The following is a 53,524-nucleotide window of genomic DNA, read 5'->3' on the forward strand; positions in this document are numbered from 1 at the left end:
CTTCGTAGAAGTTCGCTGACGTCCGTACTCACCTTAGGAAAGTTTTTAATATGTTTATATCTTCACTCTAAGCATTTTCAGGTTTGAAAATGCTTTTTTAGTCTAAAAAAAACATCTAGCAATTTTGCTAGATGCTTCAAAAACCACTCGTTAGTTTATCTTTTTAAACGTTTAGAACCTTATCCAAGAATTCTTTCAAACGTGGGTGTTGTGGGTTGTCGAAAATTTGGTCTGGTTTGCCGTCTTCGAGGAATTCACCATCTGCGGTGAAGATGACACGGTTGGCTACTTGGCGGGCAAATCCCATCTCGTGGGTGACGATAATCATGGTCATCCCTTGCTTGGCCAAGTCTTTCATAACGTTCAGTACATCTCCGACCATCTCAGGGTCAAGGGCAGAAGTAGGTTCGTCAAAGAGCATAATATCTGGATTCATGGCAAGTCCACGGGCAATGGCCACACGTTGTTTTTGACCACCGGAAAGGCTGTTTGGATTGGCATCGGCTTTATCTGCGAGACCAACTTTTTCCAACAATTCCATCCCGACATTTTGAGCTTCTTCACGGGTCATCAGTTTGTGCTCTACTGGCGCAAACATAATGTTTTCAAGGACGCTCATGTGAGGGAAGAGGTTGAAGTGTTGGAAAACCATTCCGATATTTTCACGGACCAAATCAACATTGGTTTTTGGATCGGTTAGATCATATCCATTAACTGTAATTTGACCTTTTGTCACTTCTTCGAGGAGATTGAGACTACGAAGGAAGGTCGATTTACCAGAACCGGACGGTCCGATAATGCAGACCACATCCCCTTCGTAGAATTTTGCTGAGATTCCTTTTAAGACCTCATTTTCACCATAGTATTTGTGGAGGTCATGGACATCAATTTTTAATTTAGCCATTAGTTAACCTTCTTTTCTAATTTTTTTGCAAATCGTGTTAGCAAGGTGATAATCACGAGGTAGAAGACGGCAAGGATCGCATACATCTTGAAACTTTGGTAGTTTCGAGCGATGATGATCTTACCAGTTTGGAAGAGTTCTACCAATCCGATCGCAGAAACGATCGTCGTATCTTTCAGGGCAATGACGAATTGGTTAACAAAGTTTGGAAGCATGAGTTTGGTTGCTTGTGGCAAGATGATCTTGCGCATGGTCTTGCCATAAGAGATCCCAAGGCTTCGGCTGGCTTCCATCTGTCCAATCGGTACAGCTTGGATCCCCCCACGGACAATTTCTGCGATATAGGCAGCAGCATTGAGAGAGAGGGCAATAGTACCTGCGACAAAGTCGTTAATTGGGGATTGATGACCTGTGACTGATTCAATCAAGTTTGGAATTCCCCAGAAGATGAAGGCGGCGAGGATCATGAGTGGGATCCCACGAATGACATCGACAAAGATTTCAGCTGTCCAGCGGAGCCACTTATAAGGGCTAACACTAAACATCCCGAAGATAACACCGATCACCATAGCAATGGCAAAAGAGAGAAGTGCAAGGGCAAGAGTGACACCCAAACCACTTAACAATTGTTTGTAGTTATTTTGAAGCAAGCCCAAGATCGTTGTTTCATCTACGGCTGTACTTGAAGTACTTGATTTGCTATCTGCTTTAAGATATTTATCGAGAATCTTTTGGTATTGACCACTTTTCTTCAAGTTTGCAAGACCGTTATTGAACATTTCGATCAATTCAGGATTTTCACCTTTTTTAACGGCAAATGCTAGTTGACCACTTGGAGTTCCTTCGATAGGTGTTTTGAATTTGCGTCCTTGTTTAATAGCGTATTTGATAACAGGTTCGTCATCCATGATCGCTGCAACAGAACCAGAATTCAAACTGTCATACATAGATGCCCCATCAGAGAATGTTTTGATCTTGTAACCATATTTCTTTTGGTTCTCTTCAAGGAAGTTTTGTGAGGAAGTACCGTTTTTAACGCCGACTGTCTTTCCTTTTAGGTCATCATATGAATCAATCTTGCTGTTTTCTTGAACAGCTAGAATTGAATTGGCCGTGTAGTATGGTTCAGAAAAATCAAATGTTTCTTTCCGAGCATCTGTCACAGTCATCCCTGCGATCATTCCTTGCGCATGACCAGATTGGACATCACTTACCGCTGCGTCAAATCCAGGGTTATCAATCTCAATGGTAAATCCCTGGTCTTTAGCAATAGCCTTGATCAAGTCCATATCGATCCCTGTGTATTTGTTTTTTCCATTTTGGAAGACAAATGGTGCAAAGGAAGAATCACTTGAAATGCTATATTTTGATTTTTTAGGGGTTGCTTTTTGACCAGCAGGAGTAGTTGTTTCTGGAACAGCACTGTTAGCAGTTGATTGGCTTTCACCGGTCCATTTCTTGATAATCTCATCAAGTGTTCCATCAGCTTTCATTTGAGTGAGGGCCTTGTTAAATTCAGTGATCAACTTTTCATGATTTCCACCTTTTTTTACACCAAAGGCAAAGCTACCGACTGCTTCCCCGTCCATATTGATAGCAAGGTCCTGACCCTTTTGGATGGCGTATTGAATAACAGGTTGGTCATCCATCACTGCATCGACCGCACCAGCTGATAAACTGTTGTACATGAGATCACCAGTATCAAAGGTCTTGATCTTGTAGCCGTACTTGTCCTTGTTTTTATCGAGGAAGCGTTGGGCTGCAGTTCCGTTTTTAACACCGACTGTCTTCCCTTTTAATTGGCTGTACTTCGTGATTTTATCGGCTTTCGTAGTTGCTATGACAACTTTTGTATCGTAGTAAGTATCAGACATGGTGAAGACTTTTTCACGTTCTGTTGTTTTGGTCATTCCGGCCATGATGGCATCCGCTTGACCAGCTTGAACTGCGTTGACCGCTGCATCAAATCCTGGGAAGGATTTGTCCAAATCCCAGCCATTGATTTCAGCGACCTTGTCCAAGATCTCTACGTCAATTCCTTTATAGGTTTGATCTGAATCCTTAAATTCAAATGGTGCATATGCTGTGTCGAAAACGACCTTGATCGTTTCAGCATGAGCATGACCAGCGAATGCAACGAATGGAAATAAGAAAAGCAAACATGCTAGTAATTTTTTCTTCATTTCGTTCTCCTTTATATCTAATCCACTGTCTCGAGAAGAGCAATGGAAGGGATACCCTAAGAGGGCTTTAAAAAAACAAATCATTCATACCAAAACGAGTATGAATGGTCTTATGTTTTTCTACAAAAGCTATTATATCAGAAATGAGTCGTTTTTGCAAGAAAATTGAGTTTTGATGTTAGATTATCTAACATAAGTTGATCTTGCAGCTCCGGATTTTCTTTGCTACAATGGACCTATCAGATAAATGGAGGTTACTAGATGAAGAAAGGGTTAATCATTCAAGGTATCAAAACGAAAACTTCTGTGTCAGTTTTCGTTTCTACACTATTCTACGTGTTTTTAGCTTCCTTCTTTATAGAAGGGGGACTATGGCTCAGTAGTGAATTGGTGGGCCCATTTTCCATTGCAATAGGTTACTTAACCGAGTTCTTCTCACCAGGAAATGGGGTTGCAAGTATTCAAGAGTTTTTCTTCCATTATATTCTCTATTATGAGCTCTTCAGTTTTGTATTTATTCTTTTACTCTTTATTTTTTGGGTGAAAGTCATAGAGAAGAATTCCTTATCAAGCTTAGGTTTTGTAAAAAGAAATTGGCTCAAGTATCTAGGTTGGGGAATCTTGATTTCACTGCTTCAAATGGGTGTGATTGCCCTTGTCTACCAAGTGGGCGGAATCGGAACTTTTAAGCTGAATGAATTAAGTTTAGAACCCATCCTCTTTATTCTAGGATTATTCCCATTTTGGCTCCTTCAAGGAGGGACTGAAGAAGTAGCGACGCGGGGGTGGCTCCTGACTCGGATTGCTGCCAGAACCAATCTTCCCTTAGCAATCGGGATTTCTAGTAGTCTCTTTGGCATTCTTCATCTGGGAAATGCAGGAGTGACCTTCTTATCCGTTCTGAATATCATCCTTGATGGGGTGCTAGCTGGTCTGCTTTTTATCTATACCGATAGTATCTGGCTAGTGGTCGCCCAACACGGGACTTGGAACTATGTACAAGGAAATCTCCTTGGTTTTCAAGTCAGTGGCACAGGCGCAGATGCGTCTATCTTTAGTTTTACCATGGGAGATGGACCTGACTGGTTGACCGGAGGGGCATTTGGAGCAGAAGGATCAATCATCACCACCCTAGTTCTTTTTGTATCCCTAGTGATTGTATATTGCTTAGGGGAGAGGAAAGAAAAGTTTGATGACTAACCTCTGTGTAATGTCTGAAAGTCATATATGAAAAAGACAAACACCAAAAATGACGTTTGTCTGCGTTTTGAGCCGAACACATAATGATGAGTTCGGCTTTTTCTATATAATAATGGGAATGATTAGTTTCACTTGTGCACCATTATGAATATTTTCTAAATGCATAGTTCCATTATGAAGTTTCATGACGCGTTTCACGAAAGATAAACCAAGTCCAAAGTGACTTTCTTGAGAGGGTGTTCTTGCTTGGTCCTCTTTATAGAAAAGATTTCCAGCATGTTGTAAAACATTTTTTGAAAAAGTAGATTGATTATTCCATATAGTTAGAACTAATCGATTATTTTCTTGTGACATTGTTAGTTGGATCTTTGCATCATTTTCTTTTTGATGTTGTATTGCATTATTAATAATATTTGTGATTGCTCGGAAAAATAGATTGGAATGAATGGCAATTTGTGTCGATGAAGTTACTGTGTTAGTAAAAACAAAATGTGTATTTCTAGGGAGTAAAGGAGTAATATGTTCCTTCAATTGATGAGTTACTTGTTGAATTGATATGTTCTCAAGTTGAATATCCTGGTCGTAAAAGGTTTTGGAGTATTGGATAAAGTGGTTAAAATAATCGTTTAACTGAATACTTGCTTGCTCAAGATCTTTTAGACATTCCATTACTTGAGGTGTTTGCTCGGTGGATTGTAAGAATTCGGCATTTCCTCTGATGACAGTTAGAGGGCTACGAAGATCATGTGCAGCGCTAGATACTTGAAACATGAGTTCTTTTTTTTGATCTTTTTCATTTTGAATTCTATTTTTTATTTCAGATTGCATTTTTTCGATCAGATCGTTTGTTTCAATGAATTCTTTAATCTGCAAATGGTGATGTTCATTTTTGGTGAAATATAGACCACTATGATAAACCATGTTCATTTCTGTTTGAATCTTGGTTAATAATTGTCTAATATTTATTACAATGATAAAAATTAAAATGATGCAAAGATAAATCCAAGAACTGACGCTAAAAAATAAAGCAAAGTGATTGGCATTTTTCTCATTAATTCCAGATACAGAAGATAGAAGAGCTGGAACTATGTAAAAAAGTATCAGACATAGAAGAAATTGCCAAATGATTTTAAGGTAGGTACGTTTAATGAGTTGTTTGATTGTCAATTCTTTTTCCATTTGTATCCTCCTCCCCATACTGTTTTGATGGGATCAATTTGATGAATCTTAAATTTTTGTCTGATTTGATAGATGTATTCAGTAATGGATCGTAGTTGTGCATCAGAGTCTACAGGATAAAGATAATTGTAAAGTTCTTCTATGCTAAATATTCGGTTTTCATTTTTTGCTAAAAGATAAAGTAAATCAAACTCTCTCTTGGTTAATGAAATTCTCTTTGATTGATAATAAACTTCTTGACTATCTCGATAAAAAGTTATATTTGAATCCATCTCTTCTTTAGAGGCGTTGTGAGATCTTTCTTCCCTCCGAAGATGCATTTGAATTCTTGCAATCAATTCCTTTATGCTGAATGGTTTTGTGATGTAATCATCGGCTCCGGCTTGTATTCCTTTTAGTAAATCTTCTTCAAAATCTTTAGCGGTTAGAAATAGAATTGGAGTAGTAATTTGTGAACGAATGGAACGACAGATTTCTAAACCAGAAATAGGCATCATGACGTCAAGTAAAATTAGATCGAATCCAGTAAAGTCACAGATATTAATCTCCTCTATATTTTTACGAGTTTCCACGTGAAAGTTGTTCGCTTTTAATGTATTCGCTATTAATCGTAAGATTTTTTCATCATCGTCAATGGCTAAAATTTTATACTTCATAGTTCCTCCAATTATATGAGCATATTATAGCAAATCTAGAATGCAATTTGTTGAAAATGAAAAAAATAATTATTCTGAGAATTTCCTGATTTTCTCCTGTTATACTTGCTCCAAGTGAAGGTGGAATTTCACTAAAAGTCAGAAAGGAAAAAGAATGAATGATAACAATTCAAAAGCTACATAAGGAATATAATAATAAAATTGTCCTTCAAAACGTGTCTTTCAAAGCCAAAAAAGGTGAGATTACCGGATTGATTGGACCGAATGGATCTGGAAAATCAACTTTAATTAGAATTTTACTTGGTTTAGAAAATAGTCAAATGGGAATGGCTTTGATCGATGGGAAAAAATACTATCAATTGGGAGATAATCCTTTTTGTATTGTTGGATCATTCCTAGATAGTTGTCAACCTTATCCAACTAGAACAGGATTTCAGCATCTTCGGTGGATTGGCTTGGCTTGTGGCGTTGACAAAAATAGGTGCAACGAATGTTTAGAGTTGGTGGGGTTAAGTGAAGCTAAAAATAAAAAAGTAAAAGACTATTCATTAGGAATGAAGCAACGTCTTGGTTTAGCAACAGCCTTATTAGCAAATCCTGACATCTTAATTTTAGATGAACCAATCAATGGACTAGATCCAGAAGGAATACGCTGGGTACGCAATTTTTTGCAGTCTTTTGTCAATGAAGGTAAAACTGTATTAATGACAAGTCATTATATGAGTGAGTTAGAATTAACTGTAGATCATCTGGTTGGTATTTCTAATGGGAAGATTGTTATTGATGCTCCTACCAAAGACATTTTGAAACAGTTTGGATCTTTTGAGGAAGCATATTTTAAGGCGCTCGAAGGGAAAGAAGGTGAATAATATGTTGAAGCGTTCCTTTTTTAGTGACCTCTATAAATATTGTAGTTTACCTACTTTTAAAATTACTTTTTTTCTTATTTTAGGAGTCAGCATATTTTTTTCAATTCAAAATATCCAGGTGATAAATGCTTTAGTAGAAGGAAATGGACAGGCTGTTAACCTTGATCCATCTATGCTATCATCGAATCCAGTCTATACAGTCAGGGATGCTCTCTTATCCTCACCCTACCAAGCAAGTGTTATTTTCTTACCAATCTTAGTTTCACTTGTTTATTCAACCCATTACCAATTTGGTGATGATAATTTTACTCAGTTATTGATTCCTAACTGGAAAGTTCGTCTTACTGGTTTTATTACAAGTTCAGTTGTCTTATCGATATTTTCTACTTTAGTATTTTCTATAGTAAATTTTGTTGTTTTACTCGTTTTTCTAGATTCAACTTTAAGGAATTATTTAGAATTTACTTTGTTTTTAGATGTTACGGTAAGAGTTATGATATTTGCGATCGTTCTTACTTTATTAGCTATACTTTTCGTAATAGTAACGAAAAAATCAGTGACTTCATTAATTGCAGTTGTTTTGTTATTGGTGATCACTTTATCAGGTATTCTAAGAGGAATTTCCTCTAAAATAGAAAATCTCTTGCCTTTGATTGGAGCAAAGTCATTTGCTTTTGGCCGAATTGAAGGGATTCAAACGAGCCAATTATATGGATTTACACTTTTAGTAGTAGAAGGAATCTTGTTCTTGGTATTCATAATGCTTGTAGAAATGATTCGAATGAGGAGGAAGAATGGCAAGAATATTTTTTAGTCTTATTGTCAAAAAATATAGTTTAAAACCCGTGAAGTACCAGATAGCTATACAGTCCCTTTTTATAGGTTTTGTGTGTCTCTTAGGTGTTTTACCAGTTGCAATCAATGATACTGTTGTACAATTATCTATAAAGCAAGCTCTTGTTTTTGCATCAATACTCTCAGTTAGTATTGGGTGTGTTAATGCATTTGTTGAGTTACAATCACACGAAACAAAACTAGTTTATTTGGTAAGTGGAAAAAGGATCTTAAGTTCAATTCGGATCCTGTTCGTAGAATTATGTGATGTAGTACTACAATCAACCTTGTATTTCATTGTACTGCTTGTATGGTTTCATTTTTTTAGTAGCGAAAATGGTGTCAGTTTAGAACTTTTCAGTTTCTATTTGATTGGCTCCATCCAATATTTTTTAATTTCTTACTTTTTAAGTTATTTTTTCAAAAGTCCAATGGGGAGTTTAGCTATTTTGCTGCTATTTCCTATTTTGGTACAACCATTCATAGAAAGAGTAGTGGAACCATTGACTAGTTATCTATTTTATAATATTGTTGCGGATACCATTTTAGGTAGTGCTTCCAATTTTCAACTCTGTATTTACGTTGTTGGATTTGTATGTTCACTTGGGGTAACTCTCTACCTCTTGGTAAGGAATCAAGAAGTTAAGTAGTAAATAAAAATGATACTGATGAGCAAACCTTGCTAATTTTGTATATCATGGACACTGATGTTTATTACGTATTGCATTGTTTTAGAATAAAAGACAAGACTTTCGAAGTAATTGCGAGAGTCTTGTTTAGTTTTCACTCTAATGCGTGTCCAATTAATTATTTTGTAATATGTTGTTTTCCCTTTCATTCCTCATCTCAGAGAATTCTAGTGATTTATGGTAAAATAAGGTCTATATATGTGAGGTCAAAGAGATGATTAATCGAGTAACAGATAACAAATTTAAACTAGTATCCAAATACCAACCGTCTGGGGATCAACCGCAGGCCATTGAACAGTTGGTGGATAACATCGAGGGTGGTGAGAAGGCGCAAATCTTGATGGGAGCAACTGGTACGGGGAAGACCTACACCATGAGCCAGGTTATTGCCCAGGTCAATAAGCCTACCTTGGTCATCGCCCACAATAAAACCCTAGCAGGCCAACTTTATGGAGAGTTCAAGGAATTTTTCCCTGAAAATGCGGTTGAGTACTTCGTATCTTACTATGATTACTACCAGCCAGAAGCCTATGTGCCATCGAGCGATACTTATATCGAAAAAGATAGCTCTGTCAATGATGAGATTGACAAGCTTCGTCACTCCGCAACATCAGCTTTGTTGGAGCGTAACGATGTGATTGTTGTGGCCTCTGTCTCTTGTATCTATGGTTTGGGTTCGCCTAAGGAATATGCCGATAGCGTGGTCAGCTTACGTCCCGGTCTGGAGATTTCTCGTGATAAACTTCTCAATGACTTGGTAGATATCCAGTTTGAGCGCAATGACATCGACTTTCAACGGGGAAAATTCCGTGTTCGGGGAGATGTGGTCGAGATTTTCCCAGCTTCGCGCGATGAACATGCCTTTCGGGTGGAGTTTTTTGGAGACGAGATTGAGCGGATTCGTGAGATTGAAGCTCTGACAGGCCAGGTTCTGGGAGATGTGGAACACTTGGCTATTTTCCCAGCCACTCACTTCGTGACCAATGACGACCATATGGAAGTGGCTATTGCCAAGATTCAAGCGGAACTAGAAGAGCAGTTGAAGGTCTTTGAAAAAGAAGGCAAGCTCTTGGAAGCTCAGCGTCTAAAACAACGGACCGAGTATGATATTGAAATGCTACGGGAGATGGGCTACACCAATGGGGTCGAAAACTACTCTCGTCATATGGATGGCCGGAGTGAAGGAGAGCCGCCTTACACTCTTCTTGACTTCTTCCCAGAAGATTTTCTCATTATGATTGATGAAAGTCACATGACCATGGGACAGATCAAGGGCATGTACAATGGAGACCGCTCGCGCAAGGAAATGCTGGTCAACTATGGTTTCCGTTTGCCATCTGCCTTAGATAACCGGCCACTTCGTCGTGGGGAGTTTGAAAGCCATGTCCACCAGATTGTTTATGTGTCTGCGACACCAGGTGACTATGAGATGGAACAAACCGATACTGTCATCGAGCAGATCATTCGTCCGACAGGTCTACTCGATCCTGAGGTGGAAGTGCGTCCGACCATGGGACAAATGGACGACCTCTTAGGTGAGATCAATGCGCGTGTAGAACGTGGAGAGCGGACTTTTGTCACCACCTTGACCAAGAAGATGGCAGAAGACTTGACCGACTACTTCAAGGAAATGGGGGTCAAGGTCAAATACATGCACTCGGACATTAAGACCTTGGAGCGGACAGAAATTATCCGTGACTTGCGATTGGGTGTCTTTGACGTCTTGGTCGGGATCAACCTTCTTCGTGAAGGGATAGACGTACCGGAAGTCAGTCTAGTTGCCATTCTCGATGCGGATAAGGAAGGCTTCCTCCGTAATGAACGTGGTCTGATCCAGACCATTGGTCGTGCTGCCCGTAATAGTGAGGGTCACGTCATCATGTATGCGGACACCATGACTCAGTCTATGCAAAAAGCCATCGATGAAACAGCCCGTCGTCGGAAAATCCAGATGGCATATAATGAAGAGCATGGCATTGTCCCACAAACTATCAAGAAGGAAATCCGTGACCTCATTTCTGTTACCAAGGCTGTGGCCAAGGAAGAGGACAAGGAAGTGGATATCACCAGTCTCAACCGCCAAGAGCGCAAGGAACTGGTCAAGAAGCTGCAAGGACAAATGCAAGAAGCCGTCGAAGTGCTTGATTTCGAGCTGGCAGCGCAAATTCGCGATATGATGTTGGAAGTCAAGGCCTTGGATTAGATAGGAGGGAAGAATGAAGATTATCATTAAAACAATGGAAACTCCTGAAGAGATAGAAGGAAAATCTCTCGTTCATTGGCAAACGTGGAGAGAGGCTTATGACGATCTTTTACCCGCGGAATATCAGGAGACGATGACATTAGATAGATGTCGTTTCTTTAGTCAAAAGTATCCAGAAAATACCTTGATTGCGATGGATGGAAAGAAGGTCGTTGGATTTATCAGCTATGGAAATTTTTGTGATGAAGCCATTCAAGCTGGTGAAATCATCGCCTTATATGTTTTAAAAGATTACTATGGAAAAGGTGTGAGTAAACATTTAATGCATGCTGCATTTGCTGCTCTCGATCATTTCTCTGAAATTTATTTATGGGTATTGAAAGATAATAAGCGAGCCATTGCTTTCTATCAAAAAATGGGTTTTACTTTTGATGGTCAAGAAAAAATACTTGAACTTGGAAAACCTGTTAAGGAGTTGCGGATGTTGTGTTCTTCAAATAAAAATTCTTAAAGAACGTATCTATCAATCTTTGAACCATTATCAAATAATCAAGTAAAAAATAAAAGAGATAGAATGAACTAAAGAAATGAAGGAGAAGACGAATGAAAATTCTGGTCATCAATGGTCATCCGGATAAGGAAAGTTATTGTCAGGCTATTTTTCAAACCATTGTCGAAACTATTGACTCAAGTCGCCATGAGCTTAAAGTGATCAGTCTCAATGAAGAGGACTTTGATCCGGTCCTTCGCTACGGCTATCGAAAGCGGATGAAGGAAGATTCCTTTATCCTTCGTTCTCAAGAATGGATCCAGTGGGCGGACCACCTAATCTTTGTCTATCCCATCTGGTGGAGCAGTATGCCGAGCCTCATGAAGGGCTGGATCGATCGGGTCTTCACGCCTGGGATTGCTTACTCGGCTAATGATCAGGGCAGCTTTATCTGGAATTACCTCAGAGGCAAGCAATTCAAGAAGTTGCTCAAAGGGAAAACAGCTAGTATATATGCGACCTCTATGGCGCCTACTTGGTGGTACAAGATCTTTTCAGGCCCTCTCAACATTCCAGATAGTTATGGTATTTCTGTCTTAAAGAATGCAGTTTTGAACCACTGTGGGATTAAAACCAAGCGCGTCTGCATCTTGGGTGAAGTCGGTCGGGATGTAAACACCGCTAGCATGCGGCAACACCATCTCCAGAAGGTAGCAGCAGAAGTGAAGAAACTCTGATCCTGTCCTTGTCTTTGTTGGGTGAGTCTAGGTAAGAAGTTGTATTCTAAACGGATGTTGTATAAAATAGGAATAAAATCTATAGGAAATAGGGGAAATAAATATGTTTCTATTTATGTATATGATTTATGTTATCTATTCCATTTCACAACTGAAAAAAGAAGATAAAAGGGTCTCTCTTTTTACGAAGATTGTCGTTTATAGTTTATTGGTTTTATCATTGGTTAAGATCTATTTCGGCTTAGTAGCACTTATATTTTCCCCTTTACCACTCATTGGTTCTTTAGTTTCTTTGGCTCTTGGCGGTATGAGACTCGTTCTTAGAATAGTTATAGCCCTTAGCTTACTTTTGTTGTCGCTAAGTCTATTTTTAGATAGTAAAAAAAATGATCCGGATTCGCCCCTTATAGAACATTGGCTCCGGTTAGGTTATCATTTTCTGTTGATGTTTCTTTAGGAGATCCAGTTTAATCCAATTATTACGAAGGGGAGACCAAACATGAGAAAGTATTTGAACATGTTTCGGATCCTGTATCTGATTCTGTTGCTTTTTGTTCTTGTGAACTTTATATTGAGCTTCTATGGTTATGCCTTTACACCGCTCCTGTGGAATCCCTGGCTGTATCTTGGAGCTGTGACGGCTTTTAGTCACATCTGGTATCGCTTCTATCGAAAACATGCTCCAAATTGGAAGAATCTCGTTAGTGTTCTTTTGAGTCTCTTTGCTAGCCTGATCTTGGTATTTGCTATTGAGCTAGTCTATTCCTTTGATGGCCATGGTCCGGTAACGATTCAATCGGAATATTATTTAAAAGAGAAGTCAATTGTCTTTCATAGAGGCACCTTTTTAGATGCCTTCGATGAATACCATGAGCTTGTAAATCCCTTTGTGATGAAGAAAGAGGTAAAGGAAAAAGTTTATTTTGATTAATTGTTAACAACATAGAAAGGAAATTTATGTCACGCGCAACATCTACTGTACTTACCAATCTTTGTTTGGTAGAAGATCCTAATAATGGAAAAGTAGTCCTCCAATACCGCTCACCAGAGCGCTACAAGAAATGGTCTGGTTATGCCTTTCCTGGAGGCCATATCGAGGAAGGAGAAAGTCTTGCAGAATCCGTCATTCGTGAAATCTACGAAGAGACAGGGCTTACGATCGTAGATCCAAAACTCGTCGCAGTCAAAGACTGGCCGCTAGACGAGGGAGGTCGCTATATTGTCTTTTGCTACAAAGCGACAGAATTCACAGGCCAACTCAGATCATCTGAAGAAGGAGAAGTTTCTTGGGTTGAGAAAGACCAATTAGATCAGTTGGACTTGTCCTACGACATGCTTCCTCTGCTGGAAGTGATGGAAGACCCAGATTTGTCCGAGTACTATTATCGTAAACGGACAGACGATGATTGGGAAAAATTAAGATTTTAAGCAAAGGGCTAGAGGTATCTAGCTTTTTTTGCTTGTAAGGTAAAAGAAGAAAGAATATTCCATTCGTGCTTGAATCTGCTCAGAAAAAGTACTATAGTATAAGCATAAAATACAATTGTAATCTTTCATACTGTGAATAGAAAGAAGGCAAGATATGAAATTACAATTTAGAATCCTTATAGGAATTTGCTTCTTGATCGGTGCCTTAGTCTTTGCCTTTCAAAAGGAATGGCTATACGCTTTGCTGTTGCTTTTGGTTGGGGCTTCTTACCTATATAAAGGAGTGCGTCGATGAAGTGTGAGTGTTTAAACATCAAGGGGCTAAACGTTTGGTATAAAAAAGACAAGCCCGTTATAAAAGACACGAATTTACTTGTGCCCAATCATTCTGTAGTAGGGTTGATTGGTCGAAATGGAGCTGGGAAGACAACCTTGCTAAAAGCTTTAAGTAGTGTTTTTGATCATCGGCAGTATGCAGTTGAGACTGTTACCATAGAAGACAAGGCGACCTCTTTTCATACGAATTTCTATAAGAGCCGTACCTATACAGTTTTTACTGAAAACAATAGTTTTTTAAACTGGGATTTTGTTCACTATTTTAATTTTGTCTGTCATTTGTATCATCGAAAGAGAGATGAAAAGGTATTGCAGGACTTGATTTCAGGCTTTCATTTTGAAGAGTTTCTCAATACCGATATCGGTAGTTTGTCAACGGGAAATAAGAAGAAAGTCTTCTTGATCACAGCTTTTTATCTCAAACCTCCCCTCCTTATTTTGGACGAACCATTTGATGGCCTAGATTTTGATGCGACAGAATTTCTATATAGTTTGCTATTGCAGTATAAAGAAGAAGGCTCTATTCTGATGAGTTCGCATATCGCAGAGAGTATCGTTCGGGTGTGTGATACAGCTTATTCTATTGAAGATGGTCACCTAGACGCGATCGAATCGAATTTAGAAGATTGGTTTCATGATGTCAATCGTCAGAGGGGGTAGAGCATGCTACTAGCAATTTTTAGAGATGTGGTATCCAAAAATCGGCTCTTCTTGTTCTTGACTTCCTTAGCTTTTGTTCTTTATTACCATCTTGTTGGGGCAAAATTTTCTACGAGCTTTCAAGTCTTATTGATCAGTACGGCTATTGTTACTGCTCTATCAACCTTTCAATTGCTCTATTCCTACTTTTCGATGGACAGGGTCCAGGCCTACTACCATCTTCCTTTGTCTCTCAATCGTTTTAAAGGGTCTTTTCTGACGGTAACCTTTCTTCTCAATTTACTAGAGCGCGTGCTGTTATTGATCCTCTTTTTAGGAGTCAGGTTAGACCTGCTACAATCCTTTAAGCTCGTCCTCCTTTCTCTACTGGTGATACTAAGTGTGTTTTATGTCTTTATCCAGTTCAATACCAGGCCTAGTTTTCTAGGAGGAGTGCTCATTTCTGTAACGACTGTTCTTACAGGATCTTCTTTATGGGTCCAACAAGTGTCCTATATGATCTTACTTTCAGCCTTCATTGCTGTCTTTATTTTTAAAAATGAGGACTTGATCGCGATTTCAAAACATGATCAGCTGCTCGTCGCAAAGAGAAGAAGTGGCAATTATTTTTGGATTTCCTTGTTTCAAGAGCGTTATTTTTCCATCAATTTTGTCTTTACTCTCATCTTCCTCCTTCTCATTCTGATACAGGATTATGAGGCTCCATTAAAAATCATCATCCTTTTAACAATTGCTTCTGTCAATACGCCATTAACCACTCTCATTTCTGCTGATAAAGATTTGATTGATCATGTCAAGTCCCTACCTAAGAGTCGGTTCTTTTACTTGATGTATTACCGTGTATTGCTGACTTATTTCCTATCTGTCAATCTATTTGTAGCTCTGTTATTAAAAATGGTGGTCATGCCTGACTTGGGGATTCTATTTCTACTAGGAGTGATGATTCTAGCAGTAGTTGAAGCTGTTTTGCACTTACTGATTGAAATCTATTTCCCTTTAAGAAAATGGAATTTAAAGAGGGAATGTTGGAAGCACCCAAGAAAATACATTGTTCCTAGTATCGTCTTCTTACTTAGTTGGAGTCTCCTTTTCTGCTTCTAAGGAATTGCCCCTTTGCTTGTATCTGCTTCTTAATTGTAGTATGATAGAGGAGTTGAAAAGATGCTAGAAAAGGTGGCAAGTATATGAAAGATTTTCACTTTGATGCAATTGCTGCATTTGAAAATTATGAAATCGAAAAGATGAGAGATGGCCATGTAGTGGTGACAACCAAGGTCGTGGAATCATCGCTCAACTATTATGGAAATGCGCACGGAGGCTATCTATTTACCCTGTGTGACCAAGTCAGTGGGTTGGTCGTGGTTTCTCAAGGGGTCGATGGGGTGACCTTGCAATCCTCGATTAATTACTTGAAAGCAGGGCGTCTGGGTGATGTCCTCACGATCCATGGCGAATGTGTCCACAGTGGACGGACGACTCGAGTTGTGGATGTCGATATTACCAATCAAGATGGGGCCAATGTCTGCAAGGCAACCTTTACGATGTTTGTTACGGGAGTAAGAGATGAATCCGCACAAGTACGCATTTAAAAACTATATTTTTGATTTTTATGGAACCTTGGTCGACATCGAAACCGATGAGTCGAGTCCCATTTTATGGGATACCATGGCTCAGATTTACCAATCCTACGGGGCAAGTTACACAGGAGAAGGTCTGCGCCTGCGTTATAGAGAGTTGGTGCAACAAGCCGAAGAAGACTTGGCTAAGGAAAAACAAGTTGCCTACCCAGAGATTGATCTGACGGTTATCTTTGTACAATTGTATTTAGAAGGTCATCCAAGTGGGAATAGTGTTGCCCACCTCAAAGAGTGGGGGCGTTTGATTGCGCGGACTTTCCGTGTCCTTTCTCGCAAGCGGTTGGAGCTTTATCCTCATACGAAAGAAGTATTAGAGGATATGAAAGCTGCAGGTTGCCGAATCTTTCTCTTATCCAATGCCCAAGCAGATTTTACCAATCCGGAGATTGATTTGGTTGGTTTGAGAGAGCTTTTCCATGCCATTTACTTGTCGTCTGACACAGGTATTCGCAAACCTCAGCCAGAGTTCCTCTTGGCAGTCATGAAAGAACACCAGTTGAACCCTGAGAAAACTGTCATGGTGGGGAATGACTTTACAACAGATGTCGCTGTTGCCCAAAGTATCGGGATGGAAAGTATCTTGATCAATACCTTCCCTTACTCTGATGCTGAACTGCGCGAGAAGAATCAAGCAGGCGTGCGCGTGATTCGAGATATTCAAGAATTGCAGGAAGATTAAAAAATATCATCTAAGTAGGGAGGCCAAGTCGCCTCCTTTTTTTATGAAAATGCTACAGTCGAGCAGAATTTGTCAAATTTTCGCTTTCATGGTATACTATGAAAGTTAATTTGAATAAGGAGATAAAAATGAATAACTTACCAAACTGTCCAAAATGTAACTCTGAATACGTCTATGAAGATGGAGCGCTCTTGGTATGCCCAGAGTGTGCGTATGAATGGAACCCAGCTGAGGTCGAAGAAGAAGAGGGTGTCGTAGCGATTGACGCCAACGGAAATAAATTGGCTGATGGCGATACGGTGACCTTGATCAAAGATTTGAAAGTGAAGGGTGCACCGAAGGATTTGAAACAAGGGACGCGCGTGAAAAACATCCGTATCGTGGAAGGAGACCACAACATCGATTGTAAGATCGATGGCTTTGGTGCAATGAAGCTCAAATCAGAATTTGTGAAGAAAATCTAAAGATAAGAGGAAGGGCCTAGCCCCTTTTCTTTCAGGAGAATACTATGAAATTCAAACTATTATTTAGCTATCGTTTTCTATTGTTTATCTTAAGTGTACTCGGTGTTTATCTGCAACTGACCAAGCATGGTGGCTTTGGCATGATGCTCTATTACACCATTTTATCTAACATGTTGGTCATGTTCTTTATGGGAGACATGGTTTGGCGCATGGTTCGAGGTCGTTCGACCCAGACCCAAGGCTACCTTCGCATGAAGGGGGCAGTGACTATGGCTATTATGATTACCTTTGTCATCTACCACTTTATGTTGGCGCCTCTGGCGACACCAGAGAAGTTTTATCGTTTGGAAAACTTCCTCTGTCATTACATCGTTCCTTTGATGTTCTTCTTTGATACCCTAGTGATTGACAAATCCAAGCAATACCGTAAGCTCGATCCCTTCCTTTGGACCTTGATTCCACTGGCTTACATGCTCTTTGCCCTTCTCAATGGATTGGTCTTGAAGTGGCCAATTCCAGGTGCAAAAGATAGTCCCTTTGCCTATTTCTTTATCAATGTTAATAAATACGGCTGGGCCTTTGTGGGCAAATGGGTGGTGATCATCTTTATCGCCTATCTCTTAGCTGGCTATGTGCTCTATGGGATCAAAAATATCAAGCGAAAATCGGCTGTTTCTTAGTAAAAACCGAACATTATTCAGACGAAAAGTCGGGTTTTTAAATTTTTTTGAAAAATGTTGAGTTTTTTCTTGCATGTCGTTTGAAACTGTGATATAGTTATCTCAATTAAATAAATCCTTTAATCCTGTCCCGTGAGGCAGGCAAGGAGACTGTGAAAAACAATGGCTAGGACCATAGGGCGAGACTCTATCCTCTTAGACCATCCATTTGCTGAACCTCCTTGAAAAAGGAGGTTTTTCTTTTACAACTAAGGAGGACTGAATGAAAACCAAAGAAGTCGTTGATGATTTGACGATGAAACGGGCCATTACCCGCATCACCTACGAAATCATTGAACGAAACAAAGATTTAAGCCAGATTGTGCTGGTGGGGATCAAGACGAGGGGTGTTTACATCGCTCGCCGGATCCAAGAACGTCTCTCTCAGCTGGAACAAATCGATGTCCCTGTAGCAGAACTAGATACCAAGCCTTTCCGAGATGACATGAAGGCGACAGAAGATACAACGGTTTTACCAGTTGATATCGCTCATAGAGAAGTTATCTTGATCGATGACGTCCTCTATACAGGTCGCACGATACGCGCTGCCATTGACAATCTGGTCAGTCACGGTCGTCCTGCTCGAGTGAGTCTTGCGGTTCTCGTCGACCGTGGGCATCGGGAGTTGCCGATTCGTCCGGACTTTGTTGGGAAAAATATCCCGACAAGTAAGTCAGAGGAAATCATTGTCGAGATGGTGGAGCTAGACGGTCAAGACCGCGTCCTCATCAAAGAAGCTTAAACAAATTGTAAACTATTTGCATTCACATTATAAAAGGAGAATCAACATGTCTGAAAATCAAATCGCTCTTAAAAACCTTGTCTCAATGGAAACTCTTACCAATGAAGAAGTAATGGCATTGATCAAACGTGGGATTGAGTTCAAAAACGGAGCTAAAGCAGCCTACGAAGACCAACATATCATCTCAAATCTTTTCTTTGAACCTTCAACTCGTACCCACAAAGCCTTTGAAGTGGCAGAGTTGAAATTGGGATGTGATCTCCTTGACTTTGATGTGAAGACAAGCTCTGTGAACAAAGGGGAAACACTTTACGATACCATCTTGACCATGTCAGCTCTTGGAGTAGATGTCTGCGTCATCCGTCACCCTGAAGTGGACTACTACAAAGAATTGGTTGAAAGCCCAACGATCACAGCCTCTATCGTCAATGGCGGGGACGGTTCAGGTCAACACCCAAGCCAAAGCTTGCTTGATTTGATGACTATCTACCAAGAATTCGGTCACTTTGATGGCTTGAAAGTTTGTATCGCCGGTGACTTGGATCACTCACGTGTGGCAAAATCAAATATGCAAATCTTGAAACGTTTGGGAGCAACCCTCTACTTTGCAGGTCCAGACGAATGGAGAAGTGCGGAATTTGAAGACTATGGAACCTTCGTCACTATCGATGAAGTCATTGAAGAAGTAGATGTCATGATGTTCTTGCGTGTGCAACACGAACGTCATGATTACGAATCACTCTTCTCTAAAGAAAACTACCATCGTCTTCATGGCTTGACTCAAGAACGTTATGACCGTATGAAAGATACTGCGATCTTGATGCACCCAGCACCAGTGAACCGTGACGTTGAAATTGCGGACCACTTGGTAGAAGCTCCTAAATCACGCATCGTAGAACAAATGACCAACGGTGTCTTTGTCCGTATGGCCATCATTGAAGCCGTCCTTAAAGGTCGCGGTGCAAAATAAGATAACCGACAATTCATTGAAAGGAAAGAAAGAGGACAGAGTAGATCGCTACATGGAATCTGACTTTCCTTTTTTTGAGGAACTATGATAAAATTGGATTAGAATAAAAGAAGGGAGGGGTTCGATGAAACGATTATTGGTCCTAGAGGATGGGACTGTATTTGAAGGAGAAGCCTTTGGTGCAGACCTATATGTGACGGGTGAGTTAGTCTTTACCACAGCCATGACAGGTTATCAAGAATTGATCACGGATCAGGCTTTTAGTGGCCAGATTCTCTCCTTTACCTTCCCGGTTATTGGTGCAGCAGGGATCAATCGGGATGATTCTGAATCCATTACACCCACTTGTTTGGCAGTAGTGGTTCAGCATCTGGTGGAGATGCCGAGCAATTGGCGGCAGCAGATGACCTTGGATGAATTCTTGAAGCGAAAAAAAATCCCTGGTATTGTAGGAATTGATACGAGGCAGGTGGCAAAAATTGTCCGCAAGTATGGACGGATGAAGGCAACTGTCATTAACAAGGGGGATTCGATCGAGCATATCCTGGATCAGTTGCGAGCAACGGTTCTTCCCAAAGACCAAGTGCGTCAAGTCTCGACAAAAACGGCCTATGCTGTACCAGGTTTTGGAAAGAGTATTGCCTTGATTGATCTAGGGGTCAAGCACTCTGTCTTACGCCAGCTGAGTCAAAGGGACTGTAACGTCACGGTCTATCCCTATGATATCTCTTATGATGAACTGATGGAACAGCAGCCCGATGGCGTTATTTTATCCAGTGGGCCTGGCGATCCCCATCAGGTGAAAAAACTTTGTCGCTTGATCAAAAAGCTCAATGGTCAGATTCCGATCTGGGGCATGGGCTTGGGAGCTCAGCTGCTGGCTCAAGCCTACGGAGCTGAGCTAGCTCCCATGGAAGTTGGGCATTTCGGTTTAAATATTCCTGTGCGTGAAATTGCGACTGGAAAAATCGAGATAACCAGTCAAAATCACTTGTATAGTATCGCACGCGATAGCCTACCCCATGATTTATTGGTCACGCATGAAAACGTCAATGACCATAGTATTGAAGCTTTTCGTCATCGTTACCAACCGATTTTAGGGGTTCAATTCCAAGTGGATGCGAGTCCAGGGCCAAGGGAAAATCTCTATTTTTACGATGAATTTTTAGAATTGATTGATGCCAAAATTCACGAAAGTAGAAGGGAGAAGGAATGATGAAACAAAACCAGAAATTGCTTCTCCTTTGTGGAGATTCTTATCAGGATATTAGCCTCTTGGCTGCGGTAAAGGAAGCAGAAAAACTGAATGCCAAGGATGGGGATGCTCTTGTCCTTTACCTGGGCGAAGAAAATGCTATTACACAAGAAGCTGCAGATCAGGTTGTAGTCAGTAAGCTCAAGCTGGATGCTTTTAGAACGACTCTTCTTTCTTATACAGGATCCCGTTTGCTCTTAGCCTTTGCGGATAAACAGATTTTGAACCTCTTGTTTCGATTGGAAGAAACTGGATTTTTCAAAGACGCATCGATTAGGATTATCGGGCCGAGCCTTCAACGTTACCGGACCTTTTATCAGCAGGCGGATCAACGACGCCTCTTTCAAGAGTTAGGCTATCAGGTACCCGCTTCCGCACTGGTTGGTTCTGTTCGAGAAGCCATTGAGTTTTCTGAAGGCATTCAATTTCCTATTATGATCTGGCCGGTAGCGAGTAAGCAAGGACAAGGGCGAAAGATTGCTCATAACCTGGATGACTTGTGCGAAGCAGTAGAAACGGGACTTTCGGTCTCTCCAAGTCAGCAGTGTTTGCTAGAGTTTTCGACCTATGGCTTTAAGGAATTGGATTTTGTGGTCATGCGTGATCGCGAAGACAATCACTACCTGGCGGCCTCTATAGAAAGCATTGATCCTGTTGGGATCCACTCTAGTGACTCTTACCAATTTATGCCAGCGGTCACTCTGACTGACCGGGAGTTTCAAAATCTTCGTGAAGCGGCGATCCATATCAGTCGCTATCTGAAACTGACAGGAGCCATTTCCATCAAGTTTGCTTTGGATCCGACGAGCTATGCTTTTTATATCCTAGAGGTTAATCCATTTGCTTCAGATAGTATCTCGATGGCCTCTATGGGCTTGGGCTATTCCTTGTTTGAGCAAGGCGTACAACTGCAATTAGGGCGCTCTCTCGAGCATTTGCCTCACCCCTTATTAAAGGATCTAAAGGCCGTCTATGAACCGAGTTTGGACTATATCTTCTTTAAGATCCCGATTTTTTCTGATGCTGCTAAAAATGTCCGTCTCAATACCCAAATTCACTCTTATGGGGCGGTTTATGGGTTTGGGAAGAGAATCGATGAAGCTTATCAACAAGCCCTAGAAACCATTAAAGATAAGAACTTGCTGACCATCCTTCCTGAGGAAATGAGCGATGATGAATTAATCCAGAAAATTGCTCGTCATATGCCACACCGGCTCTTCTATATCTTAGAAGCCTTGAAACGTGGTTTTGAGTTTGAGGAACTCTTGGATTTGAGTAAATTAGCACCTGTTTATTTGCAGGTCTTGGCCAATCTAGTGGAGTTAGATAAAGGACTAGAGGCTGAGACAAGTCCAGCCTTTTTTCCAGTTGAGCCATCAGCTGGCTTATATGAGGTCAAAGCGGGAGCAGCCTATTATCTGACCCAAAACGGAACCAATGAATCATTGAGTTTGGATGCTGCTTGTGTCTTGGTGGATGATCTAGAAATCTGCGATGAGAGTTTTTACCAAAAGGTGCGAAAGAAGGCGAAAGAGCTGAAAGAAAAAGGACAACAGGTGATCTTACTCACAAATCGTCCTTTTACAGAATCATTGGCAGATAAAGTTTATTATCTTTCGATCAATGAGACAAGCCTTCGCCTGATTCAGACCATTGATCAGGTCAAAGAAATTGTCAAGCTTTCTAACCTACAATAAAGGATCCGGACAACCTATCCGAATCCTTAGATTGAAAATAAAATTATATTTTAAAACTTTCCTTGGGTGAGGACGGACGTCAGCGAACTTCGTAGAAGTTCCATGACTAATTATTGAGCCTAAGGTCTCAATAATTCCGAGTGCCTGAAACTGAGTCGTTTCAGGCACTTTTCTCACAGCGGAAAGTTCGGTACATTCTCAATGATATTTAAAGGATTTGGATGTATAATCCGAATCCTTTTTTGTTTCTTATTTTTTGGTCACAATACCGATAATGGTATCAACTGCGCGTTCCATGGTTTGGAGGCTAACGTATTCAAAGCGACCATGCATGTTTTCGCCACCGGCAAAGATATTTGGTGTTGGAATCCCCATAAAGGAAATTTTAGATCCATCTGTACCACCGCGGATCGGTTCAATGATTGGAGTGATTCCAAGATCTTCCATGACTTCCTTAGCAAGGGTAATTGGTGTCATATCTTTTTCAATCACTTGCTTCATGTTATAGTACTGGTCTTTGAGGGTGAGGAGAACGCGTTCGCTACCGAGCTCCGCATTCATCTGATCGGCAATAGATCTCATCAGGTTTTTGCGTTTCTCAAAACTTTCAGTTTCAAAGTCCCGAATGATGTAGCTGGCACTTGCTTCCTCGACAGTTCCATCGATGTTCATCAAGTGGTAGAAGCCTTCATAGCCTTCGGTTAATTCTGGACGTGCTCCTTCAGGGAGTTTGTTATGGAAATCAATGGCCAATTGAAGGGCGTTGATCATTTGACCTTTGGCTGTACCTGGGTGGACATTGCGTCCTTTGAAGGTAATTTCAGCCCCAGCTGCTGAGAAGGTTTCGTATTGAAGCTCTCCAAGAGGACCACCGTCGACAGTATAGGCAAAGTCTACGTCAAAATCCTCTGCATCAAATTGATCTGCCCCGACTCCGATTTCTTCATCTGGACCAAAGCCGACACGGATTTCTCCGTGTTTGATTTCAGGATGAGCTGTTAGGTATTCAATAGCTGTCATGATTTCAGCGATACCTGACTTATCGTCTGCACCCAGCAGAGTAGTACCGTCCGTTGTGATCAAGGTTTGTCCCTTGTAGTTGTTCAAATGAGCAAAATCAGCTGGATCGAGTGAGAAACCAGAGTCGCCAAGGGCAATGACACCCCCATCATAATTCTCAACGATTTGAGGATTGACATTTTCGGCATTGAAGTCAGCGGTATCCATGTGAGAGATAAATCCAATCTTGCGTGTAAAGCTTGGATCATTAGCTGGAAGTGTTCCAATAGCATAGCCGTTTGGCAAATAGTTGACGTTTTGAAGACCCACGCGTTTCATTTCAGGGATCAAGACGTTTGTTGCAAAATCAACTTGTGATTGGGTACTTGGAGTGGTTGTAGAGTTTTCGTCTGAACGTGTGTTAACCTTTACATAGGTAATAAAACGGTCCAACAAATTTTGGTATTTCATGATCATTCTCCTTTTTCAGTTTCAATTAATTTGTGAATAGCATGGGCCACACCATCCTCATCATTGGTCAGGGTGATGAAATCTGCGATTTCCTTGACAGCAGCATTGCCATTTCCCATAGCGACGCTGTAACCAGCAAAACGAAGCATTTCAAGGTCATTATTGGCATCTCCAAGAGCCATAACCTGGTCTCTCCTGTAGCCTAATGTTTTGCTTAATGCTTGAAGAGCAGAAGCCTTGCTTGCTCCTTTTGGAAGGATTTCAAACAAGATATCCTGTGAGCGTACGGTATTAAAATCGGTCTCTAATGCAGCCTCGTGCTGAGCTTGGAAGGCATCAATAGCAGAAGGATCTCCTACGTACATGGCTTGAAAAATAGGAACAAGGTTGGGTAGATCCTCTTCTGAGACAAGTGTCGGTTTACTATTAACAATGCCCGCATCCATCGTGACAAGTTCACTGGCTTCAGGTGCGACCACTAGGTAGTGATCTATGTCAAATAAGGTTAGCTGGACGTCTGTATCTTCCGTCAAAACATGCAAGCAGTGCATGTCCTCAAGGCTCAATTCTTCCTTACCAATGATTTCCCAATTCTGTGTAGACAAGGTTGTACACCCGTTATTGATAATCATATAGTAGTTGCCATCAGGGAGTCCAATCTCTTCAAAGATGGGCCGTACCCCTGCTAAGGGGCGCCCCGTACAGATTACAATGTCATAGCCGGCTTCATGGGCTCGGTGAAGAGCTTCAATATTGCCTTTAGATAGAGTCTTATCCTCATGCAAGAGAGTTCCGTCCAAGTCAATCGCAATTAATTTAATCATTTGATTTCCTCCAAATCAAGAGGCACAAAGCCATCAATCACTTTTCCAATCACCCCAGGCTCCTCATCTAGTGGAATGATTTGATCACTATATTTCTTATTGAGGGAAACCAGTCGAATACCGTTGGCCTCACGAAAGACACGTTTGATCAACGTTTGCCCGTCAAAATCAATGGCATAAATTGCCCCTGCTTGATCATAATAGGTTTGCTTGATTAACACAACCGCCCCTTTTTCGTATTTAGGCTCGAGGGAATCCGTATGAATCCAAAAAGCCAAATCGTAAGGAATCTTTTGATCAAACCAGACGATATCAGCTTGCTTTTGATTTTGGTAAGCTGCAAAAGAATCATAGACAGAATAAGAGTGGTATTGCTTTTCAATCTTCTGTCTTTCTTTCTGATGGGTCAAGAGACTCTTTCCATAAGAAAGAAGATTTTCTTGATTTCCTTCATCGAGCTGTTTATACAATCGTTCGATCTCTGAATCAATGACCACAAAATCATTGCGCAATCGAGGGTCAATTTCAGCAACTGCTACCTGAAAAAAGGCTGCAATCTTCTCTAAATTTTCGGGAACGGGAAGAGAAGTTCCTTTTACATATCCAGTCAGGGTACTTGCAGGGATTCCAGTGATACGAGATAATTCGATCTGCTTTTTTCCTTGTTCTTTCAGCAATTCTCTGATTTTTTCCGATATAATCCGTAATGCCTCTTTGTCTTGAGGGCTTGCTTTTCCACGACCTCTGGCCAACGTACTCACCTCCTTGTATTTACCCTTACTATTATAATGAATTAAATCGAAAAAGTAAATAGAAATCCCTGAGAAATGCGAAAAAAGATGAATTTGATCTAAATCGGATTTTCTTTTTAAATTTTATTTGGTATTCCTTTACTTTTTGAGGAAAAAGGTCTAAGATAAAACCAGAGAGTTCATGGAGGTGGAGCTATGATTCGTAGCGTTCAAGTCAAAGATGCAGGTCAAATTAGAGATTTATGTCACCAAGCATTGGGGTATGATTCAGCCCTTGAGAAAGTGGCAGCTCAGATTGATAAATTTAATCAGCCAGATTCGGGTCACTTTTGCTTTGTTTACGAAGAGGGACAAACAGGCCATATTCTTGGTTATGTGGAAGCGGAAGTCTATGAAAGCCTCTATAGTGATGCTGGTCTGAATATTTTAGGACTTGCGGTTTTCCCTTCTGCGCAAGGACATGGGATCGGTAGCCAATTGATGGAGCGAGTTGAAGAACTTGCCAAAAGCAGGCATTATGCTTTTATCCGTTTAAATTCTGCATCTCATCGAAAAGAAGCCCATATCTTTTACGAACGCTTAGGTTATGAGGGAAATAAAACGCAGAAGCGATTTTTGAAAATAATGAATTAAGATAGGCAAAGGCCTATCTTTTTTGTTATAATGAAGAGTACGATTAATTTTACTAGGAAGATGATTATGCCAAATTTTGAAGAATTAAAAAAACGACAAGAGAAGATTCGGAACTTCTCGATCATCGCCCATATTGACCACGGAAAGTCAACCTTGGCCGATCGAATTTTAGAAAAAACCGAAACTGTGTCTAGTCGGGAGATGCAAGCCCAACTTTTAGATAGTATGGACCTGGAACGGGAACGTGGGATTACCATCAAGCTCAATGCCATCGAGTTGAACTACACAGCTAAAGATGGGGAAACCTATATCTTCCACTTGATTGACACACCGGGACACGTGGACTTTACCTATGAGGTTTCGCGTTCGCTTGCTGCCTGTGAGGGTGCGATTCTCGTAGTGGATGCCGCTCAAGGGATTGAAGCCCAGACTCTAGCCAATGTTTACCTTGCTTTGGACAACGATTTGGAGATTCTGCCAGTTATTAACAAGATTGACTTACCAGCTGCAGATCCAGAACGTGTGCGCACAGAAGTAGAAGATGTCATCGGCTTGGATGCCAGTGAAGCAGTCCTAGCTTCTGCCAAGGCTGGTATTGGGATTGAAGAGATTTTGGAGCAGATCGTTGAGAAAGTTCCTGCTCCGACAGGTGATGTTGAAGCGCCACTTCAAGCCTTGATCTTTGATTCCGTCTATGACGCCTATCGTGGGGTTATCCTTCAGGTTCGAGTGGTCAATGGAATGGTCAAACCTGGCGATAAGATCCAGCTCATGAGCAATGGAAAAACCTTTGATGTCACTGAAGTTGGGATCTTTACTCCTAAAGCAGTTGGTCGTGATTTTCTTGCTACAGGAGATGTTGGTTACATTGCAGCCTCTATCAAGACCGTTGCAGATACCCGTGTCGGGGACACTGTGACCTTAGCGACCAATCCAGCAAGTGAGCCACTACATGGGTACAAGCAGATGAACCCAATGGTCTTTGCTGGTCTTTACCCAATCGAATCTAATAAATACAATGATCTTCGTGAAGCCTTGGAAAAATTGCAATTGAATGACGCTAGTCTTCAATTTGAACCGGAAACTTCTCAAGCCCTTGGTTTTGGTTTCCGTTGTGGTTTCTTGGGACTTCTTCATATGGACGTTATCCAAGAGCGCTTAGAGCGTGAGTTCAATATTGACTTGATCATGACAGCACCGTCTGTTATCTACAAGGTCAATTTGACTGATGGAGAAGCACTGGATGTCTCAAACCCTTCTGAGTTTCCAGATCCAACCAAGATCGCTTCAATCGAAGAACCTTATGTCAAAGCGCAAATCATGGTGCCACAAGAGTTTGTAGGAGCTGTCATGGAATTGGCCCAACGCAAACGTGGGGACTTTGTGACCATGGACTACATCGATGAAAATCGAGTCAATGTCATCTATCAAATCCCACTAGCGGAAATTGTCTTTGATTTCTTTGATAAATTGAAATCCTCTACTCGTGGCTATGCGAGCTTTGACTATGAGTTGTCTGAATACCGTCCTTCTAAATTGGTCAAAATGGATATCCTCCTCAATGGCGATACCGTCGATGCCCTCAGCTTTATCGTTCACAAGGACTTTGCTTATGAACGTGGTAAGTTGATCGTTGAGAAGCTTAAGAAGATTATCCCTCGTCAACAGTTTGAGGTGCCCATCCAAGCAGCTATCGGTCATAAGATCGTGGCCCGTACAGATATCAAGGCCCTTCGTAAGAACGTCTTGGCCAAGTGTTATGGTGGGGACGTCTCACGGAAACGCAAGCTTCTTGAAAAACAAAAAGCCGGTAAGAAACGGATGAAAGCCATCGGTTCGGTAGAAGTGCCACAGGAAGCCTTCTTATCCGTATTGTCAATGGATGAAGAATAACAATTAGAGAGTGGGACAGAAATCGGTAATTCGTTAGAATTCGATTTCGTTGTCCCACCTCCGCACAGTTGAGTAAGGCTGTAAAAGCTGATGAAATCAGCGTAGTATATCCCACTCAACCACTGCGTCTTGCTCGACAGTCCAAAAACAATTAAAAGGCTAGGACTTTTGTCCCAGCCTTTTGTTTTAGGTTTAAAAGAAATGAACTGAATTTGAAAGGTTCGATCAGATGTAACACTTTTCCTATTTTAAAATACCCTTATTCATGGTAGACTAGAGGAAAGAGAACGTTCTCAAGGAGGTTGAGCATGAAACACAAATTACTAGTCGCATCCCTTACGATTTTTTCTGCCTGCACACTAATGGCCTGTAGTCACACCACAAAAAAAGATACAGCAGCTTCTTCTACAAAAGAAAGTAGCAGCAAAGTCGAAAAGAAAACAAGTAGTTCTTCGTCAAAGGATACTGCTTCTACAAAGAAAAGCACTACCAATCAAGAAACCAAGCGGATTGGAAATGCAGATTATGGGTTCATCGATATTCCAAGTAAATGGATCAAGTTCACGGATATCGATGGGACAGAAGCAGTCCAGTATACGGATGGGAGTGGTTATAATATTGTCACCTTAGACAGCTTTACCAAAGAAAAAGCCAAAGTTTCCGCTGATATTGAATTTAATGCAGAATTTTTAGCCAAGAAACTAGCCGTTATGTGGCAAGATAATCAGGATGTTGGGAAGATGACGGGAGCGCGTACTAAAGTCGCAGGACTGGACGCCTACCAGCTCCAAATTGTCATGAAATCCGGTCAATATTTGATTACCTGGATCTTCCAAAAGGATGAAAAAGTGTATACCATTTCATTTGAAGGAGATGCAGAAACCTTGAAAACCTTTATCCCATACATCGAAGACACATGGAGCTTAGATGGAACAGGTGCCGTAACGGATTAATCAAGTGAGATAGATCTCAGGATCTATCTTTTTTTAGAGTCTTTGTGGTATAATCTTTCTATTGTTTAGAAGAGGAATAAGAGGATGACACAGGAAATTGATATTGAAAAATACCATCAGTTAGCTCTCCAAAAGCAAAAGGAGCACCGAAAGGTATTGGCGAATCTTAAGAAGAAGCAGCCTAAGAATTTAGATAAACTAGCGCAAGAAATCCACGATGAAGTGTTCCAAGAAATTGATTGTACCGCTTGTGCTAATTGCTGTAAGACCTTGGGGCCTGATTTTAAGGAAGCAGATATCACGCGGATCGCTAAGTATTTCAAGATGAAACTTCCTGCTTTTGAGGCGGAATTTCTTCAAGTTGATGAAGATGGCGACAAGGTTTTTAAATCCATGCCTTGCCCCTTCCTTGGTGGCGACAATCTCTGTTCCATCTACGATGTTCGGCCTAAAGCTTGTCGGGAATTTCCTCACACCGATCGCAAGAAGATCTATCAGATCAACCATCTGACCATCAAAAATACACTCACTTGCCCTGCTGCTTATTTATTTGTAGAAAAATTGAAAGATCGTTTGTAATGGCATATAAATTTTTACTTTTTGATTTGGACCATACCTTGTTGGATTTTGAATCTGCTGAAGAAACAGCCTTGACGCAGATGTTAGAAGACATGAATTTTCCAGATGTAGAGGCCTTTAAGGATTACTACAAACCTATGAACCAAGGGCTCTGGAAGGATTTGGAACAAAAGAAGCTCACCAAACAAGAACTCGTTGATAGTCGGTTTGCGATTGGGTTTGCCTACTTTGGGATCACGGTTGACGGGGCCGAGATGGCTCTTCGCTACCAAGATTACATCAGTCTTCAAGGGCAATCTTTTCCAGGGGCGGAGGATTTACTGGCCCGACTTGAAAAAGCAGGTTACCAGCTCTATGGTGCAACGAACGGAGTGACTGCCATTCAAGAAGGACGCTTAGCTCATTCTACCATCGCACCTTATTTTAAAGAGGTCTTTATCTCTGAACAGCTTCATACTCAGAAACCAGAACCTGCATTTTTTGACAAAGTAGGCCAGCTGATTCCAGGGTTTAGCAAGGAAGAGACCCTCATGATCGGTGATTCTTTGACAGCTGATATCGCAGGAGGGAATGCTGCGGGGATTGCTACCGTTTGGTATAATCCAGATCACAAGGAAAATACCAGCCAAGTAGTGCCAACTTATGAAGTTAGCACCTATCAAGAAATCGCCGATTTCCTGCTTAAATAAAAAATTTTTAAGAGTGTCAAGTTTTTTTCTTGACAGGTTGATGAAATGTGTTATAATAGATCATGTGCTAAATAGCTTGTCTATTTCACCGAAAATTAAAATATAGAAAAGAGACTTATAAAAATGGCAGTTAAAATTCGTTTGACTCGTATGGGTTCTAAGAAAAAACCTTACTACCGTATCAACGTAGCAGATTCACGTTCACCACGTGATGGACGTTTCATCGAAACAGTTGGAACTTACAATCCACTTGTTGAAGAAAACCAAGTAACTTTGAAAGAAGACCGCGTTCTTGCATGGTTGGCTGACGGAGCTCAACCTTCAGATACAGTTCGCAACATCCTTTCAAAAGCTGGTGTGATGAAGAAATTCCACGATTCTAAATTCTCAAAATAATTTTTTAAGTAGGTTGATGTATGGATACGATTGAAAATCTTATTATTGCAATTGTGAAACCCTTGATTTCACAACCGGATGCCTTAACCATCAAGATCGAAGATACTCCTGAATTTTTGGAGTACCATCTTGACCTTGATCCTAGCGATGTTGGTCGTGTAATCGGTCGAAAAGGTCGCACCATTTCTGCTATAAGAACGATTGTCTACTCTGTCCCAACTGAAGATAAAAAAGTAAGAATCGTTATTGACGAAAAATAAAAGGCGGGACTCTGTCCCGTTTTTTTGTTACAAGGAGAAGCTATGAAAGAAGTGACCATTCGGCAATTACAAGCCTATTTAAAAGAACATTACAAAGACAGTCGTACGGAAGAAGGTCTGTTTATCAAGCTCGTCGAAGAGGTTGGGGAAGTTGCCGAGGTCTTAAATGGTCGTTCTGGACGAAAAGAAGGGGTTCAGGACTCAAATGAGGAATTGGCCAAAGAACTGGCTGATATCATTCACTATACAGTCGCTATCGCAGCTATCAATGACATCGACCTCACTAAAACCATCTTTGAAAAGGATAAAACAGCAGCTGTCAAATACCAGCACGAGAAGGATTTGGAGCAGTTTCTAGCAGAAAAGAGCATTTGAGAAAATCTCTTGAACGTGATAAAATAAACGTAAGAATATTTAGTGAATTATTGTATAGAATGAGTGGTTTTGATATGAACCGATTTGAAGTAACTACAAAGATTGGTTGTCTCTCTGTTACTTATAAAAAAAGAAATAGAGTACTAGTCTGTTTAAATGGTGCTGGTTTGATACCAACTTATGAAAATTTTCTACCAATACTTGAAAAACTTCCTTCTTCAATGGGCTACCTTACAATTGATTTTCCAAATACAGGAAGGAGTTCGATTCATAACCAGGCAGGACTAAATTTTGACAGTCTGGTTGATACGGTATACGAAATTCTGAAAGGATTGGAAATTTCTGATTATATACTATGTGTTCATAGTTTAGGTGGTGTTTTGGCATTAAAGTTGATGAGTAAACCAATTAAGTGTCAAGCATTGATAGCACTTGAACCAACAACAAAAAATATAATGTTTGCTGATTTTTCCAAAAATCCTTATCCAGAAATGGAAGATCAAATGAGGATGATTGAAGAATGTGGGCCCGAAAATTATTTTAAGGGACTAACTCAAGCAACATTTGCCCCTGAAACTGATAGACTGATTTGGGAATTGATGGAAGCAAGGGGATTAGAGTTGGAAAAGCAAGTTCCTGGTTTTCAGATATCTGGAAATATTACTGCTGAAGATTTTGATAGTTTGTCCTTAGCAGATAATATTCCTATTTTCATATTTTGTCAGGCGTATAGAGAAAAAGAGTACAGAGATTCAGAATATTGGAGTACTAAAACAAAACTCATTCTAGGTGGAAATCACCACTATCTACAGTGGTCAGAGTCGGAAAAAATTGCAACTATTATTAGAGACTTGCAGAGATAAACTAATTATAAGAGGAATGTAAAGAATAAAATGAATTACTTTAATGTCGGGAAAATTGTCAATACGCAAGGTCTGCAAGGAGAAATGCGGGTCTTGTCTGTGACAGACTTTGCGGAAGAGCGTTTTAAAAAAGGAGCAGAGTTGGCTCTCTTTGATGAGAAGGATCGTTTTGTCCAAACAGTGACCATTGCCAGTCACCGCAAGCACAAGAACTTCGATATCATCAAGTTTAAGGATATGTACCATATCAATGCCATCGAAAAATTCAAGGGTTTTAGCCTCAAGGTTGCAGAAGAAGATTTGACGGATTTGGAAGATGGCGAGTTTTATTACCATGAGATTATCGGCCTTGATGTTTACGAAAATGACCAGCTAATCGGTCAGATTAAGGAAATCCTGCAACCAGGTGCCAATGATGTCTGGGTCGTGAAACGCAAAGGCAAACGCGACCTACTATTGCCTTATATCCCACCAGTAGTCTTGAATATTGATATCCCAGGAAATCGGGTGGATGTTGACATCTTAGAAGGATTAGACGATGAAGATTGATATTTTAACCCTCTTTCCAGAGATGTTTTCGCCTTTGGAGCACTCGATTGTCGGGAAGGCGCGTGAAAAGGGACTTCTCGAGATCAACTACCATAATTTCCGTGAAAATTCTGAGAAGGCGCGGCACGTCGATGATGAGCCCTATGGTGGCGGCCAAGGGATGCTCTTACGTGCGCAGCCAATCTTCGATGCCTTTGATGCCATTGAGAAAAAGAATCCGCGAGTGATCTTACTGGACCCTGCTGGACGGACTTTTGACCAAGCCTATGCTGAAGAATTAGCTCAGGAAGAAGAATTGATCTTTATCTGTGGCCATTATGAGGGCTACGATGAGCGGATCAAGACCTTGGTAACGGATGAGATTTCTCTGGGAGATTATGTTCTAACGGGCGGTGAGCTAGCAGCCATGACCATGATTGATGCGACAGTCCGCTTGATTCCAGAGGTGATCGGAAAAGAATCCAGCCACCAGGATGATAGTTTCTCGTCTGGTCTCTTAGAGTATCCTCAATACACACGACCTTATGAATACCGAGGGATGACGGTTCCAGATGTCCTCATGAGTGGTCACCATGAAAAGATTCGTCAATGGCGTCTTTACCAGAGTTTGAAAAAGACCTTGGAGCGTCGCCCTGATCTGCTAGAAAACTATGAGTTGACAGCAGAAGAAGAGAAAATGTTGGAACAAATTAAACAAGAAGACTAACAGCGTCAGCTGTTTTTCTTTTGCCTCAAAAATTTATGAAAAAAACTTTTTAAACCTACTAGTTATTGGTAACAAAATGTGGTATGCTAAGGGGTAGAGAAACTTCAAGAAAATGATTAAGTTTTGGGGGTGAGTTTAATGGGAAAGAAATTAGGAAAATCGGTTTTCACGACTGGAATTGCTGCAACAACGGTCCTATCTGGTATGTTTAATCACAAGGCTAGTGCCGAAGAGGTGAAGCAAAATGAAAATGCAGAAACCAACAGTACAGAAGTAGTCGAAAAACCAATTACGGTCGATGAGTTGAAGCAAATTACAGCTCAAAAAGGCCAAGTGGTGAAAGATGTCCACTACCAAGAGCAAAAAGTAATGGATGCTCAAACGGAAATCAAGGCGGCTGGACAAGAACTGGAAGAAAAGAAAGCAGAAGTGACGGATGCGGAAAACCTCATCGCAACGACTTCGGATGCCCAAGTTCAAAATGCAGAAAATGACGTCAAGGTGGCTCAAGCCTATGTGACCATCGAAGAAAATAAGGTTCGAGAAGCAGAAGCTGCCCATGACCAAGTCGTAGAGGCTGTTCGTCAACAGGAAAATCAGGTTACTGCTCAGGAATCTTTGGTCGATGTAGCACAAAATGAATTGAACCAAGCCAAAGCACCGATTTCAAATGATGAGAATGTGCTCAACCAGGCTTTGTTGGAGCAAAGTCAAGTCGAGCAAAGTATCCGAGAATCTCAGAATTACCTTGCGACCTTGCAAGCGAGTCAGCAAACCGGTTCAGATACAGTGGCTCAAATTGAGAACGACATTCAACTGGCTCAAACGCGTCTGACAGATTTGAAAGCGGTCATCGCTACCAAGGAAGCAGAATTGGCAGCCTTAGAACAAGCCGCGGCCAATAGCCCAGTTCAGTTGAGTCAAGCGACTTATGAAGGTTATTTGCAACACTTAGCTGACAATGGCAATGAAGCTGCAGCAAGTGCTTTAGCCCTCTACAAGCGTGGTCGTGAAGAAGACGGCTTAACAGTTGGAGAGTCTGGATCCTTGCAAGCCAACCTTCGAGCTCTTGAAATTGCCGATGCAATCAATAGCTATCGTCGCAATGCCGGCCTGCCTGAATTAGAGCTGGATCCTTATTCCCTTCCTGCCAGCCAAGTACAGTTGGAATACTTCAAGAAAGCCAACTGGCATATGTTTAAGTATTTGCCAAACGAGAACATTGCATATGGCTTCTCACCTGCTGGTGCGGTTGACTTTTGGTACAATGAAAAAGCGGCTTATCAAGAAGTAGCGGCTCAATATGGTCTACCGACAGACGAAACACAAATCGATGCCAACGATATCTATATGAAGATTGGGGCTGAGGCCTTTGCTAAGGTTGGTCACTATCTCCAAATGGTAGACAACAAAGCGACAGCTTTATCAGTCGCTTATGACCCTAGCAATGCTATGTCAGAAGCAGCTTTCTTACACAGTCCGGTCCATTCAGCAGTGTCAACCAGTGCACTCGCTTACCAATTGCGTCAGGGAGCTGGGGCCACGACGACAAGATCAGATGTCAAAGCCAAATCTGATGAAGTCGCTAATCTCAAGCTGGACAAGGCCAATCAAGAGTCTCAAATCATTATCTTGCAAGGCAAGTTAGAAGATGCCCGCCATGCCAATTCAAATGTGGCAGTAGAGATGGCCAATGTCCAAAAGACCATCCAAAATTACAAGATTCTTCTCGTTAGCAAGGACCATGCGGTTGAAAAGGCGAAGGCGACTCTTGATGTATCTCGAGGTCGGATTGAAGTAGCGATCCAACCAAAAGAAGCAGCCCTTCAAAAAGCGAAAGATTTGTTGGCAGCTGCGCGTGAGAAATTAGATCGTTTAAAAGCGGAAGAAGCAGAAAAAGCCCAAGTCGTTCAAGAAGCGCATGAGGGCTTGAAGGCGGCGCAAGAACGTCTGGTTGCTGCTGAAAAACGTCTTTCTGACTTTAAAAACGCTCCAGAATTATTGGTCAAAGCCCAATCAGTTTTATCTGCTGCGGTGGCTAATTTGGAAAATAAAAAAGAAAAATTGGAAGCAGAATTCACAACCCTTCAATCTTATCAAAGTGTCGTGGAACTGTTGAATTCCCAATATGAAGATCTAGCGTCACGGATGGATCCAACTATTTTAGAAGCAGCAGATATGCCAATGGATATCCGCTCAAGCAATCCAACAACTTTCTCGGATAGACCAACGGTTCTTCCAACAACTACTAATAGTCCACAAGTGCAAGCACCAACAGCTACTCCGGCGCCAAAACAAGAAGCTAAAGTAGAAGAAATCAAACCGAAAAAAGAAAACAGCCAAGCTGTGGCTGGATCTGATTCCTCCAAATATGCAGCAGCAACAACAGGTGTTGCCGTTGGGCTTCTTGCTGGATTGTTTGGTTTCAAGAAAAAGAAACAATCTTCAAATAATGATTAAGACATACTGAGAATAGAGCGGATGCTTAGACACTTTATTGCTTAAAATCTTTAAAGAAAATTTATGAGGGTAGGAAAAGAACTCTTTTAACAAAATGAGTTCTTTCCGGCTCTTTTTTTTACACTTTTGAATTTTTTGAAAGAAAGTGATAGAAAATGACAAAAAGTTGTTGACATTTTTTGAAGAAAGAGTATAATGGTTTTTGTAATCGATTGCAAAAGGAGGAGAAATGCTCAAGTCTGAACGAAAACAATTTATCCTCGAAAAGGTATTAAAGGAAAAGTTTGTTTCCTTGGAAACCCTTGTACAAGAGCTGGGAACGTCTGAATCAACCGTTCGGCGTGACTTGGATGAGCTAGAAGCTGAAAGCAAACTTCGCCGGGTTCACGGCGGTGCGGAAAGCCTGCATTTTCTTCAAGAGGAAGAAAGTAATAAAGAAAAATCTATCAAAAACATTCAAGTTAAATCAAAAATTGCGGTAAAAGCAGCGGAATTGATCAAAGATCATGATGTCATCTTTATCGATGCCGGAACGACCAATGAACTCTTGGTACAAGAAATTGTCAATCCAACGGTAACCGTGGTGACCAATTCGATTCACCATGCGACCAAGTTGGTCGAGCGAAATGTTCCGACGGTCATCATCGGTGGGAAGGTAAAATCTTCTACAGATGCTAGTATCGGAGGGATTGCGCTCAATCAAATCGGTCAGTTGAATTTTGACAAGGCCTTTCTTGGAATGAATGGAATCGATGATGAATTTTACAGCACTCCAGACCTAGAAGAAGGATCTGTCAAGCGTGCGATTATCGAAAATGCAAAAAAAACCTATATCCTAGCGGATGATTCAAAAATCGGAGTGACATCCTTTGTCAAAGTGGCTCCGATCAAGCGAGCCATGATCATTACCAATCAATGTGAACCGCAACGATTAAAGGTTTTAAAAGAAAAAACGGAGGTTATAGAGGTTTGATTTATACAGTAACACTGAATCCAGCCATTGACTACATTGTCCGTCTCGATCATGTAGAGACAGGGGCGGTCAATCGGATGACTTCGGAAGATAAATTCGCCGGTGGTAAGGGGATCAATGTCAGTCGTGTCTTGAAGCGTCTCGATATCGAAAACACAGCGACTGGGTTTATCGGTGGTTTCACCGGACGCTTCATCGAAGACGTACTGACTAGCGAAGCCATTTCAACTAACTTTGTGACCGTGGACCAAGATACACGGATCAATGTCAAGATCAAAGCCGATGAGGAAACAGAAATCAATGGGAACGGCCCAGAAGTAACGGAAGCGCAGTTGCAAGAATTGCTCAGCATCTTATCGAGCTTAACAGCGGATGATGTGGTAGTCTTTGCAGGATCTGCCCCATCTTCACTTGGGAATGCCGTTTACAAACAATTGATCGCATCAACTCGTGCGACAGGTGCACAAGTCGTTTGCGACTTTGAAGGGCAAACTTTGATTGATTCCTTGGAGTTTAATCCGCAATTGGTCAAACCAAACAACCATGAGTTGGGAGATATTTTTGGCGTGACCTTGACGGAATTGCCAGAAATCGAACGCTATGCCAAAGAAATCTTGGCCAAAGGAGCACAAAACGTCATTATTTCCATGGCGGGTGATGGTGCTCTCCTTGTCAGTCCAAGCGGTACTTACTTCGCAAAACCAATCAAAGGGCAAGTGAAGAATTCAGTCGGAGCTGGAGATTCTATGGTAGCAGGCTTCACTGGTAAGCTCACAACGACAGGAGATGTCATCGAAGCCTTCAAATGGGGCGTGGCTTGTGGAACAGCGACCACCTTCTCAGATGATTTGGCGACAGCGGACTATATTAAAGAAACTTATGAAAAAGTAGAGGTAGAGAAACTATGAAAATTCAAGATGTTTTAAATAAAAAAGTGATGTTGTTTGACCTTCAGGCGACAGATAAAGAAGGCGTGATCAATGAGATGATCCAATCGCTCGTTGACAATGGTGTGGTGACAGATTTTGAAACTTTCAAAGCTGGAATTATGAACCGTGAAGCACAAACTTCAACTGGTTTGGGTGACGGAATTGCTATGCCGCACAGCAAAAATGAAGCTGTAAAAAAAGCAACGGTCTTGTTTGCAAAATCAAACAAGGGTGTGGATTACGCCTCTCTGGATGGTCAACCAACAGATTTGTTCTTCATGATCGCAGCTCCAGAAGGAGCAAACGACACTCACTTGGCAGCCCTTGCTGAATTGTCTAAGTACTTGATGAAACCAGGATTTGCGGATAAACTTCGCCAAGCAAGTAACCCTGATCAAGTCATTGCAGCCTTCGATGCAGAAGAGCAAGTAGCTGCAGCAGAAGAAGCGAAAAAAGTAGAAGCAGTCAAAGAAGCAGCTTCATCTGACAAACCGCTCATCGTTGCCGTTACAGCATGTACAACTGGTATCGCCCACACTTACATGGCAGAAGAAGCCCTCATCAAAAAAGGTGAAGAAATGGGTGTTACGGTCCGGGTTGAAACCAACGGTGCATCTGGTGTCGGTAACCGCTTGACAGCTGAAGAAATCGCCAAAGCTGAAGGGGTCATCATTGCAGCTGATAAGGCAGTTGAAACAGCTCGTTTCGATGGCAAAAAAATGATCTCTAAACCTGTTGCAGCCGGTATCCGTCAAACAGAAGAATTGATCCAAACCATCTTGGACGGCAAAGCAGATGTCTTCCACGCAGAAAATGCAGCAGAAGCTAGCGCTAGCCAAGAAAAATTGAGCTTAGGTGGAGCCTTCTACAAACACCTGATGAGTGGGGTTTCTCAAATGCTTCCATTCGTTATCGGTGGTGGGATCTTGATCGCCCTTGCCTTCTTGATCGATCAAATTCTTGGGGTGCCTCAAGATCAATTGTCTCAACTTGGTTCATACCATGAATTAGCAGCTCAATTTAAAACAATCGGTGGTGCAGCCTTTGGTTTCATGCTTCCAGTACTTGCAGGGTACATCGGATTCTCCATCGCTGAAAAACCTGGTTTTGTAGCAGGGTTTATCGCTGGATCTATTGCTAGCTCAGGGTCAGCATTTGGAAATATCGCCTACGGTGCTGCTAAAGGTGAATTACCAGCAGCCGTATCATCAGGTTTCCTTGGAGCTTTGGTAGGTGGTTTCCTTGCAGGTGGAGTTGTTCTCTTACTTCGCAAAGCCCTTGCAGGTCTTCCACGTTCACTCGATGGTATCCGTTCAATCCTTCTCTTGCCATTGCTTGGTGTTGGTTTGACAGGATTCTTGATGTTCCTCATCAATATTCCAATGGCTGCTATTAATACTGGTCTTAACAACTTCCTTTCAAGCTTGTCAGGTAGCTCAGCTGTCCTTCTTGGACTTCTCGTCGGCGGTATGATGGCTGTAGATATGGGTGGACCAGTTAACAAAGCCGCTTATGTCTTCGCTACAGGTACACTTGCTGAATCTGTTGCTTCAGGTGGTTCTATTGTTATGGCAGCTGTTATGGCAGCTGGTATGGTTCCTCCATTGGCAGTATTCGTAGCAACTGTATTGTTTAAAGATAAATTCACACAAGAAGAACGCGATTCTGGTTTGACAAACATTGTCATGGGTCTTTCCTTCATCACAGAAGGTGCCATTCCTTTCGGTGCAGCTGACCCAGCTCGTGCCATCCCTAGCTTCATCGCAGGCTCAGCATTGACAGGTGCTCTTGTTGGTCTTGCAGGCTTGAAACTCATGGCTCCTCACGGAGGAATCTTCGTTATCGCTCTTACTTCAAACCCACTTCTTTACATCTTGTTCGTATTGATCGGTGCTGTCGTAAGTGGTATCTTGTTCGGATTGCTTCGTAAACCTAAAAACTAAACATACCTGAAAGGTTGGGAATGCCCAACCTTTTCTTCTTGTACTAGAGAAAAAATCACCTCATTCGGCGTTGGTATCTTGAGCTGAATTATGATATAATAAGCCTATCGCATATTTTTAGGAGAATAAAAATGGATATTCAACGTGAAAAAGAATTTGTCAGCCAATACCACTATGATGCTCGTAATTTTGAGTGGGAAAAAGAAAATGGCATCCCTGAAACAAAAGTAGATGTAAACTTTCAATTGATCAATCGTGATCAAGAACAAAACACAACTTCTTTGATTGTCATCTTGAGCTACATGATCGTTTTTGACGGTTTTGTGATCAGTGGAACCATCACTCAAATCAACCACTTGTTTGGTCGTTATGTCAATGAACCAAGTGAATTCAGCAAAGACGAAGTGGAAGAATTGGCTCGCCCTTGCTTGAATATGCTCAACCGTTTGACTTATGAAGTCACAGAAATTGCCCTCGATTTACCGGGTATTAATTTGGAGTTTTAATCAATGAAATTAGCAGTGATCACGGATTCGTCTGCCTATTTAACGCAAGACGTGCTCCATCACGACGACTTATTTATTTTAGAGATCCCGATCTATATCGACGGGGAGTCTTATGTTGAAGGGAAGAACCTGACACACGATGAGTTCTACCAAAAGATGGCGGCGTCTAAGGAATTGCCAAAGACTAGCCAGCCGAGTGTTGCAGAGTTAGAAGAAGTATTATCTGGTTTGACAGCTAAGGGCTATACGCATGCTATCGGTCTTTTCTTGTCATCAGGTATTTCTGGTTTCTACCAAAATATCCAATATTTGAAGGACGAATTCGAAGGCTTGACCGTCGAATTTCCGGATTCAAAAATCACCAGTGCTCCTCTAGGAATGATGGCAGAAGACTGCTTGAAATGGTCTGGTGAAGGCCGTTCCTTCGATGAGATTGTGGCCAATGTCCAACACCAGATTGATGGAACCTCTGCCTATATCATGGTGGATGATTTGAACCACTTGGTTAAAGGTGGTCGTCTGTCAAATGGTGCTGCTATTCTTGGAAACCTCTTGAGCATCAAGCCCATTCTTCATTTTAATGATGAAGGCGTGATTGAGGTCTTTGAGAAAGTCCGGACGGAAAAGAAAGCCATGAAACGCTTGGTAGAGATTGTTGTATCAGATATCGCAGATGGTCATTACCAAGTCTTTGTCATCCATGCCAATGTTCCTGAAAAAGCAGAAGCACTTCGCCAACTGCTCATGGAAGAAGGAGTGGAAGGTGACATTCCTTTTGCTACCTTTGGAGGGGTGATTGGGACGCACTTAGGTGACCATAGCTTAGCAGTTGGGTATATCCCTATCGTTTAAGGAGAATTCTATGTCCATTAAAGTCATTATCGCAGGTTTCAAGGGAAGAATGGGACAAGCAGCCTACAAGATGGTTTCTGGAGATCCTGAGTTAGAATTAGCTGGCTTGATCGATCCATTTACTGATGAGACAGAGGTTGCAGGAGTCCCTGTCTTTAACCGCAAAGAAGATGTTGTGGGTCTAGAGGCAGATGTTTGGGTCGACTTTACCATGCCCAAGGTCGCTTACGAGAATACTCGCTTTGCAATTGAGAATGGCATTGTGCCTGTTGTGGGAACGACTGGATTCACTCCTGAGCAGATCCAAGAATTGATAGACCTTTCACGTGAAAAGGATTTGGGTGGCTTGATCGCGCCGAACTTTGCCATTGGAGCCGTGCTCTTGATGCAATTTGCAGCGCAAGCAGCCAAGTATTTCCCGAATGTAGAAATTATCGAATTGCACCACGATAAGAAAAAAGATGCACCGAGTGGAACAGCAATTAAGACAGCTGAGCTGATCTCAGAGAAGCGCGAGAAGATCCAGCAAGGTGCAGCAGATGAAGAAGAGTTGATGCCTGGAGCAAGAGGGGCAGAGTTTGAAGGGATGCGCATCCATTCAGTTCGATTGCCTGGCCTAGTCGCTCACCAAGAGGTGATTTTTGGTAGCCAAGGCGAAGGGTTGACTCTCCGTCATGATTCCTATGATCGTGTTTCCTTCATGACAGGAGTAAATCTAGGGATTAAAGAAGTTGTCAAGCGTCATGAGCTTGTTTATGGTTTGGAACACTTACTATGAGATTAGAAAAGATGCCTTCTGAGTTTCAGGAGGCTTTACCAATATTAGAGAAGATTAAAGCAGCTGGTTTTGAGGCCTATTTTGTAGGGGGATCTGTCCGTGATGCCCTCTTGGATCGTCCAATTCACGATGTCGATATCGCTTCCTCCTCATACCCAGAAGAGACCAAGGCCATTTTTGATCGAACAGTAGATATCGGTATCGAACACGGGACCGTCTTGGTTCTTGAAAATGGTCAAGAATATGAAATTACGACCTTCCGGACAGAGGATGTCTATGTCGATTATCGCCGTCCAAGCTCCGTGTCTTTTGTACGCTCGCTAGAAGAAGACCTCAAGCGTCGTGATTTTACGGTTAATGCCTTTGCCTTAAATGAAAAAGGAGAAATTGTTGACCTCTTTCATGGACTAGAAGATTTGGAAAACAAGGTCCTTCGGGCGGTTGGGCTTCCTCACGAACGGTTTAACGAAGATGCACTCCGGATCATGCGAGGCTTTCGTTTTCAAGCCAGTCTCGGCTTTGAATTAGATGAGGCAACCTTTGATGCTATGAAGGAGTGTGCTCCCTTACTAGAGAAGATTTCAGTAGAGCGTACCTTCATCGAGTTTGATAAACTCTTGCTTTCCCCATACTGGAGACAAGGCTTGGAGGCCATGCTAGCCAGTGGAGCCTATCACTATCTGCCAGAGATGAAGGATCGTAAAGAAGCGATCGAGCGTTTGTTTGACATAGAGTTGGAATATACCTTTTCAACTTCTGAGCAAGCCTGGGCTGCTTTGGTCTTAGCACTAGAGATTCAAGATATTCCAAAATTCTTTAAGAAATGGAAGACGTCTAGAGAGTTTGCCAAGACGGTGGAGCAGATCGTGGAGATTCTAAAGCTCCGAGGAAAAGGAAGTCTAGACAAGCGTGCCTGCTACAAGTATGAGAAGCCTTTGTTGCTAGTGGCTGAAGAGCTCCGTGAAGCGTATGCCTTGAGTGTGGATTATTTGGCCATTGAGCGCGTTTATGATAGCTTGACCATTCATGATAAGCATGAAGTGGTGGTCAATGGTGGTATGCTGATCAAAGACTACGGCTTTCAACCAGGTCCAGCCTTGGGAGAGATTTTGACAAAAATTGAATATGCCATTGTCGATGGGAAACTGGCCAATGAGAAAGAGGCCATCATCGCCTATATCCAGCAAGCAAAAGAGGAGGAAAAATGAGCGATTTTATTGTCGATAAATTAACCAAATCTGTCGGAGATAAGACCGTCTTTCGTGAGATCTCCTTTATCATTCACGACTTGGATCGGATCGGATTGATCGGGGTCAATGGGACTGGAAAAACTACGCTGTTAGATGTGTTGTCGGGTCGCTCTGGCTTTGATGGAGATGTGAGTCCTTTTTCTGCCAAGAGTGATTATACAATTGGCTATTTGACGCAGGAACCAGACTTTGATGATCAAAAGACGGTTCTGGATACGGTGCTATCTAGCGATTTACGTGAAATGCAACTGATTCGAGATTATGAATTCTTGATGGCGGATTACCGAGAAGAGAACCAAGCACGTCTTGAAAAGGTCATGGCGGAGATGGATTCGCTCAATGCTTGGGAGATCGAGAGTCAGGTCAAGACAGTCCTTTCAAAACTTGGGATTGAAGACTTGAATGCCAAAGTTGGGGATCTATCTGGGGGCTTGCGTCGTCGGGTGCAATTGGCACAGGTTTTGCTATCTCACCACGATCTGCTCTTACTAGATGAGCCGACCAACCACCTAGACATTGATACAATCGAATGGTTGACCAATTTCTTGAAGAACTCTAAGAAAACCGTGCTCTTCATTACCCACGATCGCTATTTCTTGGATAATATCTCGACACGGATTTTTGAGTTGGATCGAGCTAGCTTGATCGAGTATCAGGGCAACTATCAGGATTATGTCCGCTTAAAGGCTGAGCAGGATGAGCGTGATGCGGCCCTTCTTCATAAGAAGCAGCAACTCTATAAGCAGGAGTTGACCTGGATGCGGCGTCAACCTCAGGCGCGTGCGACCAAGCAACAGGCGCGGATCAATCGATTCCATGATCTCAAGCAAGACTTGTCTGGTCAAAGCAACCAGACGGATTTGGAGATGAACTTTGAGACCAGCCGAATCGGAAAGAAAGTCATCGAGTTTAAAGATGTGAGTTTTGCTTTTGAAAACAAGCCGATTTTACAGGACTTTAACCTCTTGGTGCAAAACAAGGACCGCATCGGGATCGTTGGGGATAATGGCGTCGGCAAGTCCACCCTGCTCAATCTGATCGCTGAGCGACTACAGCCTCAGTCTGGGCAAGTCATTATCGGGGAAACTGTGCGGGTGGCTTATTTCTCTCAACAGATTGATGGGCTGGATGAGAGCAAGCGCGTGATTAATTTCCTCCAGGAAGTTGCTGAGGAAGTAAAGACGACCGTTGGAACGACATCAATTGCAGATCTCTTAGAGCAATTTCTCTTCCCACGTTTCATGCACGGAACCCTGATTGAAAAACTCTCCGGTGGGGAGAAGAAGCGGCTCTTTCTCTTAAAACTCTTGATTGAAAAACCCAATGTGCTTCTCCTCGATGAGCCGACCAATGACTTGGATATCGCCACCTTGACAGTTTTGGAAAACTTCCTTCAAAACTTTGGAGGTCCCGTTATTACCGTTAGCCACGACCGCTATTTCTTGGACAAGGTGGCAAGCAAGATCCTGGCTTTCGAAAATGGGAGCATTCGGGAGTTCTTTGGCAATTATACGGATTATTTAGATGAAAAAGCCTTTGAAGCAGCCCAGGTAACGGCTAGTCAGAAGGTTGAAAAAGAAAAACCTGTTAAGCCAAAAGAAGAGAAGAAGCGCATGAGCTACAAGGAGAAGCAGGAGTGGGCGAGCATTGAAGCAGATATCGAAGCCATTGAAAATCGGATTGCAGAGATTGAAGTGGAGATGAATGAAAACGGCTCTGACTTTGGCAAATTGTCAGCCCTTCAAAAGGAATTGGAGCAGGAAAATGAGCGATTGCTTGAGAAGTACGATCGCTATGAATACCTGAGTGAATTAGATGAATAAGGAGGCCCTATGAATCAATTAAACCGGATATCCCTTGGGATTTCAGCTACTATTTTTACCATTATCGGTATTGTCTTGTTTATCAATCCAATTGAGCACATCGGCTCTTTTAGCTGGTTGATTTCCTGTGGTTTCTTTTTAATCTCCCTTTCGCGTTTTTCACGCTATTACCGATTGCGTCAAGCTGGTATCATCCAGCAGCAACAGCTCTTTCACAGTATGGTCGCCTTGGTTTTTGCGGTCTATTTACTGCTCTATGGCTACAAGACCTTGCCGATTGTCTTTCCAGTTACCTTAGGAATTTGGCTGATCTATCGTTCGATTTTAAACTTCCGAAAAGCCAATTTCTACTCGAGGAATGTTGAGGAACTGTCCAAGCGTTATATTTTCTTTGCCTTGCTACAGCTCTTCATCGGCTTATTCTTAATCGTTAGTCCACTCTCGATAAGTGTCTTTCTGTTAAATATTATTGGCTTGATTTTCCTCATTCTAGGATTTCAATCCTTTAGTCTCTTGTTAAAAAGTTAAGAAAAGTTACGTGCAAACCTTTGCGTTTGATAAAAAGTCTGATATAATAGATCTGTAAGTGTTTACAAGTTTGAAAGGAGTTACAGATGTCTAAAAAAATTATTGGGATTGACCTTGGGGGAACTTCAATTAAGTTTGCCATCCTTACTTTGGATGGGGAAGTTCAAGAAAAATGGTCTATTAAAACAAATATCTTGGATGAAGGTAGCCATATCGTAGATGATATGATCGAATCCATCGCGCATCGTTTGAAAATGCTTGAACTTGATGCTTCTGAGTTCCAAGGAATTGGAATGGGTTCACCTGGTGTCGTTGACCGTGAAAAAGGTACAGTTATCGGTGCCTACAACTTGAACTGGAAGATCCTTCAACCAGTCAAAGAAAAGATCGAAACTGCCCTTCATATTCCATTCTTTATCGATAATGATGCCAACGTTGCTGCTTTGGGTGAACGTTGGAAAGGGGCTGGTGAAAACCAACCAGATGTTGTCTTCATGACCCTTGGTACAGGTGTCGGCGGTGGGATCGTCGCTGAAGGTCGTCTCTTGCACGGTGTACGTGGAGCTGCTGGTGAGCTTGGTCACATCACTGTTGACTTTGATGATCCAATCCAATGTACCTGTGGTAAAAAAGGCTGTCTTGAAACGGTTGCCTCAGCAACTGGTATCGTCAACTTGACTCGTCGTTATGCTGATGAGTACGAAGGGGACTCTCAATTGAAAGTCTTGATCGACAACGGTGAAGAAGTAACAGCTAAAACGGTCTTTGACCTGGCAAAAGAAGGCGATGCTCTTGCTTTGATCGTCTACAAGAACTTCTCACGTTACCTTGGACTTGCTGCTGCCAACATCGGTTCAACCTTGAACCCATCTAAGATCGTTATCGGTGGTGGGGTTTCCGCTGCTGGAGACTTCCTCTTGGATGGTGTGCGCAAGGTCTTTGAAGAAAACTCATTCCCACAAGTGCGTGAATCTACTCAATTGGCACTTGCAACTTTGGGAAATGATGCCGGTGTCATCGGTGCTGCATCCCTTGTATTACAATAAGATGAAATGGAGATCTGGCTCGTGCTGGGATCTCCTTTTTTTCTGTCTCCTGTGATATAATGAAGACAAAACTGGATTCAAGGAGAGTATATGACAAAAGCAGATACAATTTTTAAAGAAAACATTCGAAAAATCATGGAAGAAGGGGTTTGGTCAGAGCAAGCCCGTCCCAAGTACAAGGATGGTAGAACGGCCAACTCCAAGTACATCACAGGAGCCTTTATGGAATTCGACCTTGCAAAAGGTGAGTTCCCTATCACGACCCTTCGTCCCATCGCGATTAAATCAGCCATCAAAGAGATGCTCTGGATCTACCAGGATCAGTCGAATAGATTGGATCTTTTAGAAGACAAGTACAATGTCCATTATTGGAATGACTGGGAAGTGGGAGATAGCCGGACGATTGGTCAGCGCTATGGAGCTGTTGTCAAAAAGCATGACATTACGAATAAGATCCTCAAACAATTAGAAGCCAATCCTTGGAATCGCCGCAATATCATCTCGCTCTGGGATTATGATGCCTTTGAGGAGACAGACGGACTCTTGCCCTGTGCTTTTCAGACCATGTTTGACGTGCGGCGCGTGGATGGGGAGATTTATCTAGATGCAACCTTGACCCAGCGTTCGAATGATATGTTGGTGGCTCACCATATTAATGCTATGCAGTATGTAGCCCTACAGATGATGATTGCTAAGCACTTTGGCTGGAAGGTTGGGAAGTTCTTTTACTTCATTAATAACCTTCACATCTATGACAACCAATTTGAACAAGCAGAGGAATTGCTCCGTCGCGAGCCCTCTGATTGCCAACCGCACTTGGTTTTGAATGTACCAGATGGAACCAATTTCTTTGACATCAAACCAGAAGATTTTGAACTGGTCGATTACGATCCAGTGAAGCCACAGTTGAAGTTCGATCTTGCCATTTAGTAATAAATCAAGTTTTTTGATGCCCTGATCTATGGGTGAAATCCTTTCAGAATTAAAACAATTTTAGCTAAAAATTTTTACTCATTTTTGAGACAAAATGTTTTGAGAATCGTTCGGGTTTTGTTAAAATAAATAAGGTTTGGAAAAAACTAAACAATTTTAAAAAGAATGTTAATTTATAGATAAATATGGAGGTCCATTAGATGGGGAAAGACTTATTTAATGATCGTATTAGCAGATTCTCAATTCGTAAATTGAATGTGGGTGTTTGCTCTGTACTATTGGGAACACTTGTCATGGTTGGGACAGCCGCAAGTGCAGCCGCAGAAGAAAAGACAGATACGACAAGTGAAAGTGTAGCAGCAGTTGCAACAGCGTCAGAAGCGCCCGCAACTTCAACAGCTACTTCAGCAGCATCAACCGCTGCAACAACTAGTACAGCAGCTACAACTTATGATGCAAACGCAGCAGTCACTGCACCAGAGACTTCAACTGCTGCAGCAACATCAACAGCACCTGCTTCAACTAGTGAAGCAAGTAGCACAAGCACAGCAGCATCCGCTGCCTCAACTGCACCAGCAACATCAACTGCACCAAGCCTAGAAGCAGCTACGCCAGAAAATAAGGCGCCAGAAGCAGCTTCAACAACTGCAGATAAAAAAGAAGCAACAACTCTTTCATCTGGACAAGGTGTAACAACTAACAATGCAGTAGCAACAGAAGAGACAGCCCAAACTTCTGGTAAAAAACGTAGTCGTCGTGCTGTCGGTGACGCAAATGATCCAAACTTGATTGGGGATGATGTTGTCGATGCAACTTCAACTCCAAAGGTAGAAAAACCAGGATTTACAACAGATGTAAAAGCAGCTGATTTGGCGAGTCAAATCTCTTGGTTGGACTTTGGCGATGTAGCTAACTGGACAGGAACTACAACAACATCAAAAGGTGACCTTGCTCTCCAAGTTGGGGCTACCTATACTAAGGAAATTATGCCGGGTTATGTGGTTACCATCAAAGTAAAATCTTTGAAACCCTTCCAAGCAACTGAAATCTACAAAAAGCGTTTAGAAGACCGAGGAGCGACGGCTGCTGAAAAAGCGACCTATGATCCAAATGCAAGAAATGGTTATGGGAAAGCGACTAATACACCTGCTACGAGAGAAGCTTTTACTGCTGGTGAAGAAGCTAAAGTTATTGCCGAAGCTCAAAACCATTGGACTGAAATTAAAAAAGAAGGTATTGACACTGGTACAACTAAGAAAACTACTATCAGTTCAGAACTTGAAGGTGGGAATATCGGTGTTCAGTTTGAAGTTTCTGCGACCTTCCGTGGAAAAGTGGTCAAACCTGCCATTGTCATGGCGGATGGTGAGTCCGCTAACCCTGGTGAAATGGTACTATTCACCACAAACGGTTCAGGTTGGCAACACATTGGTGAGTGGTATAAAAATGGAAATAAATCTACTAAAACTTATATTCCACAAGATACAGACAATTTATTTGGTCCAAACCCTGCCACTAAAATAGATGGCATGAATTACTATAGGACGAACCTTGACCTACTTCAACGCTCAGATCAAGTGGGGCCAGATAAAAAAGCGGTTGCTTGGAAGTACTTTGGAAGTGCTGATTTAACAACTGCAGGTCTCGGAACTGGGGTCTTTGGACCAAATATTTCAAGTATTGCTGCTGTTCCCCTTGTTATGACACGTGGAGCGTCCGAAGTTGGCTTGTATATTGCATCTTCAGGTAAACAATCAGCCATGCTTGGTTTCTTCCCACTTGATGAAGGAGATGCTCCTGAATCATACGGCAAGGCAGTTCATTCAATTGCAACTGTAGATGGAATTACTGGTAAGAAAGTGAACCAACCTTATCTTGGTCACTTGAGTCCTGATATGGATGAAAATAATGCTCTTGATTGGACCGGTGATGATAAAGCGACGACAGCTGATGAAGGAATCGACCAATTGCTTCCGAATGACCTCAAAGGAAAAACCAATGAGTTGATCAAGATGGATCGTACAAAACCAGGGAATTATACGATTACTGTTGAAGCTCATACAGACGGGGCGCCTCAAGCCAATATTTATGGTTGGGTTGACTTTAATCAAAATGGAACCTTCGATGAAGATGAACGGTCTGATTTAACAACCATTACCCAAGATGGAACGGCTACGTTAAGATTTACAAAGAGTAAAACCTATATTGATCCTAGTGTCAATGAATTGGGTGTTCGGATCCGTATCGCTAAGAATGCTAAAGAAATTGAAAGCCCAACCGGTATGGCCTTCTCAGGGGAAGTTGAGGACTTCAAGACTCAAATCACCCACCCACCAAAAGGGGAATTTAAAGAAACAACTGGCCTTCAAGGTGCGAAGCAAACTGCAACTGTAGCCTTTACCGCTCGTGGTTTGCAAGGCTATAGCCTAACTGAGCCAGCAAAAATTGATGAAACAGTAGCTCCACAAATGATAGATAACCGTACAGGGCAAGTCGTTACACCTGGCGCAGATGGCTACTATGCTGTAGCTGGTCAAGGGAAGTACAAGATCACTCCAAACGGAACTTCTGTGGATGTTGAGTTCATTCCTGAAGATCACTTCCTTGGAACAGCTGACGGTATCTCTATCCGTCGTACAGACAGCAATGGCTACGATACAGGTTGGTCAACAAAATTCCCAGCTGATGAAGCCAATGTAGATACTGTTTTAAATACCATGGATGGTCTTTATATCCCAACTGTTACACCAACGGATATTGAAGGGGTAGATAAGACTTCGACAGATGTCCAAGGTGCTACTCAAACCGGTACACCAACCTTTAACACAACTACAACTAATGCTAATGGCGAAAAGATCTCTGTCACTCCAAGCTTGGAATATCCTGCTAAATTGGTGGACCCAGCGACTGGTCAAGTAACCAATGCAACCTCTGTAACAGTAGCAGGCGAAGGAACATACAGCATTGATGATGCTACTGGTAAAGTAACCTTTGTTCCAGAACCAGGATTCACAGGTACAGCTCAAGGTGTTACCGTATCCGTAACAGCTCCTGTCGGAAAAGATAAAGACGGTACCGTCCGTGATGAATACCTTAAGACAGCAACAGCTAAATACACACCAACAGTTACTCCAATCACAGTGACTCCTACAAACAAGGTTTCTGCGGACATTCAAAACGTTCCTCAAACCCAAACACCAACCTTTGATTTGAGTAGCGATAAGACTGCTGAAATCACAAGCAAGAAATTGGTAGATCCAGCAACTGGCCAACCGACTGACGAAACAACGGTGACAGTAGCAGGTGAAGGAACTTACACAATCGATCCTACTACAGGAGCAGTGACCTTCACACCTGAAAAAGACTTCGTTGGAACTGCAACTGGTGTGACAGTTCAAGCAACTGCTACAATTACCAATGCAGACGGTAAGACTGCAACTATCACATCTGATGCAACTTATACACCAATAGTTGTAGCAGCTGTTCCAACAGCAAAACCTGCAACTTCAAAAGATATCCAAGGTGCGATTCAAACCGGTACACCAACCTTTGCAGGAAAAACTGTTCAAGTAAATGGTGAAGATAAAGAGATCACCATTAAAGAAAATAGCTATAAACTTTTGGATAAAGATGGCAACGAAGTAGCAACTACTCCAGCTTATGCTGCCGATGGTACTACTGAAATCGGTACCTACTCAATTGATCCAGCAACTGGTCAAGTGACCTTCACACCGACTGATAAATCTTACACTGGTGCAGTGACACCAGCCAAGGTTCAAGCGGAAAGTTCTAACGGCATCAAGGTGGATACAACTTACACACCTGAAATCGTTCCTGTCACACCGACAGCAACACCAGCTGAAACAGAAGATATCCAAGGTGCTACACAAACTGGTAAACCTGAATTCAAGGGTGGAACAGTGACTGTTAATGGTGTTGAGAAGACAGTTGCCATCAATGAAAATGTTCCAGCAACCTTCGATGATGGTTCAACTACGAAGACTGTAGATGGTGTAGGTACTTACACTGTAGCTGCAGATGGTACCGTAACCTTTGTTCCTGAAAAAACATTCATCGGTACAGCACCAGCTGTAACTGTTGTTCGTGAAGACATGAACGGAACTAAGGCTTCAGCAACTTACACACCAACAGTTACACCAGTAACCCCAACAGCAACTCCAGCTGAAACAACAGGTGTTCAAGGTGCTACACAAACTGGTAAGCCTGTATTCACTGAAGGCGACAGCCGTGTACCAATGAATGATGATGTTGCTGCAACATTTGACGATGGATCAACAACTAAGACAGTTGATGGCGTTGGTACTTATACAGTAGCAGCAGACGGTACTGTTACATTTGTTCCAGACCCAAGCTTTACTGGTACTGCACCAGCCGTAACCGTTGTTCGTGAAGACAAGAACGGAACCAAAGCATCTGCGACTTACACACCAACTGTAAATCCAGTTACTCTTACTCCAACAAATAAAGTTTCTGAGGATATTCAAAATGTTCCTCAAACAGAAACTCCTACATTTGCATTGAGTGATGATGAAACTGCTCAAATTACAAGTAAGAAATTGATTGACCCTGCAACAGGTCAACCAACCGATGAAACAACTGTAACAGTAGCAGGTGAAGGAACTTACACAATCGATCCAACTACAGGAGCAGTAACCTTCACACCTGAAAAAGACTTTGTCGGAACTGCAACTGGCGTGAAAGTCCAAGCAACTGCAACAATTACCAATGCAGACGGTAAGGCTTCAACCATCACTTCAGACGCAAGTTACACACCAACAGTTGTAGCAGCTGTTCCAACAGCTAATCCAGCTACATCTAAAGATATTCAAGGCGCGACTCAAACCGGTACACCAACCTTTGAAGGTGCAACTGTTCAAGTTAGTGGTCAAGATAAAGCTATCACCATTAAAGATAATAGCTACACACTTTTGGATAATGATGGTAATGAAGTAACAAGCACACCAGCTTATGCGGCAGACGGTACTACTGAAATCGGTACTTACTCAATTGATCCAGCAACTGGACAAGTAACCTTCACACCAACTGATAAATCATACACCGGTGCAGTTACACCTGTTAAGGTTCAAGCTGAAAGCTCAAACGGCATCAAGGTAGATACAACCTACACACCTGAAATTGTTCCAGTAACTCCAACAGCTACACCAGCTGAAACAACGGATATTCAAGGGGCTACTCAAACAGGTAAACCTGAATTCAAGGGCGGAACCGTAACAGTTGATGGCGTTGAGAAAACGGTAGAAATCAATGAAGATGTTCCAGCAACATTTGACGATGGCTCAACTACCAAGACAGTTGATGGCGTTGGTACTTACACAGTAGCAGCAGACGGAACTGTAACCTTTGTCCCTGAGAAATCATTCACAGGTAAAGCACCAGCAGTCACAGTTGTCCGTGAAGATATGAACGGAACAAAAGCTTCTGCAACCTACACACCAACTGTAACTCCTGTCACACCGACAGCGACACCAGCTGAAACAACTGATATCCAAGGTGCGACACAAACTGGTAAGCCTGTATTTACTGAAGGCGACAGCCGTGTGCCAATGAACGATGATGTTCCAGCAACATTTGATGATGGTTCAACAACTAAGACAGTTGACGGCGTTGGTACCTACACAGTAGCAGCAGACGGAACAGTTACATTTGTACCAGAAAAATCATTTGTTGGTACTGCACCAGCGGTAACAGTTGTGCGTGAAGACATGAACGGAACCAAAGCTTCCGCGACATATACACCAACCGTAACACCAGTTACACCAACTTCAGAAGATACAACATCTACTGACAAACAAGGTCAAACGCAAACAGGTACACCAACCTTCACACCAGGTAATGAAAACGTCCCAATGGATGATGATACACCTGCAACATTTGAAGATGGATCAACAACCAAGACTATTCCAGGTGAAGGTACTTATACAGTAGCTCCAGATGGAACTGTTACTTTCGTACCGGAAAAATCATTCACAGGAACAGGTACAGGCGTAA

The 53,524-nt window shown here is 41.9% G+C and carries 51 protein-coding genes; 44 read left to right on the forward strand and 7 right to left on the reverse strand.

What is annotated here, in order from left to right; all coding sequences use genetic code 11:
• Positions 1–163: 163 nt before the first annotated feature.
• Complete coding sequence (locus HMPREF2832_RS02825) at positions 164–904, reverse strand: amino acid ABC transporter ATP-binding protein (protein WP_070505478.1); 741 nt, start codon at positions 902–904, stop codon at positions 164–166.
• Positions 904–3,087, reverse strand: coding sequence for an amino acid ABC transporter substrate-binding protein/permease (locus tag HMPREF2832_RS02830; RefSeq protein WP_070505480.1), 2,184 nt, complete (start codon positions 3,085–3,087; stop codon positions 904–906). Before HMPREF2832_RS02830 ends, HMPREF2832_RS02825 begins: the two co-directional genes overlap by 1 nt.
• Positions 3,088–3,348: 261 nt before the next feature.
• Between HMPREF2832_RS02830 and HMPREF2832_RS02835 the strand changes: the two genes are divergently transcribed.
• Positions 3,349–4,287: a CPBP family intramembrane glutamic endopeptidase gene (locus HMPREF2832_RS02835; RefSeq protein WP_070505482.1), complete on the forward strand. Its 939-nt coding sequence runs from the start codon at positions 3,349–3,351 to the stop codon at positions 4,285–4,287.
• Positions 4,288–4,389: 102 nt separating this feature from the next.
• Here the strand turns inward: HMPREF2832_RS02835 and HMPREF2832_RS02840 are convergent, their stop codons facing one another.
• Both HMPREF2832_RS02840 and HMPREF2832_RS02845 read right to left on the reverse strand, forming a co-directional pair.
• Complete coding sequence (locus HMPREF2832_RS02840; protein ID WP_070505484.1) at positions 4,390–5,466, reverse strand: sensor histidine kinase; 1,077 nt, start codon at positions 5,464–5,466, stop codon at positions 4,390–4,392.
• Complete coding sequence (locus HMPREF2832_RS02845; protein ID WP_031575109.1) at positions 5,451–6,122, reverse strand: response regulator transcription factor; 672 nt, start codon at positions 6,120–6,122, stop codon at positions 5,451–5,453. Before HMPREF2832_RS02845 ends, HMPREF2832_RS02840 begins: the two co-directional genes overlap by 16 nt.
• 158 nt (positions 6,123–6,280) lie before the next feature.
• Here HMPREF2832_RS02845 and HMPREF2832_RS02850 point away from each other — a divergent pair, with 158 nt between their 5' ends.
• The 19 genes from HMPREF2832_RS02850 (at position 6,281) to HMPREF2832_RS02940 (ending at position 22,531) form a co-directional block, all read left to right on the forward strand.
• Positions 6,281–6,991: an ABC transporter ATP-binding protein gene (locus HMPREF2832_RS02850; protein WP_070505486.1), complete on the forward strand. Its 711-nt coding sequence runs from the start codon at positions 6,281–6,283 to the stop codon at positions 6,989–6,991.
• A 1-nt stretch (position 6,992) separates the two neighbouring features.
• Positions 6,993–7,805, forward strand: coding sequence for a hypothetical protein (locus HMPREF2832_RS02855; RefSeq protein ID WP_070505488.1), 813 nt, complete (start codon positions 6,993–6,995; stop codon positions 7,803–7,805).
• Positions 7,786–8,475, forward strand: coding sequence for a hypothetical protein (locus HMPREF2832_RS02860; protein WP_070505490.1), 690 nt, complete (start codon positions 7,786–7,788; stop codon positions 8,473–8,475). The genes HMPREF2832_RS02855 and HMPREF2832_RS02860 overlap by 20 nt, the downstream gene beginning before the upstream one ends.
• Positions 8,476–8,728: 253 nt before the next feature.
• Positions 8,729–10,717 (forward strand): excinuclease ABC subunit UvrB, encoded by a 1,989-nt coding sequence (gene uvrB / locus HMPREF2832_RS02865; RefSeq protein WP_070505491.1) that lies wholly within the window; start codon positions 8,729–8,731, stop codon positions 10,715–10,717.
• A gap of 13 nt (positions 10,718–10,730) precedes the next feature.
• Positions 10,731–11,228 (forward strand): GNAT family N-acetyltransferase, encoded by a 498-nt coding sequence (locus tag HMPREF2832_RS02870; RefSeq protein WP_070505493.1) that lies wholly within the window; start codon positions 10,731–10,733, stop codon positions 11,226–11,228.
• A 92-nt stretch (positions 11,229–11,320) separates the two neighbouring features.
• Positions 11,321–11,944, forward strand: a complete 624-nt coding sequence (locus HMPREF2832_RS02875) for an NAD(P)H-dependent oxidoreductase (RefSeq protein WP_070505495.1) — start codon at positions 11,321–11,323, stop codon at positions 11,942–11,944.
• 499 nt (positions 11,945–12,443) lie between these two features.
• Positions 12,444–12,875, forward strand: a complete 432-nt coding sequence (locus tag HMPREF2832_RS02885; RefSeq protein WP_070505499.1) for a hypothetical protein — start codon at positions 12,444–12,446, stop codon at positions 12,873–12,875.
• Positions 12,876–12,901: 26 nt separating this feature from the next.
• A complete protein-coding gene (locus HMPREF2832_RS02890) occupies positions 12,902–13,372 on the forward strand; it encodes an 8-oxo-dGTP diphosphatase (RefSeq protein WP_070505501.1) in 471 nt (156 codons plus the stop codon).
• A 154-nt stretch (positions 13,373–13,526) separates the two neighbouring features.
• Complete coding sequence (locus tag HMPREF2832_RS10390) at positions 13,527–13,667, forward strand: hypothetical protein (RefSeq protein WP_003001697.1); 141 nt, start codon at positions 13,527–13,529, stop codon at positions 13,665–13,667.
• The gene (locus tag HMPREF2832_RS02895) at positions 13,664–14,368 is read left to right on the forward strand and encodes an ATP-binding cassette domain-containing protein (protein ID WP_070505503.1); all 705 of its coding nucleotides are present in this window, start codon (positions 13,664–13,666) and stop codon (positions 14,366–14,368) included. Before HMPREF2832_RS10390 ends, HMPREF2832_RS02895 begins: the two co-directional genes overlap by 4 nt.
• Positions 14,369–14,371: 3 nt before the next feature.
• Complete coding sequence (locus HMPREF2832_RS02900) at positions 14,372–15,469, forward strand: hypothetical protein (RefSeq protein ID WP_070505505.1); 1,098 nt, start codon at positions 14,372–14,374, stop codon at positions 15,467–15,469.
• An 83-nt stretch (positions 15,470–15,552) separates the two neighbouring features.
• Positions 15,553–15,957, forward strand: a complete 405-nt coding sequence (locus HMPREF2832_RS02905) for a PaaI family thioesterase (protein ID WP_003016342.1) — start codon at positions 15,553–15,555, stop codon at positions 15,955–15,957.
• Entirely contained in the window at positions 15,932–16,684 is a 753-nt protein-coding gene (locus tag HMPREF2832_RS02910) for an HAD family hydrolase (protein WP_070505507.1), read from the forward strand. The genes HMPREF2832_RS02905 and HMPREF2832_RS02910 overlap by 26 nt, the downstream gene beginning before the upstream one ends.
• A gap of 128 nt (positions 16,685–16,812) precedes the next feature.
• Entirely contained in the window at positions 16,813–17,148 is a 336-nt protein-coding gene (locus tag HMPREF2832_RS02915) for a zinc ribbon domain-containing protein YjdM (protein ID WP_003016288.1), read from the forward strand.
• A gap of 44 nt (positions 17,149–17,192) precedes the next feature.
• The gene (locus tag HMPREF2832_RS02920; RefSeq protein ID WP_070505509.1) at positions 17,193–17,828 is read left to right on the forward strand and encodes a Pr6Pr family membrane protein; all 636 of its coding nucleotides are present in this window, start codon (positions 17,193–17,195) and stop codon (positions 17,826–17,828) included.
• A gap of 262 nt (positions 17,829–18,090) precedes the next feature.
• Positions 18,091–18,609, forward strand: coding sequence for a bifunctional pyr operon transcriptional regulator/uracil phosphoribosyltransferase PyrR (gene pyrR / locus HMPREF2832_RS02925; RefSeq protein ID WP_003001719.1), 519 nt, complete (start codon positions 18,091–18,093; stop codon positions 18,607–18,609).
• Positions 18,610–18,655: 46 nt separating this feature from the next.
• On the forward strand, positions 18,656–19,579 hold the full coding sequence (locus HMPREF2832_RS02930; protein WP_003016291.1) for an aspartate carbamoyltransferase catalytic subunit: 924 nt from the start codon (positions 18,656–18,658) through the stop codon (positions 19,577–19,579).
• A gap of 124 nt (positions 19,580–19,703) precedes the next feature.
• Positions 19,704–20,795, forward strand: coding sequence for a carbamoyl phosphate synthase small subunit (locus HMPREF2832_RS02935; RefSeq protein WP_070505511.1), 1,092 nt, complete (start codon positions 19,704–19,706; stop codon positions 20,793–20,795).
• A complete protein-coding gene (locus HMPREF2832_RS02940) occupies positions 20,792–22,531 on the forward strand; it encodes an ATP-binding protein (protein WP_070505513.1) in 1,740 nt (579 codons plus the stop codon). Before HMPREF2832_RS02935 ends, HMPREF2832_RS02940 begins: the two co-directional genes overlap by 4 nt.
• Positions 22,532–22,780: 249 nt before the next feature.
• Here HMPREF2832_RS02940 and pepT read toward each other — a convergent pair whose 3' ends face one another.
• From pepT to HMPREF2832_RS02955, 3 genes are read right to left on the reverse strand one after another with little or no spacing between them, the layout of a single operon-like run.
• Positions 22,781–24,001, reverse strand: coding sequence for a peptidase T (pepT, locus tag HMPREF2832_RS02945; RefSeq protein ID WP_070505514.1), 1,221 nt, complete (start codon positions 23,999–24,001; stop codon positions 22,781–22,783).
• Positions 24,002–24,003: 2 nt separating this feature from the next.
• Positions 24,004–24,825 carry a Cof-type HAD-IIB family hydrolase gene (locus HMPREF2832_RS02950; protein ID WP_070505515.1) on the reverse strand — a complete coding sequence of 274 codons (822 nt, stop codon included), beginning with the start codon at positions 24,823–24,825 and terminating at the stop codon, positions 24,004–24,006.
• Positions 24,822–25,577, reverse strand: coding sequence for a LexA family transcriptional regulator (locus HMPREF2832_RS02955; RefSeq protein WP_031577084.1), 756 nt, complete (start codon positions 25,575–25,577; stop codon positions 24,822–24,824). The genes HMPREF2832_RS02950 and HMPREF2832_RS02955 overlap by 4 nt, the downstream gene beginning before the upstream one ends.
• Positions 25,578–25,772: 195 nt before the next feature.
• Here HMPREF2832_RS02955 and HMPREF2832_RS02960 point away from each other — a divergent pair, with 195 nt between their 5' ends.
• The 24 genes from HMPREF2832_RS02960 to HMPREF2832_RS03075 all read left to right on the forward strand — a co-directional run.
• The gene (locus HMPREF2832_RS02960) at positions 25,773–26,210 is read left to right on the forward strand and encodes a GNAT family N-acetyltransferase (RefSeq protein ID WP_070505516.1); all 438 of its coding nucleotides are present in this window, start codon (positions 25,773–25,775) and stop codon (positions 26,208–26,210) included.
• A 66-nt stretch (positions 26,211–26,276) separates the two neighbouring features.
• Positions 26,277–28,103, forward strand: a complete 1,827-nt coding sequence (gene lepA, locus HMPREF2832_RS02965; RefSeq protein ID WP_009731117.1) for a translation elongation factor 4 — start codon at positions 26,277–26,279, stop codon at positions 28,101–28,103.
• Positions 28,104–28,411: 308 nt separating this feature from the next.
• The gene (locus tag HMPREF2832_RS02970) at positions 28,412–29,056 is read left to right on the forward strand and encodes a hypothetical protein (protein ID WP_070505517.1); all 645 of its coding nucleotides are present in this window, start codon (positions 28,412–28,414) and stop codon (positions 29,054–29,056) included.
• 84 nt (positions 29,057–29,140) lie between these two features.
• The gene (locus HMPREF2832_RS02975; RefSeq protein WP_070505518.1) at positions 29,141–29,635 is read left to right on the forward strand and encodes a YkgJ family cysteine cluster protein; all 495 of its coding nucleotides are present in this window, start codon (positions 29,141–29,143) and stop codon (positions 29,633–29,635) included.
• Positions 29,635–30,324 carry a pyrimidine 5'-nucleotidase PynA gene (locus HMPREF2832_RS02980; protein WP_070505519.1) on the forward strand — a complete coding sequence of 230 codons (690 nt, stop codon included), beginning with the start codon at positions 29,635–29,637 and terminating at the stop codon, positions 30,322–30,324. Before HMPREF2832_RS02975 ends, HMPREF2832_RS02980 begins: the two co-directional genes overlap by 1 nt.
• A gap of 123 nt (positions 30,325–30,447) precedes the next feature.
• Positions 30,448–30,720: a 30S ribosomal protein S16 gene (rpsP, locus tag HMPREF2832_RS02985; protein WP_003007475.1), complete on the forward strand. Its 273-nt coding sequence runs from the start codon at positions 30,448–30,450 to the stop codon at positions 30,718–30,720.
• Positions 30,721–30,740: 20 nt separating this feature from the next.
• Positions 30,741–30,980 carry an RNA-binding protein KphA gene (gene kphA / locus HMPREF2832_RS02990; RefSeq protein ID WP_003001620.1) on the forward strand — a complete coding sequence of 80 codons (240 nt, stop codon included), beginning with the start codon at positions 30,741–30,743 and terminating at the stop codon, positions 30,978–30,980.
• Positions 30,981–31,022: 42 nt separating this feature from the next.
• A complete protein-coding gene (locus HMPREF2832_RS02995) occupies positions 31,023–31,355 on the forward strand; it encodes a MazG nucleotide pyrophosphohydrolase domain-containing protein (protein WP_070505520.1) in 333 nt (110 codons plus the stop codon).
• A gap of 74 nt (positions 31,356–31,429) precedes the next feature.
• Positions 31,430–32,218, forward strand: a complete 789-nt coding sequence (locus tag HMPREF2832_RS03000; RefSeq protein WP_070505545.1) for an alpha/beta fold hydrolase — start codon at positions 31,430–31,432, stop codon at positions 32,216–32,218.
• A 30-nt stretch (positions 32,219–32,248) separates the two neighbouring features.
• Positions 32,249–32,767 (forward strand): ribosome maturation factor RimM, encoded by a 519-nt coding sequence (gene rimM / locus HMPREF2832_RS03005; protein WP_014713408.1) that lies wholly within the window; start codon positions 32,249–32,251, stop codon positions 32,765–32,767.
• A complete protein-coding gene (gene trmD / locus HMPREF2832_RS03010) occupies positions 32,757–33,473 on the forward strand; it encodes a tRNA (guanosine(37)-N1)-methyltransferase TrmD (protein ID WP_070505521.1) in 717 nt (238 codons plus the stop codon). The genes rimM and trmD overlap by 11 nt, the downstream gene beginning before the upstream one ends.
• Positions 33,474–33,611: 138 nt before the next feature.
• Positions 33,612–35,933 (forward strand): CAP domain-containing protein, encoded by a 2,322-nt coding sequence (locus HMPREF2832_RS03015; protein WP_070505522.1) that lies wholly within the window; start codon positions 33,612–33,614, stop codon positions 35,931–35,933.
• A gap of 229 nt (positions 35,934–36,162) precedes the next feature.
• Positions 36,163–36,906: a DeoR/GlpR family DNA-binding transcription regulator gene (locus tag HMPREF2832_RS03020; RefSeq protein ID WP_003001800.1), complete on the forward strand. Its 744-nt coding sequence runs from the start codon at positions 36,163–36,165 to the stop codon at positions 36,904–36,906.
• A complete protein-coding gene (pfkB, locus tag HMPREF2832_RS03025; RefSeq protein ID WP_070505523.1) occupies positions 36,903–37,814 on the forward strand; it encodes a 1-phosphofructokinase in 912 nt (303 codons plus the stop codon). Before HMPREF2832_RS03020 ends, pfkB begins: the two co-directional genes overlap by 4 nt.
• A complete protein-coding gene (locus tag HMPREF2832_RS03030) occupies positions 37,811–39,778 on the forward strand; it encodes a PTS fructose transporter subunit IIABC (protein WP_070505524.1) in 1,968 nt (655 codons plus the stop codon). Before pfkB ends, HMPREF2832_RS03030 begins: the two co-directional genes overlap by 4 nt.
• 131 nt (positions 39,779–39,909) lie before the next feature.
• Positions 39,910–40,284, forward strand: a complete 375-nt coding sequence (locus HMPREF2832_RS03035; protein WP_003001888.1) for a DUF1149 family protein — start codon at positions 39,910–39,912, stop codon at positions 40,282–40,284.
• Between the two features lie 3 nt (positions 40,285–40,287).
• Positions 40,288–41,136: a DegV family protein gene (locus HMPREF2832_RS03040; RefSeq protein ID WP_070505525.1), complete on the forward strand. Its 849-nt coding sequence runs from the start codon at positions 40,288–40,290 to the stop codon at positions 41,134–41,136.
• A 10-nt stretch (positions 41,137–41,146) separates the two neighbouring features.
• A complete protein-coding gene (gene dapB, locus HMPREF2832_RS03045; protein WP_070505526.1) occupies positions 41,147–41,914 on the forward strand; it encodes a 4-hydroxy-tetrahydrodipicolinate reductase in 768 nt (255 codons plus the stop codon).
• On the forward strand, positions 41,911–43,122 hold the full coding sequence (locus HMPREF2832_RS03050; RefSeq protein WP_070505527.1) for a CCA tRNA nucleotidyltransferase: 1,212 nt from the start codon (positions 41,911–41,913) through the stop codon (positions 43,120–43,122). Before dapB ends, HMPREF2832_RS03050 begins: the two co-directional genes overlap by 4 nt.
• Positions 43,119–44,987: an ABC-F family ATP-binding cassette domain-containing protein gene (locus HMPREF2832_RS03055; protein WP_049496222.1), complete on the forward strand. Its 1,869-nt coding sequence runs from the start codon at positions 43,119–43,121 to the stop codon at positions 44,985–44,987. Before HMPREF2832_RS03050 ends, HMPREF2832_RS03055 begins: the two co-directional genes overlap by 4 nt.
• Before the next feature lie 9 nt (positions 44,988–44,996).
• Entirely contained in the window at positions 44,997–45,515 is a 519-nt protein-coding gene (locus tag HMPREF2832_RS03060) for a hypothetical protein (RefSeq protein WP_049496218.1), read from the forward strand.
• A gap of 86 nt (positions 45,516–45,601) precedes the next feature.
• Complete coding sequence (locus HMPREF2832_RS03065) at positions 45,602–46,561, forward strand: ROK family glucokinase (protein WP_049496215.1); 960 nt, start codon at positions 45,602–45,604, stop codon at positions 46,559–46,561.
• Between the two features lie 90 nt (positions 46,562–46,651).
• A complete protein-coding gene (locus tag HMPREF2832_RS03070; protein WP_049496212.1) occupies positions 46,652–47,491 on the forward strand; it encodes a thymidylate synthase in 840 nt (279 codons plus the stop codon).
• Between the two features lie 203 nt (positions 47,492–47,694).
• Positions 47,695–53,524: CshA/CshB family fibrillar adhesin-related protein (locus HMPREF2832_RS03075; RefSeq protein WP_148131345.1), on the forward strand; the 5,830-nt coding region annotated here is incomplete at its 3' end.

The sequence above is a fragment of the Streptococcus sp. HMSC073D05 genome (genome assembly GCF_001812015.1).
GTDB classification, from domain to species: domain Bacteria; phylum Bacillota; class Bacilli; order Lactobacillales; family Streptococcaceae; genus Streptococcus; species Streptococcus parasanguinis_D.

Coding starts and splice junctions, on each gene's coding strand:
- pepT (WP_070505514.1), bottom strand. CDS start 24,001: ATGAAATACCAAAATTTGTTGGACCGTTTTATTACCTATGTAAAGGTT.
- HMPREF2832_RS02835 (WP_070505482.1), top strand. CDS start 3,349: ATGAAGAAAGGGTTAATCATTCAAGGTATCAAAACGAAAACTTCTGTG.
- lepA (WP_009731117.1), top strand. CDS start 26,277: ATGCCAAATTTTGAAGAATTAAAAAAACGACAAGAGAAGATTCGGAAC.
- HMPREF2832_RS02840 (WP_070505484.1), bottom strand. CDS start 5,466: ATGGAAAAAGAATTGACAATCAAACAACTCATTAAACGTACCTACCTT.
- HMPREF2832_RS03020 (WP_003001800.1), top strand. CDS start 36,163: ATGCTCAAGTCTGAACGAAAACAATTTATCCTCGAAAAGGTATTAAAG.
- rimM (WP_014713408.1), top strand. CDS start 32,249: ATGAATTACTTTAATGTCGGGAAAATTGTCAATACGCAAGGTCTGCAA.
- HMPREF2832_RS02825 (WP_070505478.1), bottom strand. CDS start 904: ATGGCTAAATTAAAAATTGATGTCCATGACCTCCACAAATACTATGGT.
- HMPREF2832_RS02895 (WP_070505503.1), top strand. CDS start 13,664: ATGAAGTGTGAGTGTTTAAACATCAAGGGGCTAAACGTTTGGTATAAA.
- pyrR (WP_003001719.1), top strand. CDS start 18,091: ATGAAAACCAAAGAAGTCGTTGATGATTTGACGATGAAACGGGCCATT.
- HMPREF2832_RS02875 (WP_070505495.1), top strand. CDS start 11,321: ATGAAAATTCTGGTCATCAATGGTCATCCGGATAAGGAAAGTTATTGT.
- dapB (WP_070505526.1), top strand. CDS start 41,147: ATGTCCATTAAAGTCATTATCGCAGGTTTCAAGGGAAGAATGGGACAA.
- HMPREF2832_RS02890 (WP_070505501.1), top strand. CDS start 12,902: ATGTCACGCGCAACATCTACTGTACTTACCAATCTTTGTTTGGTAGAA.
- HMPREF2832_RS02975 (WP_070505518.1), top strand. CDS start 29,141: ATGACACAGGAAATTGATATTGAAAAATACCATCAGTTAGCTCTCCAA.
- HMPREF2832_RS02970 (WP_070505517.1), top strand. CDS start 28,412: ATGAAACACAAATTACTAGTCGCATCCCTTACGATTTTTTCTGCCTGC.
- HMPREF2832_RS03030 (WP_070505524.1), top strand. CDS start 37,811: ATGAAAATTCAAGATGTTTTAAATAAAAAAGTGATGTTGTTTGACCTT.
- HMPREF2832_RS02845 (WP_031575109.1), bottom strand. CDS start 6,122: ATGAAGTATAAAATTTTAGCCATTGACGATGATGAAAAAATCTTACGA.
- HMPREF2832_RS02860 (WP_070505490.1), top strand. CDS start 7,786: ATGGCAAGAATATTTTTTAGTCTTATTGTCAAAAAATATAGTTTAAAA.
- HMPREF2832_RS03000 (WP_070505545.1), top strand. CDS start 31,430: ATGAACCGATTTGAAGTAACTACAAAGATTGGTTGTCTCTCTGTTACT.
- HMPREF2832_RS03065 (WP_049496215.1), top strand. CDS start 45,602: ATGTCTAAAAAAATTATTGGGATTGACCTTGGGGGAACTTCAATTAAG.
- HMPREF2832_RS02935 (WP_070505511.1), top strand. CDS start 19,704: ATGAAACGATTATTGGTCCTAGAGGATGGGACTGTATTTGAAGGAGAA.
- HMPREF2832_RS02855 (WP_070505488.1), top strand. CDS start 6,993: ATGTTGAAGCGTTCCTTTTTTAGTGACCTCTATAAATATTGTAGTTTA.
- HMPREF2832_RS02980 (WP_070505519.1), top strand. CDS start 29,635: ATGGCATATAAATTTTTACTTTTTGATTTGGACCATACCTTGTTGGAT.
- kphA (WP_003001620.1), top strand. CDS start 30,741: ATGGATACGATTGAAAATCTTATTATTGCAATTGTGAAACCCTTGATT.
- uvrB (WP_070505491.1), top strand. CDS start 8,729: ATGATTAATCGAGTAACAGATAACAAATTTAAACTAGTATCCAAATAC.
- HMPREF2832_RS03055 (WP_049496222.1), top strand. CDS start 43,119: ATGAGCGATTTTATTGTCGATAAATTAACCAAATCTGTCGGAGATAAG.
- HMPREF2832_RS02915 (WP_003016288.1), top strand. CDS start 16,813: ATGAATAACTTACCAAACTGTCCAAAATGTAACTCTGAATACGTCTAT.
- HMPREF2832_RS02870 (WP_070505493.1), top strand. CDS start 10,731: ATGAAGATTATCATTAAAACAATGGAAACTCCTGAAGAGATAGAAGGA.
- HMPREF2832_RS02960 (WP_070505516.1), top strand. CDS start 25,773: ATGATTCGTAGCGTTCAAGTCAAAGATGCAGGTCAAATTAGAGATTTA.
- HMPREF2832_RS03070 (WP_049496212.1), top strand. CDS start 46,652: ATGACAAAAGCAGATACAATTTTTAAAGAAAACATTCGAAAAATCATG.
- HMPREF2832_RS02905 (WP_003016342.1), top strand. CDS start 15,553: ATGAAAGATTTTCACTTTGATGCAATTGCTGCATTTGAAAATTATGAA.
- HMPREF2832_RS02850 (WP_070505486.1), top strand. CDS start 6,281: ATGATAACAATTCAAAAGCTACATAAGGAATATAATAATAAAATTGTC.
- HMPREF2832_RS03035 (WP_003001888.1), top strand. CDS start 39,910: ATGGATATTCAACGTGAAAAAGAATTTGTCAGCCAATACCACTATGAT.
- HMPREF2832_RS02950 (WP_070505515.1), bottom strand. CDS start 24,825: ATGATTAAATTAATTGCGATTGACTTGGACGGAACTCTCTTGCATGAG.
- HMPREF2832_RS02995 (WP_070505520.1), top strand. CDS start 31,023: ATGAAAGAAGTGACCATTCGGCAATTACAAGCCTATTTAAAAGAACAT.
- HMPREF2832_RS02885 (WP_070505499.1), top strand. CDS start 12,444: ATGAGAAAGTATTTGAACATGTTTCGGATCCTGTATCTGATTCTGTTG.
- HMPREF2832_RS03050 (WP_070505527.1), top strand. CDS start 41,911: ATGAGATTAGAAAAGATGCCTTCTGAGTTTCAGGAGGCTTTACCAATA.
- HMPREF2832_RS02940 (WP_070505513.1), top strand. CDS start 20,792: ATGATGAAACAAAACCAGAAATTGCTTCTCCTTTGTGGAGATTCTTAT.
- rpsP (WP_003007475.1), top strand. CDS start 30,448: ATGGCAGTTAAAATTCGTTTGACTCGTATGGGTTCTAAGAAAAAACCT.
- HMPREF2832_RS02910 (WP_070505507.1), top strand. CDS start 15,932: ATGAATCCGCACAAGTACGCATTTAAAAACTATATTTTTGATTTTTAT.
- HMPREF2832_RS10390 (WP_003001697.1), top strand. CDS start 13,527: ATGAAATTACAATTTAGAATCCTTATAGGAATTTGCTTCTTGATCGGT.
- HMPREF2832_RS02920 (WP_070505509.1), top strand. CDS start 17,193: ATGAAATTCAAACTATTATTTAGCTATCGTTTTCTATTGTTTATCTTA.
- HMPREF2832_RS03015 (WP_070505522.1), top strand. CDS start 33,612: ATGGGAAAGAAATTAGGAAAATCGGTTTTCACGACTGGAATTGCTGCA.
- HMPREF2832_RS03040 (WP_070505525.1), top strand. CDS start 40,288: ATGAAATTAGCAGTGATCACGGATTCGTCTGCCTATTTAACGCAAGAC.
- HMPREF2832_RS02830 (WP_070505480.1), bottom strand. CDS start 3,087: ATGAAGAAAAAATTACTAGCATGTTTGCTTTTCTTATTTCCATTCGTT.
- HMPREF2832_RS02900 (WP_070505505.1), top strand. CDS start 14,372: ATGCTACTAGCAATTTTTAGAGATGTGGTATCCAAAAATCGGCTCTTC.
- HMPREF2832_RS03060 (WP_049496218.1), top strand. CDS start 44,997: ATGAATCAATTAAACCGGATATCCCTTGGGATTTCAGCTACTATTTTT.
- trmD (WP_070505521.1), top strand. CDS start 32,757: ATGAAGATTGATATTTTAACCCTCTTTCCAGAGATGTTTTCGCCTTTG.
- HMPREF2832_RS02930 (WP_003016291.1), top strand. CDS start 18,656: ATGTCTGAAAATCAAATCGCTCTTAAAAACCTTGTCTCAATGGAAACT.